Annotated in this window: 61 protein-coding genes and 1 pseudogene (1 of these 62 cut by a window edge); 23 read left to right on the top strand and 39 right to left on the bottom strand. The window is 48.6% G+C overall.

Features of this window, described 5'->3' with window-relative positions; genetic code table 11:
- Positions 1–54: 54 nt before the first annotated feature.
- The 4 genes and pseudogenes from O9X78_RS13950 (at position 55) to O9X78_RS13965 (ending at position 1,744) form a co-directional block, all read left to right on the top strand.
- A complete protein-coding gene (locus O9X78_RS13950) occupies positions 55–594 on the top strand; it encodes an SseB family protein (protein WP_269620324.1) in 540 nt (179 codons plus the stop codon).
- A gap of 18 nt (positions 595–612) precedes the next feature.
- Positions 613–894: pseudogene (locus O9X78_RS13955) on the top strand (enhanced serine sensitivity protein SseB C-terminal domain-containing protein); the annotation flags it as partial.
- Between the two features lie 70 nt (positions 895–964).
- Positions 965–1,450: a DUF3592 domain-containing protein gene (locus O9X78_RS13960; RefSeq protein ID WP_269620325.1), complete on the top strand. Its 486-nt coding sequence runs from the start codon at positions 965–967 to the stop codon at positions 1,448–1,450.
- A gap of 105 nt (positions 1,451–1,555) precedes the next feature.
- A complete protein-coding gene (locus tag O9X78_RS13965; protein ID WP_269620326.1) occupies positions 1,556–1,744 on the top strand; it encodes a hypothetical protein in 189 nt (62 codons plus the stop codon).
- A 134-nt stretch (positions 1,745–1,878) separates the two neighbouring features.
- Here O9X78_RS13965 and O9X78_RS13970 read toward each other — a convergent pair whose 3' ends face one another.
- Genes O9X78_RS13970 through O9X78_RS13990 form a run of 5 tightly spaced genes read right to left on the bottom strand, consistent with a single transcriptional unit; the run spans position 1,879 to position 5,467 of the window.
- Positions 1,879–2,649: an SDR family NAD(P)-dependent oxidoreductase gene (locus O9X78_RS13970; RefSeq protein WP_269620327.1), complete on the bottom strand. Its 771-nt coding sequence runs from the start codon at positions 2,647–2,649 to the stop codon at positions 1,879–1,881.
- A 12-nt stretch (positions 2,650–2,661) separates the two neighbouring features.
- A complete protein-coding gene (locus O9X78_RS13975; protein ID WP_269620328.1) occupies positions 2,662–3,471 on the bottom strand; it encodes a ThuA domain-containing protein in 810 nt (269 codons plus the stop codon).
- 16 nt (positions 3,472–3,487) lie between these two features.
- Positions 3,488–4,663, bottom strand: coding sequence for an aromatic ring-hydroxylating oxygenase subunit alpha (locus tag O9X78_RS13980; protein ID WP_269620329.1), 1,176 nt, complete (start codon positions 4,661–4,663; stop codon positions 3,488–3,490).
- Between the two features lie 24 nt (positions 4,664–4,687).
- Positions 4,688–4,999: a putative quinol monooxygenase gene (locus O9X78_RS13985; RefSeq protein ID WP_269620330.1), complete on the bottom strand. Its 312-nt coding sequence runs from the start codon at positions 4,997–4,999 to the stop codon at positions 4,688–4,690.
- A 30-nt stretch (positions 5,000–5,029) separates the two neighbouring features.
- Positions 5,030–5,467: an SRPBCC family protein gene (locus O9X78_RS13990; protein ID WP_269620331.1), complete on the bottom strand. Its 438-nt coding sequence runs from the start codon at positions 5,465–5,467 to the stop codon at positions 5,030–5,032.
- A gap of 190 nt (positions 5,468–5,657) precedes the next feature.
- Between O9X78_RS13990 and O9X78_RS13995 the strand changes: the two genes are divergently transcribed.
- The 5 genes from O9X78_RS13995 to O9X78_RS14015 all read left to right on the top strand — a co-directional run bounded on the left by O9X78_RS13995 (position 5,658) and on the right by O9X78_RS14015 (position 11,809).
- Entirely contained in the window at positions 5,658–6,692 is a 1,035-nt protein-coding gene (locus O9X78_RS13995) for an NADP-dependent oxidoreductase (RefSeq protein WP_269620332.1), read from the top strand.
- Between the two features lie 207 nt (positions 6,693–6,899).
- Complete coding sequence (locus O9X78_RS14000) at positions 6,900–9,167, top strand: TonB-dependent receptor (RefSeq protein ID WP_269620333.1); 2,268 nt, start codon at positions 6,900–6,902, stop codon at positions 9,165–9,167.
- A gap of 658 nt (positions 9,168–9,825) precedes the next feature.
- Positions 9,826–10,581, top strand: coding sequence for a glutathione S-transferase family protein (locus O9X78_RS14005; protein ID WP_269620334.1), 756 nt, complete (start codon positions 9,826–9,828; stop codon positions 10,579–10,581).
- An 88-nt stretch (positions 10,582–10,669) separates the two neighbouring features.
- On the top strand, positions 10,670–11,179 hold the full coding sequence (locus O9X78_RS14010) for a DUF6653 family protein (RefSeq protein ID WP_269620335.1): 510 nt from the start codon (positions 10,670–10,672) through the stop codon (positions 11,177–11,179).
- A gap of 48 nt (positions 11,180–11,227) precedes the next feature.
- Positions 11,228–11,809 (top strand): putative antibiotic biosynthesis monooxygenase, encoded by a 582-nt coding sequence (locus O9X78_RS14015; protein ID WP_269620336.1) that lies wholly within the window; start codon positions 11,228–11,230, stop codon positions 11,807–11,809.
- Between the two features lie 37 nt (positions 11,810–11,846).
- Here the strand turns inward: O9X78_RS14015 and O9X78_RS14020 are convergent, their stop codons facing one another.
- The 13 genes from O9X78_RS14020 to O9X78_RS14080 form a co-directional block, all read right to left on the bottom strand.
- A complete protein-coding gene (locus O9X78_RS14020; protein WP_269620337.1) occupies positions 11,847–12,662 on the bottom strand; it encodes a sulfite exporter TauE/SafE family protein in 816 nt (271 codons plus the stop codon).
- Positions 12,652–12,852, bottom strand: a complete 201-nt coding sequence (gene ccoS / locus O9X78_RS14025; protein WP_269620338.1) for a cbb3-type cytochrome oxidase assembly protein CcoS — start codon at positions 12,850–12,852, stop codon at positions 12,652–12,654. Before ccoS ends, O9X78_RS14020 begins: the two co-directional genes overlap by 11 nt.
- Positions 12,845–15,298, bottom strand: a complete 2,454-nt coding sequence (locus O9X78_RS14030) for a heavy metal translocating P-type ATPase (RefSeq protein ID WP_269620339.1) — start codon at positions 15,296–15,298, stop codon at positions 12,845–12,847. Before O9X78_RS14030 ends, ccoS begins: the two co-directional genes overlap by 8 nt.
- Positions 15,295–15,828: a FixH family protein gene (locus O9X78_RS14035; protein ID WP_269620340.1), complete on the bottom strand. Its 534-nt coding sequence runs from the start codon at positions 15,826–15,828 to the stop codon at positions 15,295–15,297. The genes O9X78_RS14030 and O9X78_RS14035 overlap by 4 nt, the downstream gene beginning before the upstream one ends.
- 24 nt (positions 15,829–15,852) lie before the next feature.
- The gene (ccoG, locus tag O9X78_RS14040; protein ID WP_269620341.1) at positions 15,853–17,304 is read right to left on the bottom strand and encodes a cytochrome c oxidase accessory protein CcoG; all 1,452 of its coding nucleotides are present in this window, start codon (positions 17,302–17,304) and stop codon (positions 15,853–15,855) included.
- Between the two features lie 26 nt (positions 17,305–17,330).
- A complete protein-coding gene (gene ccoP, locus O9X78_RS14045) occupies positions 17,331–18,224 on the bottom strand; it encodes a cytochrome-c oxidase, cbb3-type subunit III (protein WP_269620342.1) in 894 nt (297 codons plus the stop codon).
- Positions 18,217–18,408 (bottom strand): cbb3-type cytochrome oxidase subunit 3, encoded by a 192-nt coding sequence (locus O9X78_RS14050; RefSeq protein ID WP_269620343.1) that lies wholly within the window; start codon positions 18,406–18,408, stop codon positions 18,217–18,219. Before O9X78_RS14050 ends, ccoP begins: the two co-directional genes overlap by 8 nt.
- Before the next feature lie 16 nt (positions 18,409–18,424).
- Complete coding sequence (gene ccoO / locus O9X78_RS14055; protein WP_269620344.1) at positions 18,425–19,033, bottom strand: cytochrome-c oxidase, cbb3-type subunit II; 609 nt, start codon at positions 19,031–19,033, stop codon at positions 18,425–18,427.
- Complete coding sequence (gene ccoN, locus O9X78_RS14060) at positions 19,030–20,463, bottom strand: cytochrome-c oxidase, cbb3-type subunit I (protein ID WP_269620345.1); 1,434 nt, start codon at positions 20,461–20,463, stop codon at positions 19,030–19,032. Before ccoN ends, ccoO begins: the two co-directional genes overlap by 4 nt.
- A gap of 58 nt (positions 20,464–20,521) precedes the next feature.
- On the bottom strand, positions 20,522–21,133 hold the full coding sequence (locus tag O9X78_RS14065) for a Yip1 family protein (RefSeq protein WP_269620346.1): 612 nt from the start codon (positions 21,131–21,133) through the stop codon (positions 20,522–20,524).
- Positions 21,134–21,345: 212 nt separating this feature from the next.
- Positions 21,346–22,098, bottom strand: a complete 753-nt coding sequence (fnr, locus tag O9X78_RS14070; RefSeq protein WP_269620347.1) for a fumarate/nitrate reduction transcriptional regulator Fnr — start codon at positions 22,096–22,098, stop codon at positions 21,346–21,348.
- Positions 22,099–22,245: 147 nt separating this feature from the next.
- Positions 22,246–23,655: an oxygen-independent coproporphyrinogen III oxidase gene (gene hemN / locus O9X78_RS14075; protein WP_269620348.1), complete on the bottom strand. Its 1,410-nt coding sequence runs from the start codon at positions 23,653–23,655 to the stop codon at positions 22,246–22,248.
- A 5-nt stretch (positions 23,656–23,660) separates the two neighbouring features.
- On the bottom strand, positions 23,661–24,230 hold the full coding sequence (locus O9X78_RS14080; RefSeq protein WP_269620349.1) for a hemerythrin domain-containing protein: 570 nt from the start codon (positions 24,228–24,230) through the stop codon (positions 23,661–23,663).
- A gap of 180 nt (positions 24,231–24,410) precedes the next feature.
- Between O9X78_RS14080 and O9X78_RS14085 the strand changes: the two genes are divergently transcribed.
- Together O9X78_RS14085 and O9X78_RS14090 are read left to right on the top strand one after the other, a co-directional pair.
- A complete protein-coding gene (locus O9X78_RS14085; protein WP_269620350.1) occupies positions 24,411–26,546 on the top strand; it encodes an acetyl-CoA hydrolase/transferase C-terminal domain-containing protein in 2,136 nt (711 codons plus the stop codon).
- A gap of 281 nt (positions 26,547–26,827) precedes the next feature.
- Positions 26,828–27,184, top strand: a complete 357-nt coding sequence (locus O9X78_RS14090) for a hypothetical protein (RefSeq protein WP_269620351.1) — start codon at positions 26,828–26,830, stop codon at positions 27,182–27,184.
- 159 nt (positions 27,185–27,343) lie between these two features.
- Here the strand turns inward: O9X78_RS14090 and O9X78_RS14095 are convergent, their stop codons facing one another.
- Positions 27,344–29,146 carry an acyl-CoA dehydrogenase C-terminal domain-containing protein gene (locus tag O9X78_RS14095; protein ID WP_269620352.1) on the bottom strand — a complete coding sequence of 601 codons (1,803 nt, stop codon included), beginning with the start codon at positions 29,144–29,146 and terminating at the stop codon, positions 27,344–27,346.
- A gap of 244 nt (positions 29,147–29,390) precedes the next feature.
- On the opposite strand from O9X78_RS14095, the gene O9X78_RS14100 reads away from it, so the two are divergent.
- Complete coding sequence (locus tag O9X78_RS14100; protein WP_269620353.1) at positions 29,391–30,515, top strand: enoyl-CoA hydratase/isomerase family protein; 1,125 nt, start codon at positions 29,391–29,393, stop codon at positions 30,513–30,515.
- Between the two features lie 33 nt (positions 30,516–30,548).
- Here O9X78_RS14100 and O9X78_RS14105 read toward each other — a convergent pair whose 3' ends face one another.
- The 4 genes from O9X78_RS14105 to O9X78_RS14120 form a co-directional block, all read right to left on the bottom strand.
- On the bottom strand, positions 30,549–31,166 hold the full coding sequence (locus tag O9X78_RS14105) for a DUF2238 domain-containing protein (protein WP_269620354.1): 618 nt from the start codon (positions 31,164–31,166) through the stop codon (positions 30,549–30,551).
- Positions 31,167–31,178: 12 nt separating this feature from the next.
- Positions 31,179–31,400, bottom strand: coding sequence for a hypothetical protein (locus O9X78_RS14110; protein ID WP_269620355.1), 222 nt, complete (start codon positions 31,398–31,400; stop codon positions 31,179–31,181).
- Positions 31,401–31,461: 61 nt separating this feature from the next.
- A complete protein-coding gene (locus tag O9X78_RS14115; RefSeq protein ID WP_269620356.1) occupies positions 31,462–32,091 on the bottom strand; it encodes a hypothetical protein in 630 nt (209 codons plus the stop codon).
- Positions 32,091–33,401 (bottom strand): ammonium transporter, encoded by a 1,311-nt coding sequence (locus tag O9X78_RS14120; protein WP_269620357.1) that lies wholly within the window; start codon positions 33,399–33,401, stop codon positions 32,091–32,093. The genes O9X78_RS14115 and O9X78_RS14120 overlap by 1 nt, the downstream gene beginning before the upstream one ends.
- A gap of 368 nt (positions 33,402–33,769) precedes the next feature.
- Here O9X78_RS14120 and O9X78_RS14125 point away from each other — a divergent pair, with 368 nt between their 5' ends.
- Positions 33,770–33,970 carry a DUF2061 domain-containing protein gene (locus O9X78_RS14125; RefSeq protein WP_269620358.1) on the top strand — a complete coding sequence of 67 codons (201 nt, stop codon included), beginning with the start codon at positions 33,770–33,772 and terminating at the stop codon, positions 33,968–33,970.
- A 91-nt stretch (positions 33,971–34,061) separates the two neighbouring features.
- Here the strand turns inward: O9X78_RS14125 and O9X78_RS14130 are convergent, their stop codons facing one another.
- The 10 genes from O9X78_RS14130 to O9X78_RS14175 all read right to left on the bottom strand — a co-directional run bounded on the left by O9X78_RS14130 (position 34,062) and on the right by O9X78_RS14175 (position 41,924).
- Positions 34,062–35,756 (bottom strand): Na(+)/H(+) antiporter subunit D, encoded by a 1,695-nt coding sequence (locus O9X78_RS14130; RefSeq protein ID WP_269620359.1) that lies wholly within the window; start codon positions 35,754–35,756, stop codon positions 34,062–34,064.
- Positions 35,743–36,027 (bottom strand): hypothetical protein, encoded by a 285-nt coding sequence (locus O9X78_RS14135; protein WP_219044071.1) that lies wholly within the window; start codon positions 36,025–36,027, stop codon positions 35,743–35,745. Before O9X78_RS14135 ends, O9X78_RS14130 begins: the two co-directional genes overlap by 14 nt.
- Positions 36,024–37,499, bottom strand: a complete 1,476-nt coding sequence (locus O9X78_RS14140) for a proton-conducting transporter transmembrane domain-containing protein (RefSeq protein ID WP_269620360.1) — start codon at positions 37,497–37,499, stop codon at positions 36,024–36,026. Before O9X78_RS14140 ends, O9X78_RS14135 begins: the two co-directional genes overlap by 4 nt.
- A complete protein-coding gene (locus O9X78_RS14145; RefSeq protein ID WP_269620361.1) occupies positions 37,499–38,974 on the bottom strand; it encodes a monovalent cation/H+ antiporter subunit D family protein in 1,476 nt (491 codons plus the stop codon). The genes O9X78_RS14140 and O9X78_RS14145 overlap by 1 nt, the downstream gene beginning before the upstream one ends.
- Positions 38,968–39,324, bottom strand: coding sequence for a cation:proton antiporter subunit C (locus tag O9X78_RS14150; RefSeq protein ID WP_269620362.1), 357 nt, complete (start codon positions 39,322–39,324; stop codon positions 38,968–38,970). Before O9X78_RS14150 ends, O9X78_RS14145 begins: the two co-directional genes overlap by 7 nt.
- On the bottom strand, positions 39,321–40,307 hold the full coding sequence (locus O9X78_RS14155) for a DUF4040 domain-containing protein (protein ID WP_269620421.1): 987 nt from the start codon (positions 40,305–40,307) through the stop codon (positions 39,321–39,323). Before O9X78_RS14155 ends, O9X78_RS14150 begins: the two co-directional genes overlap by 4 nt.
- A gap of 39 nt (positions 40,308–40,346) precedes the next feature.
- Positions 40,347–40,667 (bottom strand): monovalent cation/H(+) antiporter subunit G, encoded by a 321-nt coding sequence (gene mnhG, locus O9X78_RS14160; protein WP_269620363.1) that lies wholly within the window; start codon positions 40,665–40,667, stop codon positions 40,347–40,349.
- The gene (locus O9X78_RS14165; RefSeq protein ID WP_269620364.1) at positions 40,660–40,941 is read right to left on the bottom strand and encodes an MrpF/PhaF family protein; all 282 of its coding nucleotides are present in this window, start codon (positions 40,939–40,941) and stop codon (positions 40,660–40,662) included. The genes mnhG and O9X78_RS14165 overlap by 8 nt, the downstream gene beginning before the upstream one ends.
- A complete protein-coding gene (locus tag O9X78_RS14170) occupies positions 40,941–41,408 on the bottom strand; it encodes a Na+/H+ antiporter subunit E (protein WP_269620365.1) in 468 nt (155 codons plus the stop codon). Before O9X78_RS14170 ends, O9X78_RS14165 begins: the two co-directional genes overlap by 1 nt.
- Before the next feature lie 84 nt (positions 41,409–41,492).
- Entirely contained in the window at positions 41,493–41,924 is a 432-nt protein-coding gene (locus O9X78_RS14175) for a Rap1a/Tai family immunity protein (protein ID WP_269620366.1), read from the bottom strand.
- 352 nt (positions 41,925–42,276) lie between these two features.
- On the opposite strand from O9X78_RS14175, the gene O9X78_RS14180 reads away from it, so the two are divergent.
- Positions 42,277–42,996, top strand: coding sequence for a response regulator transcription factor (locus tag O9X78_RS14180; protein ID WP_269620367.1), 720 nt, complete (start codon positions 42,277–42,279; stop codon positions 42,994–42,996).
- Positions 42,993–44,348, top strand: a complete 1,356-nt coding sequence (locus O9X78_RS14185; protein ID WP_269620368.1) for an ATP-binding protein — start codon at positions 42,993–42,995, stop codon at positions 44,346–44,348. The genes O9X78_RS14180 and O9X78_RS14185 overlap by 4 nt, the downstream gene beginning before the upstream one ends.
- 174 nt (positions 44,349–44,522) lie before the next feature.
- Here O9X78_RS14185 and O9X78_RS14190 read toward each other — a convergent pair whose 3' ends face one another.
- From O9X78_RS14190 to O9X78_RS14200, 3 genes are all read right to left on the bottom strand, one after another.
- Positions 44,523–44,702, bottom strand: coding sequence for a hypothetical protein (locus O9X78_RS14190; RefSeq protein WP_269620369.1), 180 nt, complete (start codon positions 44,700–44,702; stop codon positions 44,523–44,525).
- A 103-nt stretch (positions 44,703–44,805) separates the two neighbouring features.
- A complete protein-coding gene (locus O9X78_RS14195; protein ID WP_269620370.1) occupies positions 44,806–45,993 on the bottom strand; it encodes a lipid-transfer protein in 1,188 nt (395 codons plus the stop codon).
- Between the two features lie 22 nt (positions 45,994–46,015).
- Complete coding sequence (locus O9X78_RS14200; RefSeq protein ID WP_269620371.1) at positions 46,016–46,450, bottom strand: Zn-ribbon domain-containing OB-fold protein; 435 nt, start codon at positions 46,448–46,450, stop codon at positions 46,016–46,018.
- Between the two features lie 288 nt (positions 46,451–46,738).
- Between O9X78_RS14200 and O9X78_RS14205 the strand changes: the two genes are divergently transcribed.
- The 4 genes from O9X78_RS14205 (at position 46,739) to O9X78_RS14220 (ending at position 50,829) form a co-directional block, all read left to right on the top strand.
- On the top strand, positions 46,739–47,926 hold the full coding sequence (locus tag O9X78_RS14205; protein ID WP_269620372.1) for an acyl-CoA dehydrogenase family protein: 1,188 nt from the start codon (positions 46,739–46,741) through the stop codon (positions 47,924–47,926).
- 31 nt (positions 47,927–47,957) lie between these two features.
- Positions 47,958–49,094, top strand: coding sequence for an acyl-CoA dehydrogenase family protein (locus tag O9X78_RS14210; protein ID WP_269620373.1), 1,137 nt, complete (start codon positions 47,958–47,960; stop codon positions 49,092–49,094).
- Between the two features lie 271 nt (positions 49,095–49,365).
- Complete coding sequence (locus O9X78_RS14215; protein WP_269620374.1) at positions 49,366–49,770, top strand: hypothetical protein; 405 nt, start codon at positions 49,366–49,368, stop codon at positions 49,768–49,770.
- 159 nt (positions 49,771–49,929) lie between these two features.
- Positions 49,930–50,829, top strand: coding sequence for an alpha/beta fold hydrolase (locus O9X78_RS14220; protein ID WP_269620375.1), 900 nt, complete (start codon positions 49,930–49,932; stop codon positions 50,827–50,829).
- Positions 50,830–51,128: 299 nt separating this feature from the next.
- Here O9X78_RS14220 and O9X78_RS14225 read toward each other — a convergent pair whose 3' ends face one another.
- Positions 51,129–52,415 carry a hypothetical protein gene (locus O9X78_RS14225; RefSeq protein ID WP_269620376.1) on the bottom strand — a complete coding sequence of 429 codons (1,287 nt, stop codon included), beginning with the start codon at positions 52,413–52,415 and terminating at the stop codon, positions 51,129–51,131.
- A 70-nt stretch (positions 52,416–52,485) separates the two neighbouring features.
- Between O9X78_RS14225 and O9X78_RS20930 the strand changes: the two genes are divergently transcribed.
- The 4 genes from O9X78_RS20930 to O9X78_RS14240 all read left to right on the top strand — a co-directional run bounded on the left by O9X78_RS20930 (position 52,486) and on the right by O9X78_RS14240 (position 54,591).
- On the top strand, positions 52,486–52,680 hold the full coding sequence (locus tag O9X78_RS20930) for an EAL domain-containing protein (protein ID WP_350339237.1): 195 nt from the start codon (positions 52,486–52,488) through the stop codon (positions 52,678–52,680).
- Between the two features lie 181 nt (positions 52,681–52,861).
- Complete coding sequence (locus O9X78_RS14230; RefSeq protein ID WP_269620377.1) at positions 52,862–53,560, top strand: CsgG/HfaB family protein; 699 nt, start codon at positions 52,862–52,864, stop codon at positions 53,558–53,560.
- A gap of 15 nt (positions 53,561–53,575) precedes the next feature.
- Positions 53,576–53,938 carry a DUF4810 domain-containing protein gene (locus tag O9X78_RS14235; RefSeq protein WP_269620378.1) on the top strand — a complete coding sequence of 121 codons (363 nt, stop codon included), beginning with the start codon at positions 53,576–53,578 and terminating at the stop codon, positions 53,936–53,938.
- Positions 53,935–54,591 (top strand): DUF799 domain-containing protein, encoded by a 657-nt coding sequence (locus O9X78_RS14240; protein WP_269620379.1) that lies wholly within the window; start codon positions 53,935–53,937, stop codon positions 54,589–54,591. Before O9X78_RS14235 ends, O9X78_RS14240 begins: the two co-directional genes overlap by 4 nt.
- 89 nt (positions 54,592–54,680) lie before the next feature.
- Here the strand turns inward: O9X78_RS14240 and O9X78_RS14245 are convergent, their stop codons facing one another.
- Together O9X78_RS14245 and O9X78_RS14250 are read right to left on the bottom strand one after the other, a co-directional pair.
- Positions 54,681–55,589 carry a hydroxymethylglutaryl-CoA lyase gene (locus O9X78_RS14245; protein WP_269620380.1) on the bottom strand — a complete coding sequence of 303 codons (909 nt, stop codon included), beginning with the start codon at positions 55,587–55,589 and terminating at the stop codon, positions 54,681–54,683.
- Between the two features lie 32 nt (positions 55,590–55,621).
- A protein-coding gene (locus tag O9X78_RS14250) for a CaiB/BaiF CoA transferase family protein (protein WP_269620381.1) crosses the window boundary here: on the bottom strand, positions 55,622–55,729 show its end. Its footprint extends 1,092 nt past the window's final position; only the last 108 of its 1,200 coding nucleotides appear in the window; its start codon lies beyond the right edge, outside the window — the gene reads right to left on this strand; it ends in the stop codon at positions 55,622–55,624.

Consider the following 55,729-nt stretch of genomic DNA (forward strand, 5'->3'; position numbering starts at 1 on the left):
TCAGCTTGCTTAAGAATGGCCATAATCTGGCTATCTGAATAACGGGGTACTTTCATGCAGAATCTCCTTCAAACTATTATGAGAAAATTCTACTTATCGCTCCAGCTATTTATCGGGGTGATTACCACACCACTAGATCAGGCATACGTTGAGGCAACTAAAAATAACAAAGAATCTGTATTCTATAATGAATTTTTAAGTTCAACTATTTTCATACCAACCATAAATGCGCCAGAAGAAGACAAGCACAGTAGAGCCGGAAATGACGATACAATATCCCCTATAATAATTGAGTCAGATGGTGAAAAATATTTGATGTTATTTGATTCAAAAGAAAGACTGGCATCATGGGCTCAGCGAGAAGTCGGTTTTGCAGCACTGCCAGGACATGCCATAGTTGAAATGATGGGGACAGACTTTCACTGGGTACTTAACGTCGGAACAAAATATACCAAAACGTTTGTTCCTGATGAAATAGAATGGCTTAAAGGAAACCTTAAAAATATTGAGAAACAATCAGTTTCTTCAGGCGCTCAAGTTTTAATTGGTGCTCCAGCGAAAATCCCTGATGGCTTAATTGAATCATTAACTTAAAGTTTATCCTCAAGAAACAATGAGGTTAAATCTGCATATCTTGGTCAAGTTTATTATGTGAAAGACGGTGAGAAACCTCACTTAGCACTCGTTATAGAAACCGAAATAAAAGATAAATCTATTATTGAAGCAATAAGCCAAGATCTTGCTGTATCAACAAAGGGGTTTTTAGGTGAAGATGAGTATATTGATATTTTGGTGAATGATGGCAATGGCACAGCAGTAGAAATTACTAAAGCAGTTAAACCATTCTACGTGAGAAAGAGCAGTTGGCTAAAAAAAGTGCTAATAAGGCAATGAAAAATCGCCGACAAAAAGCCGTGGGCTGGACTCGCTACGCTCGCCTTTTATTGCAGCGTTAGGTGAAGGTATGAACTCGGTAATGAAAAGGACAAAATGGCCAATAATTATCTTTACCGGAATTCTAATTTCTTTTGAATTAATAGATGGAACCGTCACGACCGCATTCGCTTTTATATTTTCAAATCCCGACAGAGTGGTAGAAGGAAAAATCCTATATTCGAAAGTAGCGTTTATTCCTCGTGGCACAAGAGCACATAACGTCCGTTACTCATATCAGGTCGAGGGAAGATATTACGAGTCGCGTATGATCAACTACCTTGGGAGAACAAGCAAGCCTAGAGAAACGGTGGAAATGTATCCTCAAGGAAAGATCGTCCAGGTTTTTTACGACTCGTCAAGTCCTAGTATGTCCGTATTAAATAGGACAGAGCTTGGGATTGATATTTATCTTGGCTTTATCAAGGCAATAGTCATTGCTTTAATCCCTGTGCTTTATCGGGTGTTATTTAGTGCCGGAAAAGGAATTACTAAAACGAGCGAAAAATGCACCTAACAGATGGCAGCATTCGCTCCCGTTGGTCGCTGGGACGTCCAAAACGCTGTGAACTTGTATCACTTTAACGGACAGTAAATCACTGTTTGCCTAAAGAGGTGCACCATGGGATTAACAAAGAAAAAGCAGTACGACAGCTACACGCTGGCTTACAAGTTCACTGCACCTGCGCTGGGCGTTAAAGATAAACAAAAACCTTCATCCGACTTGGGCTTTCGTCCGTCCGCTTTTTACCAATATCCGTTAGCAGTTATGCGCTCGAAACAATGCTATACAAAAATGTGGCAAACCTGAGTTTTTAGTATAGATAGACCAAGGTGGTCGTTATGTGTGAAACGACCCAGTGAAAAGTGCTTGCAGAGTAGGTAGTGAGGGGAGGGGGCGATATAGCCCATGGGTATGAGCTATAGCGTAGGCTTTTAGTGTTACTAAAATCCCATTTCTTGGGGTGTCGGGATTCTGCGTAGGGTTTGTCCACCGGAGATATCGATTAGTTGTCCGGTGATAAAAGCTTCGTCCGAAAGTAGCCAAAGCGCTGCGTTGGCAAGGTCGGCGGAGGTAGGTAGTCGCCCAAGTGGAATTTCTTTTAAGAACGCGTTTTCAATGGCCGGGTCTTGGAAGTAGTTTGCAGTCATTGCCGTTGCGGTAAAGCCGGGGGCTAGCGAGTTTACGCGGATATTTTGTGGGCCGTATTCCACTGCGGCAATACGTACTAGTTGGTCGGCACCGGCTTTGCTGCCGCCGTAGGCGCCAAGTCCTGGTGGTGGGATGATACTGGCTTGTGTGGACGTAGTAACAATAGAGCCGCCGTTGTTCATGACTGCGGCCATGTGCTTGATAAATAGAGCTGCGCCTGTGAAATGAACGTCGCTAGCCTGTTTGAGCATGGCCTCTGTGGTGTCGGCGATGGCCGCTGACACGTCGATGCCGGCAAAGTTAATTGCGCCATCGAGTTGTCCGTAGTGGCTAATCGCTGCTGCAGCTAGGGCTGCTAGCTGTGCCTCTTTGGTGATGTCACATGCGATGGGGATGGCGGCGTCTAATGAGCTCGCTATTGCGGTTACTCGGTCTATTTGGCGGCCAGCCAATACTAATTTGGCGCCTTCTTCGTTAAGACGGCGAGCCGTTGTCGCGGCCATGCTGCGTTCGTCTGATACGCCTAAAATTACGATGACCTTATTTGCTAATCTATTGCTCATTAATCAATTCCTTTATTGTTCTGTAGCCTGCTTTGCTTGGGCCTGTGCTTGACGAGTAATGTCGTCGAATGGCTCGATAGTCCATTTAATGCCTCTACGTAGCAGTGTGTAGAATACGGGGAGATCCCATGCGCATTTCTCTACGGTGGGCCAATAGTCGAGCAGGGGCTGCATGTCGTAGTGATGGCGGCAGTGGCCGAGGGTTAAGTAAAGTACTTCGCCTTTGCCGACTTCGTGGGTGTAAAGTACGGGGTGACGTGCATGCTCCCATTCATCCTCTTCAAATCCTTCTGCCTTGCCGCCGTATTCGGCATCGAGCAAGACATTGAGCTTACCGTAGGTTTTCATTAGGTATAGCTCGTCGGTACTTTCGAAGGGCGTAATGCCTTCTACCAGAGGATGGTCCGGGTTTGCTACCGAAACGGTATAGGGCGCAATTGGTGGGTGAGAGCGGAACATAGATCCTAGGGTTTCTACGAACAGCGGCGCCCAATCTGGTGTGCCGTATAAGCCGGTATTCATTAATCGAATAATGGAGTTAGTCCCGTGCAAGGCGTACCAGCGGCCGCCATCGGCAACCCATTTGTAAAGTGCTTCTTGTGCAGTGAGGGAGGGCACTACATTGCAGGTATACGAGATAAGCATGTCTGCATTGTTAATGGCGTCGATGTTTTCGTAGTCTTCAAAAACACGAACGCGAATACGATCATCTTCGGCGAGTAGCTTCAGAAGTTCTAAGCGCGCAAAGTCAATGTCGTGCCAGACACCGCCTGTCACTAGAACGCAATTAATTCTGCCCGCTGTATATTTTTTATCAGTCATCTCTGGCTCCGATATTTTACAGTGTTGGCTTTGGCAGTGACGGATCGTTTGCTAAGCAGTAGTCCACCCATTTATGAAAAAATTGGTTGCCACGTTCGTTGCGGCCAAACATTACGTGGGAATGCGCGCCTGACTCAATGCCTTTTTGGATACGCAGGCCCATGAAGTAGTCTTCATTGTCGACAACGTTACGGAGCCATTCAATCATGTCGTCTAAGGCTTGCTTTTCTTGGTCGGTTTCTGGCGCGGTGTGGTGGATAAAATAAAGGTGCGTGGTGTTTTCACCAGGTGTGGGGCCGGGGATAATTTGCGCTACTTGAGTGATTTCTGGTGCAACAAATATCGATACATTCGGAAATAATGTGCGGATAAAGTCATAGCCATGATTTTCATGCTTCCAGTACTCGTCTGGGTTTACGTCTTTCAGGGTATGAATGCTGCGTTGGGGGAAACCCAGTAAAATGTGCGGACCATAATTTTCAAAATGCATGATGTTTGAATAGGTACGCGGGTTCACGGTTTCTGGGTGGGCAATGGCGAAATGATAGCCTTCTAAGTAGCCGTCGTAGGCAATCTTCCAGTTCGCGCCATAAATGGTGCGTTTGCCGCAAAAGTGCCATTTATCGAAGCCAATGTCTTCGATATCTTCGATCATACCGCCTAGGTGTTCTTCAAAATCAACTTCAGTATCACCATTTAGTACGGCGAATATCAAACCGCCTCGCTCATAGGTGGGTAATTGGGTGAGTCCGTGGCAGCTTTTATCTACGTCGCCAAATTTGTTTTGATCGGCAACGGCAATCAGGTCGCCATCATTGCGAAACGACCAGCCATGATACTGGCAGGTAAAGCGCGAACGGGTGCCATACTCTTCGGTGGCCACTTGCATGGCGCGGTGGGGACAAACGTTGAGCATGACCCGCGCGCTGCCGTCCGCGGTGCGGGTGATTAGCAGTGGTTTGTCTACGAATTGCAGGGTTTTGTAGTCACCTGGATTCGGTAATTCCTGGCTTAGGGCGACAAAGATCGGCCGGTTCTTAAAAATCAAGTCAATTTCTTGCTGCCAACCATCCGGGTCAGTATAGGCAGTGCAGGGCACTGACATTGTGCTCTCAGCCATGTCTGTCTGCTTGTTGTCGACATAGTCGATCATTTTTTTGACTGCGTGATTATATAGCGACTTTTTGCTCATAATGACCTCTAGGATTTGGCGGTGTTATATATCTAGTTGCAGCGGGCCGCAGGAACTGACTTCGTACTTCATTACTTGCATATCGGTAACATCGAGGCTTGCCGCGAGTGCTAGAAATTCAGCGATGTGTGGCAATGAAAGATGAGTCATTAGTGCGTCTTCAGATGCCCACTGCTCAAAGATGCAAATCATATTGGAGTTTGCGATATCAACAGCAATAGAGTAGTCAATGCAGCCTTCTTCGGCATGAGTTGGCGCCAATATTTTTTGAGCACCGGCAATATAGCTGGCGGTGTCTTTTGGGTTAACGGTAATACGTGCAGAGATAACAAGCATGATGTTGTGGTCCTATCGATATATGGAAGTTTATGAGGTTGCTTGGCTTAAACCCGAGAACATAATTTGGTATGCCGCATTTAAAAAGTCTTTGGCCTCTTGTTCGCGCCCCAATTCTGCTTCAAATTCAGAGTGGTAGCTCAGACGACATTTGTTGCCCTCAATGAGGCTGAGCGTTCCGGTCGCCTTGTATTTTGTTATACCGGCTGGCCTATCATTTACCAGCGCTAGTGAGTAGGTATAAGTACGTGGGTCAATGCTGAGCAATTGTTCGCTAACTGCTGTAGGGAAGCCGACATTAAATATGTGCCGTGTCATTCCTACGCCTTGACCTTCAAGTTCGACGCGATCTATATCTACCGCAAGGCCTGTAGGCCACCAGCGTTGAATGTTGCCGAAATCTGCGAGAAGCTCCCATAATGTGTCTCGCGGAGCGGAAAAGTCGTGGAAGGTATCGATAGTTTGCATAATAGGTGACTTTTTGTTGAGTACGGGTTCCAGCGAACCATTAATTATTATTTGCCGTGTAAGTATGATCGGCATGGTTAAAGTTAATCAATAGCGATAAAAAAGTCAAACATGATTGATTTTATTTTTATCTAGTACTACTCTTTTCCAATTCGCAGTACAGACACGATAATAATTGTAGGAATATTTCATGACCCCAGTCACCAATAGACAGCTTTATTTACATCAGCGTCCTGTAGGCGTTCCGACCGCGGACGATATCCGTTTGCGAACCGTGGACGTGCCTTCGCTGGCCGACGGCGAAGTATTGATCGAGAATCATTACTTATCTTTGGACCCAGCAATTCGGGACTGGATGAGTGGTAACGATACGTATATGGCTCCTATTGCCATTGGTGAGAGTATCAGAAGCACCACGCTGGGAAAGGTGTTGGAGAGTCGTCATCCAGATTTTGTTGCGGGAGACTATGTCCAAGGTTTGGCGGTTAACGCCTGGGAGGAGTACACCGTCAACTCAGGAGAAGTACTTACAAAGGTGGTGAATGATGGTAAGTATCCACCGCGCTATTATTTAAGCATCTTCAGTGGCGCCATGGGTTTAACGCCGTATTTTGGCATGTTAGAGCTCGGTCGTCCGGTAGCGGGTGAAACGGTATTGATAAGTGCGGCTGCCGGTGCAGTTGGTTCAATTGCGGGTCAAATAGCGAAGATAAAAGGGTGTCGAGTTGTTGGTTTGACAGGCACACAAGAGAAGGCCGATTGGTTAATGAATGAGTTGGGTTTTGATGCCGTCATTAATTACAAGGAGTGTGAAAATCTATCGGACGAGATTGCAAGGGTGTGTCCTGAGAGAATAAACATATTTTTTGATAATGTGGGTGGCGAGATTCTTGACGCCGCGTTACTCAATATCGCGGACCATGCGCGTATCGTTTTTTGCGGTGCGATTTCAAGCTACAACGCGAGTGGGCCGGTACCAGGGCCGTATAACTATTGGCAAATTCTGGCTCATAGCGCAACGGTTAAGGGCTTGTTAACCACAAACTATGTTGAACAATTTGATGCTGCAAATAACGAGATTCGCGGCTGGCTTGAGTCAGGAAAGTTACGTTTTAACGAAGATATTGTAGATGGTATAGAGAATACCGTTGAGGCATATACGCGCCTATTCTCAGGAATGAATAAAGGTAAGTTGTTAGTACGATTAGCAGCCGCTGATCAGTGATAAAAATAATTGAATAATTACAGCGATTCTGTAAATCAATAATTCCGTGGATCTTGGGTGTCGAAAGGTAGCCGTTTTCGTCAATCAATTTTGTTAAAAAATAAAAAAACAGACAAACTTGTTTAATTTAAGGATCGCTGCTAGGATTTCGTACATATAGCTATCGTGAGATCGATAGGCGCTATAAAAATAACATAGGGGATAGTTATGTCTTTTATAGATAACGACAGAAGACTAATATGCAAGTCGCTTGGTATCATTGTTATGGCCGGTGGTACATCAATTGCTACACCAGTACATGCTGAAGGTGCTAGAACAATAGAAGAGGTCTTGGTCACTGCACGTAAACGTGAAGAGAGCATACAAGATGTACCAGTGGCAGTAAGTGCTATTGCAGGAGACGATGTTAAGAATGCATTTACTTTAGACACTACGTCACTAGCTCAGTTTGCGCCTAATGTTGTTATGGATACTGTTGAGGCGGGTACACCAGCGGGTGGCGGTTTCTCTATCCGTGGTATTAGTTATCAAGATGTTGAGAAGGCGTTTGATCCAACAGTATTAGTTGCTGTAGACGGCGTACCTTTAGCGACTGGTACAGGACAGGTTTTCGATCTGTTAGATATTGAACGTATAGAAGTTCTGCGTGGGCCACAGGGTACGTTGTTTGGTAAAAACGTCGTTGGCGGTCTGATTAATATCCATCGCCAGAAGCCGAGAACTGATGAGGTAAGCGGAAAAGTCCGTGCTCGTGCTGGAACTTACGGTAAACAAGACCTTGAGCTTTTATACAACTACGGCGAAGACAACTGGGCGGTTAAGTTAACCGGCGCATCACTTAATCAAAGTAAAGGTTATACAAAAAATTCTGTGTCAGGTGATATGGGTAAGAAAGACACTACCCGCGCCGGTGTGCATTGGTTGTTTGACGCTTCAGAAGCGGTAACTCTGCAAGCGCAATATAACTACACGAATATGGAAGGTATCGCGGCAGCGACAATTGCGACATCTACCGACAATGCCGATGTTTTCTGTGGGCTATATCAAGCTAACGGCTTTGAATGTGGCGGCCAGTTTGGCGACACAGTTCGCCCCGTTGGCGAAGGGTCTGATCGTCGGCGCAGCTACGCAGATTATCGGGGTGGTGTTGGTCTTGAAACCCATCAGGCTATCTGGCAGCTAGATGCTGATCTGAATGACTCATTGACGCTAACCTATGTTGGCGGATGGTTGACGTCGGATGACGAGTACAAAGTCGATTTTGATGGCACATCCGCAACGCTATATCACGTCAATCGCTTTGGTGATTACAATCAAGTTTCTCACGAAATTCGCATAAGCAGAGATGCTGGTGATAATTTGCTTTGGCAGGCTGGCGTATTCAGCGCTAACTCGGATGCGACTTCTAATCAGATATCGCAAGTGTTCAGTACCGCATGGACTCCATTCGAAACTACTGAAACTTCCTCTGAGTCTCACTCTGTGTTTTTCGAGGGCGACTACAGTATGTTAGATAGCAAGCTGACGCTAACTGCTGGCACTCGTTATATTACAGAAACAAAACGAATGGATCGCGATGTATTTGATCCCGATACTGGCGTCTTTTCCGTAGGGCCAAATGCAGGTGGTGAACGTACCGATAACGATTGGATATATCGTCTGGGCGCGCGTTACCAGTTTAACGATGACTTGATGGCCTATGTGACTAGTGCCACTGGTTTTAGAAGTGGTGGTTTCTCGCCACGAGCATCTACGCAGGCCTCTCTCTCCGAGGGATTCGGTCCCGAAACCTTAACCAACTGGGAAGCTGGTGTTAAATCTAAGTTGTTCGAGGGTAAGCTCAAATTGAATGCGACTATCTTTCATATGATTTATGAAGATATGCAGACAGAAGTGTCACTTCCCGCGCCAAATGTAGCAACGGGCAATGAGTTAGCGATTCGCAATATCGGCGAAGCTGAATTTGACGGTGCAGAGTTGGAGTTTGATTTATTGCTAACTGACTGGTGGCGCTTTTCCGGTAATATCGGACTTCTTGATGCTAAGTATACTGACTTCGTCGCGGACATATACGGCGACGGTATTATAGCTGATGAGTCAGATTTAAATCTTCGACGCGCACCAGAAATCACATACTCTGTTCAGAACGTATTGGACTGGTCTGTCAGCGGGGGACTTATGAGCTGGCGCGTGAGCTATTCATGGCGTGATGATTACGAGTCTACCTTGACCAATCACCCAGGTACGCAAATTGAAGCATTTGGTTTAGTGGATTCTTCATTAACCTTTGAACGTGATGAATGGCGAGTTTCTTTATTCGGCCGTAACCTCACCGACGAAGAGAGTTATTCTCACGATTACGTAGTTACGCCGAATCGTCCTCAACCTGGGGTTACTAATCCCGGTTCTTTGTGGAAATTTGCAACAGTGAGATCGCCGCGTGAGTTTGGTGTCGAAGTGGCGTATAGCTTTTAACTATTACACTTTATAGCATGATGCTCCGGCCCTCGCGGGATCGGATAAGACACCGCCAATCGTAAATTGCTTTATAGGCATTTATGATTGGCGGTGATTTTTTATATAAAGTAAGGTCTGCTATGCCAGTTTCGGTGTGTGGGTAATCTAGGAGCTTGATCGACGTAAAAGCATTTCGTCATAGCTCGACACTCAGGCACCGCTATTTTCAAGTTAGTATTCTATTAGGCAAGAAACTCTACAACTCTGCTTTATGTCTTTTCAGTGATTAAAATAAGTGTCATTTACGACATGTTATGACCTGTCTACATCTCCAGTTCGTCCTTGTTTGATCAAACTTATTTATACAGCTGTATTAACCAGTATGTACATTAATGCTGACTCCGTTGTTCTGACTAAATTTTCAACGGGAGGGTGAAATTCTGCCCGTTGAATTGGGTGTCTAGCAAAATCTGGAGAGTCTGGTACATAATGTGTTGTGCCGTAAACCGAGATTTTCTACGGGTAAGTTGTTAATTTGAACAAACAACGTATTACGTCGATCTGTTCAATAAGGTTTATAGGCATTTCCGGTTTGATTCGCAAATGCCAGTAAAGTTTTGTGTGAAATTAAGTGCTCATATTTGATTGTTTGTGGTCTTAGGTACAAGGCGCATCTATGGAAAATAATAATAAGGTAAAAATAGTTGGCTCATACTTGTCACCTTACGTTAGAAAGGTGCTTGTTTGTATGGAGTTAAAGGGGATCGAGTACGAAATCGATCCTATTGTCCCTTTTTATGGTTCAGCTGAGTTTGGTCTGCTTAGTCCGCTACGCAGGATTCCGGTGTTAATTGATGGCGATGTGGTCTTATCTGACTCAACCGTTATCGCTGAATATTTAAATGAGAAATATCCCACGCCAAATTTGTTACCCGCGGATATTGCCTCCCGTGGTCGTGCTCGATGGCTTGAGGAGTACGCTGACTCGCGGCTAGGAGAGGTATTGATTTGGCATTTGTATCATCAGCTAGTAATTCGAAAGTTCGTCTGGGGGCAGGAGCCAGATCATGTTGTTCTTAATAGGGCTTTAGAGCAAGAAATTCCAGACGCTTTGGATTATCTGGAATCGCAAGTACCTAAGGCTGGTTTTCTCTTTGACACGATTTCAATTGCGGACATTGCCATAGCTAGCTTTTTTAGGAATGCGATTTTTTCGCGTTATAAAATTGATGAACAGAGATGGCCCAAGGTCTACCGCTACGTGGCCGATCTGTTGGCTATGGACTGTTTTGTGAAGCTGCAAAAGTTCGAAGCGATTTGCCTGAAAACGCCCATTCTGGAACATCGAAATATGTTGAAGGAAGCAGGGGCACCGGTCTCGGAAGAGACGCTCGGAGGCGATAAACCGCAGCCGGGAATTGTTGCGGTTTGATACGTAAAGGCTTAGCTGACCCCGTGTGGAGGTCTTCGCGAAATGGGGAATGCTGCGTTCATAGGCCGGCATATTCGAGGGGAAAGTGATGACATTAGAACGAAGAGTCGCAGAGATCTTTAAGCTCACCGACGAGCGTTGGATGAGGCACGCAAATCCGATCAGTGTATGGACTCGCTATTCGGTACTACCATTTATAGTCTTGGCGATTTGGAGTCGAGTTTGGATTGGTGTGTGGTGTGCCATTCCCGTTTTATTGTCTCTTGCGTGGATGTTTTTAAATCCACTATTGTTTAATGCTCCTATCTCGACTAAAAATTGGGCGTCTAAAGCGGTGCTGGGTGAAAGGGTGTATTTAAATAGAGATAAGATTCCTCTGCCTGAAGTACATACTATTTATTTGCATGTATTACTTAATTTTTTGTCGTTTGTTGGTTTAGTGTTGGCTATTTGGGGCGCGATTTATTATTCAATCTTGGCGGCGGTCAGTGGTGTATCGCTCGCTGTCATCGCGAAGAGCTGGTATTTAGATCGAATGGTATGGCTTTACGAAGATATGAAGGAGTCTGACCAAGGGTATAAAGCGTGGGATTATTAATTATCTTGCTTATTAACTGTGTTTGAGAGAAAGATAGGTACCGTCGTTATGAGTAACTCGTCAAATTCTAGCTCAGACTTTATGCCTGACGGTGGTGCTACGGCCGTTATTACCCATAGGGTGCAGATTGATAAGCATCCGGAATATGAAAACTGGTTACAGCAAATAGTGCCTGTTTGCCAAGCATCTGCAGGCTATTTGGACTGGCATATCGTTAGGCCAATTTCTGGCGTCTCAGAAACATACACCGTGATTATTCGCTTTGACACCGAAACCCATTTACGAGAATGGATGGGGTCTTCAGCGCGCGCCGAGCTTATCGAGAAGGTGCGGCCCGTAGTGGCGGGGGATGAATTTTTTATCAGTAGCGGACTAGATTTTTGGTTTTCGCCGGCGGGTGCGAAAGCGAAGCCACCAATCCGCTGGAAACAATATTTAGTGACATGGTCGGCAATTTATCCCTTGGTGCTATTCACCCCGTTAGTGGTTTTACCCGTATTGCGGGTGACCGGTCTTCCACCAAATCGCTACGTCGATATGCTATTTGTGACCGGCACGGTTGTGGCGCTGATGGTGTATATTGTTATGCCGCGTTACACCAATCTTATTAAGCGGTGGTTGTTTACTTGAACGACAGGGCAGTATTGACAGCGATGCAGTATCGAATTTAGTGCATGCTGTGTTGTGCATGAATATCGCCAGGAGTTGCATGTGCATCGTGTTGCTGCCCTTGATGTGCATACATGACGTATAGCGGATAAATCGCTAACGCCATTAACAAACCGGCGAATATGAAGCGGGTGAGGGGCTTTTTCAGCGCGCTGCGCAGCCCGCCACTCAATGTTCCGATGCTGAGTACCGCAGGGGCAGTTCCCAAGCCAAAGCAGGCCATGAGTATGGCAGATTGTATTGCACTGCCGCTCAGTGCAGACCACGCAAGTGCGCTATAGATCAGACCACAGGGTAAAAATCCCCAGAGGCCGCCCACAGCGATGGCTTTGGCGGGGGAGTCGATGGGGATAAAACGCTTGGTTACTGGCTGTAATCGTTGCCATAAACGTCCACCCAACTTTTCTAACATCATTGAAAGACGGCTCCAGCCAGCGACCGATAGCGCCATAGTCATCAGCATTATGCTGGCGAGTATGCGCAGAGCTTGGCCGATTGGCATCAGTTGTGCTGATGCCAATGACCCCGCTACCGCTACGGAGCCACCGAGTATGGCTCCCAACAAGGCATAGCTGGAAATGCGCCCCAATTGAAATAGCAGGCTGTAGTAGATACTTTGCAGGCCTGCCGACGGGGTACTTCTCGCGATCACGGCGCTGCCGTTTTGATGTAAGGACGTTTGTGGCGATTGCCGGGGTGCGCGGCTCGATGCACCCAGCAAGCCTGCAATACCGCCGCACATGCCAACGCAATGCGGGCTGCCAATAAGGCCCAATAAGAATGCTGCTGAGTAACTAAGCACCTCAGGCATCATGGTGTGTATCTCGTTTTAGCTTTTTCTTCGGTTTGGGCTTATTGGGTTGCGTCTCGTCATCAAATAAGATGCGCTGGCCTTCGCGGTCTAAATCTTCGAATTGCTCATTACCCACCGACCACCAAAACAAGAAAATGACCAAGCCAAAAAAGACCAAAGCGATAGGTAAGAGAATCACTAAACTACCCACCATGACCTCCGTTTGTTGCGAGTGTATTCAGCTGCGGAGCATCCGTTTCATTGATTTCTAAGGTGTCGTCTTTAGCGTCTCTGCCAATGCGCAATGCGTTTAATACCACGACTAATGAACTAAGCGACATACCCAATGCCGCGAGCCACGGCGGCACCCAGCCCATTGCGGCTAAGGGCAGTGCCAGCAGATTGTAGAGCAGTGCCCAGCTTAGATTTTGTATCAGAATACGTCGGCTTTGTTTTGCTTTGTTGAACAGCATGGCGATATTTAGCAGAGAGTTATCGAGAAGAACGACGTCTGCCTGTGTGCGTGTTAATTCACTGGCGCTGGTCATGGCAACAGAGATATTTGCACCAGCAATGACCGGCGCATCGTTAATGCCGTCGCCGACCATCATCACGATGGCACCTTCGGTTTGCAGTTGCCTTACTTGACGTAGTTTTTGTTCTGCACTGCAGCCGGCAAGATATTTATCGATACCCAACATACCGGCAATTTCTGCAACTTGTCCGGAATTGTCGCCACTTAGAATTTCAAGGTGTAAACCGCGGCGCTTTAAGTTTTTTACTAGCGCGACGGCATCGCGACGAATTTCATCGGCGAGTTGGAAGTGGGCCAACACGCCATTGTCGTCGGCAAGGTAGACATTGAGATGGGCGCTATTGTGATGCGCCTCTATACTGAAAAATGCAGCACTGCCAATGCGGTAGTGTTTTCCGTTTATGCTGCCGCAAATTCCGGCACCACTGACCACTTCACCATTTTCCAGCTGTAAATCTGGGTGCGCGCCGGTGTCTTCGCGTTTAAATGCGTGGGCGATGGGGTGTTGAGAAAGCTGTTCCAATGTCGCGGCGATACGTCGCGCGGTCTCTGCGTTCATGTTGGAAAATACCCGACAGGACAGTATGTGCGGGTGCCCTTCGGTGAGCGTGCCAGTTTTATCAAAGACCACGTGGGTGACGTTGCGCAGTTGTTCTAGTACTCGCCCATTGCTTATTAGCACGCCTTGTTTCCCCAAGGCTTTGATCGCAGCGGTGTAGCTTGCCGGGGTTGCCAATGACAGGGCGCAGGGGCAGCTAACCACGAGCACTGACAGGGCGATAATAAAAGGCGAACCGCCCTCATGACCGTACCAGTACGCAAAGCTAAGACCACTGATGGCCATGACTAGTATCACAAAGTGGCTGGACAGTTGATCGGCAAGTTGTGCCACCGCTGGCTTGGTAGATTGCGCTTGTTCCAGCAGTTGGGCGATTTTTGCCCACGCTGTTTTATTGGTGACGGCGGTCACTTCAACATCGATATTGCCGTCAATATTGCCACTGCCTGCCATTACGCTGTCGCCAATTCCGCAGCGTGTGGGGAGAAACTCGCCGCTAAATGCACTATTTTCAAGGCTGCTTTGGCCGCGACGAATAACTCCGTCAACGGGAAGTGTCTCACCCGCGTGTACGCTGATTAGGTCTCCTACTGAAAGCGCTTTTACGGGTAGCCATTCAAATTTGCTGTCGCCTAGTTTACTTATCTTACGCGCGGTCATGGGGAGCGATGTGCCGCGATGCTGATGTTGGGCAACCCGCAGTTGTAAGTAACGACTCAGCAATAGGAAAAAGGTAAACATGCTGATGGTGTCGTAATAAACGTGCTCACCTTGGCGAATCGTGGCTACCACACTGGCGAGATAGGCGGCGGTTAATGCGATAGCGACGGGTACATCCATGCCAGGGTGGCCACGGCGCACAGAGCGCCATGCGTTTTTGAAGAAGGGCTGTGCCGAGTACAGTAACACCGGGGTGGTAATGAGTAGGCTAAACAATCTGAGTAGCGTGCGGGTGCTGTCGTCGATGCCCTGAAAATCGCCGGCGTAAAGACCTATCGCCACCATGCCCACTTGCATCATCCCAATACCTGCGATACCTAAACGTCGCAGTAGGCCATCCATTTCTTCTTGCAGTTGTATGTCGCGGTTAGCCGCCGACCACGGCAACGCTGAGTAGCCGAGTGCATTGAAGGCGCTAAAAATCGCACTGACATTTAATTTTTCTGGATTCCATTTTACGGTCGCGACCGCATTTTGTAGATGAACACTTATGGACTCGACACCGTCGATGCCCTGTAGATGGTGTTCTATAAGCCATGCGCAGGCGGCGCAGCGTAAGCCAGCCACACTGAAGCGACTGACCCAAAACTCGCCTTCTTTTTTGGAAAATTCTTCGATGAGTTCGCTATTATCAAAACGGCAATAATCGTCGTCGCCATCGCTGGGGGAGATTGCTGTTGTTGAACGCAGTCGATAATAGTCGTCTAGCCCTGAATTAAGTATGCACTCGGCGACCGCTTGACAGCCACGGCAGCATAGATTTTTAGGTGCGCCGTCGACAAGCACTGCGAAGCTGGCACCGGGGGGAATAATTTCTCCGCAGTGGTAACACGCCTCGCTCATAGCGTCTCCGTGTGTCCGTCTTGATCATCCATAATAAATTGCTGGCTGAGTTCGGTGTCGAATTCTGATTTTAAACGCCAGCCGCTTTCCTTGTCGTTGTCGAATGATTCTAAATCTAGATACCAGCGTCCTGCGACGTTATCGCTGACCTGCCCGGTGTAATGATTCGCGCCATTGTTGAGTAGCACAGTTTGAAAATCCCGGTCTTCATCGGTGGGATGCTGCCAATTTAAAACGAGGTGCTTGTAAGTGGGTAGGTCGGTGCCGCTAAGAGTGACATCGATATATCCCTTCGCGAGTTTACCGGTGGCAGCTAGTTGCATTTGCTGTGCGATGTCATCTTGCTCAAGATAGCGATTTATCGCCAAACCGTCTTTGTAGTAGTCGTCGCGTACCAAATTGTCGCCGTGGGTAATGGCAATTACCAAAGTGTAGACGCTGGCTATCACCACTGAGCCCGGCAGCAGAATCAGAAACCATGGCCAAAATTGCCGATACCACTTTTCGGTAGTGATGGGGCTGTTTGGCATACGGTGCTCCGTGGTCATTTGGGTTTACTCACTCGGTGCGAAAAAGTTGCTGTCGTGGCTAACTACGTCGTCGCTGTCGTCTACTCTTCGTGCTAAGAAGGTGACGTTAAAGGCGCCGGGAAGTGTTTGCGCCGGGCTTGAGCGAAGCATGACGGGAACATCGACGACTTCGCCGCTTAATACTTCAAACTCTGCAGAACCAACTAAGCTTAAATCGTAGGGCGCAGAAAATGACAATTGGTAGTGATGGGGCTTTTGGCTTTTGTTGGCGATCTTGACGGTGTAGTGATTCTCTATACCGCCTGCGTCGCTCCGGTAATAGAGTGCTTGGCGGTCGCGTAATACGCTGAGTTCAGTGGTTTCGCGGTCGGCAATACGATAGCCCAGCAAGCCACTCATTAGGGTGATGGCAATGACGTAGCCAACTAAACGAGGGCGTAGAATTTTAGTTTTCTTGCCCTCAAGGGCGTTTTCGGTAGTAAAGCTAATCAGGTTTTTCGGGTAGTGCATTTTTTCCATAACCGAGTTGCATGCATCTACGCACAGGGCACAGCTGATGCACTGGTATTGGAGTCCGTCGCGGATATCGATGCCCGTGGGACAAACTTGTACGCACAGCTGACAATCGATGCAGTCACCCAAACCAACGTCGGCGGATTTATCGTGGCGTTTACGCGAGCCTCGCGTTTCTCCCCGTTTGCGGTCGTAGGAAATAACCAGCGTGTTTGGGTCGAACATTGCCGCTTGAAAACGGGCGTAGGGACACATATAAAGGCAAACTTGCTCGCGCAACCAGCCGGCATTGCCGTAGGTGGCAAGGGTGAAAAAGCCAATCCAAAACGCGGCCCACGGGTTGAGGCTAAAAGTAAGGAACTCGTAGCTTAAATCTCGAACGGGGGTGAAATAGCCGACAAAGGTAAACCCCGTATAAAAGGCCAGTACTAGCCACATGGTGTGTTTTAAACTTTTCTTGGTAAATTTTTTAACGCTCCACGGTTCAGCATCTAGCTTTATACGTTGATTGCGGCTGCCTTCTACTTTTTGTTCAATCCACATGAACATACTCGTCCATACGGTTTGCGGGCAGCTGAAACCGCACCACACTCGGCCAGCAAAACTGGTAACGGCAAACAAGGTAAACGCCGCAATAATAAGTATCCAGGCGAGCATAGTCAGATCTTGCGGCCAAAAGGTAAAACCCAAAACGTGGAATTGTCGAGCGGGTAGGTCAAAGAGTACCGATTGCCGATCTCCCCATTGCAGCCACGGTAGTAAAAAATAGCCCGCTAATAATGGCCACCCGGTTAGTGTGCGAAGACGTTGGAAAAATCCCTCTATTTTGCGGGTGTAGATCTTTTCCCGTTTTTCATAAAGATCAATTTCCGACACTTCTGCAGGCACAAACTCTTCGACGGGAATACGATCCGGATCGTGATCCGGATGCAGTGAGTCGGGTGTGGGACTAGGTGAGTTCATGCTTCTCTAACCTTTACGATGTGTCGTTACTTTGCGTTAGCGTCTGAGGATTGCCGTAATTGATAGACATAGGCGGTTAGCAGGTGAATTTTCTCCTCGCTAAGCTTGTCGTGATGAGCTGGCATTTGACCCGCTCTACCCGCCGCAATGCTCTGTTTGATTTGCCCGACATCGCCGCCATAGAGCCAAATATTGTCACTGAGATTAGGTGCACCCATCAGTGGATTACCCTTGGCTTCTGGGCCGTGACATGCGGAACACAGCATAGCGAATTGCTTGCCCGCTGGGCTGGTCGCATCGGTGCCCGTGGTGTGTAGGTTGCTAACGTACTGGGACATAGACTCCAGCCCGTCGTTGCCTAATATACTTGCCCATGCGGGCATGGCACCGTTGCGGCCTTGGGTGATAGACATGCGTATTTGCTCTGGCTCACTGCCGTAGAGCCAGTCATGGTCGGTCAGATTTGGAAAGCCGTAACTTCCTTCGGCGTTTACGCCGTGGCATATCGCGCAGTTATTCGCGAAGATACGTTTACCCAAGCGCATGGCTTTTTTGTCGTCTGCTAGGGCGACCACGTCTTTATTCATAAAGCCTTGATAAAGCGACTCAGTGGCAAGCTCCGCTTGTTGAACTTCTTTTTCCCACTTGCCAACCGAGGTCCAATGCAATAAACCGGGGTAATTACCCAAGCCCGGATAGAGTGCCAAATAGCCAATAGCAAACACGATGCTGATCACAAACATTTTGATCCACCACGACGGTAGAGGGTTATCGTATTCCTCAATACCGTCGTAGACATGTCCGGTGGTTTTGTTTTCTTTGTTCACCGTGATTTTGCGATTGCTAAACAGCAACCACACAATCAGCGCAATAGAGATTGCGGTGAGCAGGATGATCCACAAACTCCAGAAATTACTCATCGGTTTTCTCCGTGCGCTTGGCGATGGGATCCGGTTTACCGTTTGGGTCATCTGCTACAAAGGGCAGCAGGGCGGCGTCTTCAAAATAGGCTTTGCGGCTTTTACGAAAAACGCTAAAACTCAGTGCGATAAAGGCGATAAACACCATCAGTGTTGCTATTGCTCTCAGGCTGTCTTGATCCATGATTTCGTTCCTCCACCTAGCGCTTGTACTTGAGCAGCGTGCCTAGCTGCTGCAAGTAGGCAACGACCGCGTCAATTTCTTTTTTACCGGCTACCTGTGCTGCCGCGCCTTCAATGTCGGCATCGGTGTAGGGCACACCAACTTTGCGCAACGCAGCCATTTTTCTGCCAACCATCTCGCCATCAATGTCATTGTTAAATAACCAGGGGTAGGCGGGCATGATGGATTCGGGCACAACGGCGCGTGGGTCGAATAAGTGAGCGCGATGCCACTCGTCGCTGTAGCGCTCGCCAACCCTCGCAAGATCTGGCCCTGTGCGTTTTGATCCCCACAAGAAGGGATGTTCGTAAACACCTTCGCCTGCTACCGAGTAGTGGCCGTAGCGCTCCGTTTCTGAGCGCAGTGCGCGTATCATTTGCGAATGACAAACGGTGCACCCTTCACGAATATAGATATCTCGTCCGGTTAATTGCATCGCGTTTAGGGGCGTGAGTCCTTTTATTGGCTGGGTGGTTTCCTTTTGAAACGCAAGGGGAACCAACTCCACCAAGGCACCGAAGCTGATGGCGATAATGATGAAGATAATCATCAATCCAATATTTTTTTCTACTAGCTCGTGCTTCATGCCATTACCTCCGCTGGGCTTTTGGCCACAGCCAAATCTTCACCGTTGCGAATGGTTTGCCACACGTTCCATGCCATTACCAACATGCCAAACAGGAATATACTGCCGCCGAAGAAGCGAACGATATAGCCGGGATGACTAGCCACAACAGATTCTGCAAAGCTGTAGGTTAGGCTGCCGTCGCTGTTATAGGCACGCCACATCAAACCTTGAACAATACCGTTTACCCACATGGAGGCGATGTAGAGCACAGTGCCAATGGTGGACAGCCAGAAGTGCAAACTGATGGCCGGTATGCTGTACATTTTGGCCTTTCCGAATAGCACCGGTATTAAATGGTAGATCGTACCGATGGAGATCATCGCTACCCAACCAAGCGCGCCAGAGTGAACGTGGCCAATGGTCCAGTCGGTGTAGTGAGAGAGCGAGTTAACGGTTTTAATCGACATCATCGGCCCCTCAAACGTAGACATACCGTAGAAGGACAGCGACACAATCAAGAAACGTAAAATCGGATCGGTGCGTAATTTATGCCAGGCACCTGACAGCGTCATTATGCCGTTGATCATGCCGCCCCAAGAGGGCGCCAGCAGAATCAATGACATCACCATGCCTAAACTCTGCGCCCAGTCGGGTAGGGCGGTGTAATGCAAATGGTGTGGGCCTGCCCAAATGTACACTGATACCAATGCCCAGAAGTGAACAATAGACAAGCGGTAAGAATAGACCGGGCGTTCGGCTTGCTTGGGAACAAAGTAGTACATCATGCCGAGGAAACCGGCAGTGAGGAAAAAGCCCACTGCATTGTGCCCGTACCACCACTGCACCATCGCGTCGACTGCGCCAGCATAGATGGAATAGGATTTCGTCAGGCTCACCGGAACCGCTAAGCTATTCACGATGTGCAGAACGGCCACCGTGATAATAAATGCGCCGTAGAACCAGTTCGCCACATAGATGTGCTTCATTCGGCGTTTCATGATGGTGCCGAAAAAGACAATGGCGTAGGCAACCCAGACCAAGGTGATCAGTATGTCGATGGGCCATTCAAGTTCTGCGTATTCTTTAGACGTTGTGTAACCCATCGGTAAGGATATTGCCGCGAGCAAAATTACTAGCTGCCAGCCCCAAAACACAAAGGGAATCAGCGGGCCGCCAACAAGGCGCGCTTGGCAGGTACGCTGTACCACAAAAAATGATGAGCCCATTAAAGCGCAGCCGCCAAAGGCAAAGATGACCGCATTGGTGTGTAGTGGTCGCAAGCGACCAAAACTTAACCAAGGCGTGTCGAAGTTAAGTACCGGCCATATAAGTTGGGCGGCCAACAGCACCCCTACCGCCATACCTACAATGCCCCAAACGACCGCCATTACGGTGAATAGCTTCACCGCGCGATAGTCGTATACGGGCAACTGGGATTGAGAGTCCATACGGATTCCTTTCTATGTCAATGCAGAAAAATATAAAGTGTATGTATCGATTAGCGTGCTAGCCGTCGATGAATACCGGGGCTAAGCCCATCTCCCAAAGAATGACTACTGCGCCCATCAGCGCCATAAAAATCACCATGCAGACGGCTACAACGGCGGAGGCGTACAGAAAACCCCGCTCGCTGGGAACGTCCATCACCGTGGGAATACCGATATATAGCAAGTAGACCGCCCAGCTTAAGCCGGCGATACCCAGTAACATGTCTAACCAAAAAATGGGGTAGAAGCCGCATAGTCCAACGATGAAAAGTGGCGTGGCGGTGTAACTGGCTACCACCATGCCTTTGGTCAACGATGCTTTGCTGCCGTATGTTTCGGCCATCCAATAGATGGCGTAGCCGATAGTGGCGAGGGAGCCCAGCATGGCAATATAAAACGCCACCACAATCCACATCGCACTGGCCTGGGTTAGTAGCACCAGTTCACCGTCACCGACGGTCCAGCCCTTTTCTGTTACGCCGTAATACCATGCGAGGCAGGGGCCTGCGGCCAGAATGATGGCGTACAACAGCTTGCTGGCAAGCGCTGAATCTGGCACACGACTTACCGCATGCCACTGGTCTCGGGGGTTAAATAGAAATCCAAAGGGGTTGCTGACAAAAGTGGCCACGGCTCGCTCTCTTACGATCGTCCAATGATAGTGTGCACAATATCAAAAGCAGTAAGTAACGGGTTTGATCTACGTCAACTAGTGAATTGTTTTGCGCACTTCCTATGCAGTGGTAATTTGCAATGAACTCAGTCTAGTTTTGCCTTGCCGGTAATTCAAGTTCCGCAAAAAGGGTAAATGCTGAACGTTTGTTTCAGATGCACTTCTGTACTTCAGTGCCCAAGCGATGCAACGCGTTTTAAGGTATCGATATCTAAAACCGTGACTTCTTTCTTATCGATTTCGAGTAGGCCCTGTTTGGCAAAACGGCTAAACACTCGGCTTACGGTTTCTATTGTTAGGCCCAGGAAGTTGCCGATATCTGTGCGTGACATGGGGAGGCGGAAGCTAAGGGGAGATAAATTACGGCGAGCGTTGCGGGCGGAAATGCTAACCAGTAAAGAGGCAATACGTTCCTCCGCGGTGTGTTTACTTACCAAGGTGATGTGCTGCTGGTCTTCAACTATTTCTTGGCTTAGTAATTTGAAAAAATGCTTTTGCATATTGGGAAGTTTGCCGCTTAAGTCTTCGATATTTGCGAAGGGGATTTCGCAAATGGCAGCGACTTCCATGGCTACTGCGGAGCTGGCGTAGCGATTGTGGCCTATTCCGTCCATACCGAGAATTTCACCGGGCAGGTAAAAGCCGGTAACTTGTTCTTCGCCGCTGTCTGACACGCTATAGGCTTTTACTGAGCCAGAGCGCACGGCGTAGATTGAGGTGAATGTATCGCCCTCGCGGTAAAGGTGTTGGCCTTTTTGCAGGGGGCGCCCCCGCTGGACGATTTCATCGAGTTGAACAATTTCATCTTGTGCTAATGCCAATGGTAAACATATCGCACTGAGGCGGCAGCTGGCGCAGTTGATTGCCGCATTGTGGGGGCAATTCTTCGTTGACGGCGCGTTTTTCTCGCTGACGGCAATCATGGTAGGCATTCCCTTTTTTGGGTACATATTAACACGGGATAATGCCTACTCTGACTCACTTTGCGGTTACATTTCAAGTGTTAAACGAAACTTAGTTGAAACTCCTTGGCTTATGAATTTGGTATGACATGAATTAATAATCGATATCTAAACCGTTTGTGAATAACGTTCAGTTTGGTCGCTGAGATATTGATCAAAGACCATGCAGACATTGCGAAGCATCATTCGGCCTTGTTCTGTTATGGAGATGTCTTCCTGATCGATGATGACTAAACCATCCCGCTGCATTTCCGCCAACTTCGGCTGAGTATCAGCGAACTTTTCCCAGAACGGTATGTTGAATTTATTGTCGAATATTTGTGTAGAAACGCGAAGGTTACAGGCGAGTTCCATAATTACGTAAGCGCGTATTTGGTCTTCTTTAGTCTTTGTCAATCCTTTGTCTACGGGAAGTTGGCCTGCCTCTAATTTGCTGTAGTAATCAGCTATGTCTTTACTGTTTTGTGCATAGCAGTCGCCTATAGAGCTAATGGCCGACACGCCGATACCGAGTACGTCGGGTGCAAGCGAGGTGGAATAGCCTTGAAAGTTACGCTGTAAATGACCATCTTTTTGACTACGGGCAAGCTCATCGTCGGGTCTTACAAAATGGTCCATACCGATGTAAATATAGCCAGCAGCAATTAGCCGTTCATTGGCGATGCGGAGCATGGCAAGCTTTTCGTAGCTGTCTGGTAAGGTTTGGCGCTCGATTGCCCGTTGCGGTGCAAAGCGCGTTGGCATGTGGGCGTAGTGATACAGCGAAATTCTATCTGGCAGCAGTGCAATGACATCGTCGAGTGTTTTATTTAAGCTTTCGTAGGTTTGCAGTGGCAGGCCATAAATAAGATCGAAGCTGATTGAGCTAAAGCGATACGCTCTGGCAGCGCCGACCAGCTCGATAATTTGTTCAGTGCGTTGTACTCGGTTGATAGCTTTTTGTACTTGTGGGTCGGTATCTTGAATGCCAAAGCTGAGACGATTGAAGCCTAGTCCGCGTAGTAGGGCGAGTCGGTCTGGAGTGACTGTTCGCGGATCAATTTCTATTGAGTATTCGCGTTCTTGATTGTCGTCGAAGTTGAAATGACTCGCGAGTAAATGAATTAATTCTGTTAATTCTGCGTCGTCTAAATATGTCGGTGTGCCGCCACCAAAGTGCAGCTGCGATACATGGCGGGTATTGCCGATGTGTTTCGATAAGAGGTCAATCTCTATGGCGATATGATCGAGATACTCTCTACCCACACCACTTTTTTTGGTGACTATTTTGTTGCAGCCGCAGTAGTAACACAGCCGACGGCAGAAGGGGATGTGTACGTAGAGTGAGAGGGGCGCCGAGTCTATTCGGGCTGCGTCCAAATATTGCTCATAGTTTGCTGTCGTAAATTGATCGCTAAATTGCAGCGCAGTGGGGTAGGAGGTGTAGCGTGGCCCCTGTGTACTGTATTTGGCGATTAGGTCTACGTTTGAACCCGTAGCTTCTTGCTGTGTTGGTACGACTGAGAGGCTATTCATCATATTTCTCAATGTAGGCCGGTATTCGTTAGCGCATTACTGCGGTTCAGATTTTGTGAGCGTTGAATGTAGTCCCACTGCTCAGTGTCTTCATTGCTACTTTGCTTGTCGCGGAGCGTGTTGCCTACATCTTGCCAGTCTTGTTCATCGAAGCGTTCGCTAATGGCGGCAAAAATATTGCGTTCAGCGTGTATATGGGCAATTTGGCCGGTGCAGAAGTGACGACTGAGTTGTAATACACGTTGCGAGGGTGTAATACCGGCTACGCGAAATTCACTGTAAATAAGCGATAGCTGACTGCTCAGCGCCTCTAAGCGAGGATGATCATTTAGTAGGAGGTGAATTGCCTCAACATTGACGTGCTTTTTGCTTAGTAGCTGTTTGAATAATACGTCTTCAGTCGGGTGGTGCCAGATTTCGGGATAGACCTGAATGTAGTCCAAAATTTCAAGAATCCGATCCATATTCGCCGTGCCTCTATCGAGACCGGTTAGACGATGGATGTCTTTACTTAACAGATACATCATTCGCAACATGCGGCGGTGATCCTGTTCCAGCTGTTCGAGTATATATTGCATGGCATAGGCTCCCAAGTTACCCGCTGCTAGCGCGGACGAATGTTGTTATGGTGTGAGGTTGAAATTTACCGATATTCTCTCGGCGTGATCTTGATGTAAGTCAAATGTGCTGCTTATAGTGGTTCTTAGTATCTGGTTGGGCAGAGTTAGGGTGTTTTGATTATCGTATAAGGAGTGCAAATGTCCCTTAAGCAGACCGAGTTTACGATGGTTGAAATTGACCATTGCGTAGATCAACTCATCGCTAAAATTGGTAAAGATATTCGCGTTGCGATGCCATTGGGCTTGGGTAAACCGGTGGCGTTAATCGATGCGCTGTATCTTCGTGTTAGCAATGATCCCGCATTATCGCTAACCATTTTGACGGCGCTTAGCTTGGAGCGTCCAAGGGAGCGTGATCCGATTCGCGGGCGTTTGCTCAATCCGGTTTTTGATCGCCTATACGCTAATTACAGCGAACCGCTTTACCTGCGCGATGAGCGCAGTGGCAAAGTGCCCGCGAATATAAAACTCTGTGAATTCTATTTTAAGGCGGGCAGTCGCATAGGGCATTCTGACGCGCAGCAAAATTACATCAGTTCTAATTACACGCATGCCGCTCGGGATGTTGTTGCTCAAGGTTGTAATGTGGTTATTCAGTTGTTGGCACGGGAGGGTGGCTCGCTGAGTATGAGTTGTAATCCTGATACTTCGGCTGAGGTAGTTGCGCGATTGCAGCAATCAGGGCGGGATTATGTTGCTGTTGGCGTGGTTCATCCCGACCTGCCCTTTATGTATGGTGACGCCGAAGTTGACGCCGCGCAGTTCGATTTTTTACTAAATACCGACAGCGCTAAGCACGGACTGTTTCAAGTGCCGCGCCTGCCACCCATTCCCGACACCGACTATGCCATTGGTCTGCGCGCCAGCGCCTTGATACGGGATGGCGGAACGCTCCAGTTGGGTATCGGTGCAATGGGTGACGCTATTGTGCAATCGGTGTTGGTTCGCCATCAAAACAACGCAGATTACCGCGAGTTGTTAGCGAGGTTTGGTGTTGATCAACACAGCGCAGCGCTAGTTGATGCGATTGGTGGCCGCGATGTCTTTGATCAGGGCTTGTACGGCGCCACTGAGATGTTTGTGGAGGGGTTCCTGCACTTGTTCGAGGCTGGTGTGTTGCAACGGCCTGTGTACGATTTTTGGGCCTTGCAGCAGCTGATCAATCTTGGTCGTTGTCGTTCTGACGATGTGAGTTCAGATTGCATTGCCGCGATGGCGGAGTTGGGCGTGCGTGAGCTGCGTGGTAAAGATTTCGAGACGCTGCAGTACCACGGATTCTTCAATGAAAAGTGCCGTTACCACGAGGGGCAGATTTTTAATCAACAGGGAGAGTATTGCTCGGCTAATATGGCCAACCCCGACAGTCAGCAGTTTATGGTGACGCATTGTTTGGGCTCGAAATTGCGCAATGGCAAGATGCTGCACGGCGGTTTCTTTTTGGGCAGTGGCGCGTTTTATCAGGCATTGCGAGATATGCCTGCCGCTAAGCGGCGTCAGCTTGCCATGTGCGGCGTCGATAAAATAAATCAACTGGATATGAACCCGCGTTTGTTTAAAGCCCAGCGTCAGCATGCCCGATTTATTAATACCGGTTTAAATGTAAGCCTTAACGGTGCGGTGGCATCAGATACCCTTGAGAATGGCCAAGTTCTGTCGGGGGTGGGTGGCCAATACAACTTCGTTGCCATGGCCCATCAGTTAGATGATGGCCGATCGGTACTCATGATTCGCGCTACCCGCGCGCAGGGCGACAAGGTCATGTCGAATATTCTTAGCCACTACGGTGCCTGCACCATACCCCGTCATTTGCGCGATATCATTATTACCGAATACGGCATAGCCGATTTACGATCTAAGACTGATGAGCAAGTCTGTCAGTCCTTGATTAATATAGCTGACTCTCGCTTTCAGGCGGATCTTCTGGTCGAAGCTAAGGCGATGGGTAAGTTATCTCCTGGCTACCAAATACCGGCGGCGTTTAGTCAAAACCTGCCCGAGACCATTAGCGATAACGTCGCATGGGCGCGTGCCAAAGGACTGATGCCCGCATACCCCTTTGGCTGTGACTTTAGCGAAGATGAATTAGAGGCGGCATCGACTTTGATGTCGCTATCTGCGTTGTCATTGGGAGAGAAACTCGTGGCATTGAAGAATGGTCGGGAGGCGTCGGACGCTGCTCGTCGGGTCTTGTCTGTTCTTGATTTAGAGCAGCCCACGACCGTAAAAGAAAAGTTGTTGAAACGGATGATTCAGGGCGTAGAGAGTGGAAATTGAGCTCAGCTATGTTCTAACGATTTAAATTAATTGCGATGGCTGTCACAAAACAAAGCGATAGTTTAACTTCAATATATGCTATTAATTAAGACTAACTAATTGATTTTTATGGTTTTAAAAAACATTCTGTGTCCTGTTTAAGGGCTAATACGCACTCCCAATTTGACCAAAGATTAACTATTGTACACCTCAGGATCATTGTTACCGCCGCTTAGGGACTATCTGCAAGCGATATTTCGAGCACTTTAGGTGGTAGCGCAGTCAATCTCAGTAGGTGTATCGTGAATAATAAAATAGCAAGCTATGTATTCTGCTCATTACTAGGTGCGTCAGCGATGTCGGCGTTCGCGGAACCGGAGAGTTGTTTAGATTGGGATGTGCAAACCTTCCCGGCCAACTCGGAACAGTCGAGTTGCGCGTATTTCAATCAAGACAAAGTGTCTACTCGGTTCACCGTTCGCAATGTGTGCGATAGCAAGGTGAGCGGTGTGTTTAGTTACTATAAAGAAGATATTCACAATAAATCGGTGATGAGCGTGCAATCCTTTGTCGTTAATCCGGGTGTGAGCCAAGAGGTTGCTAATCCTTGCGGTATGCAAAGCAGCGCCTCGTATCAGGTGTCGCAAGTGACTTTTTAAATAACATCTACTTGTTTAAACAGCCCTCTGCTTCATGTAAGCACGACAGTAAAAGATAAGATAAATAAAAAAGCCCTGACATTGCTGTCAGGGCTTTTTTATTTATTCTAAGGTAATACTCTGTAGCCTCATATTGTGAGTCTACAGAGCGACCTCATTTTAGCGCGTGGTGAAACGATCCAACGGCATTGCCATCACACTATCGGTGCTGCTATTCATGCATCCAGCGTGACCTTTGGCGCGGGGTAACAGGCGTGAGAAGTAAAACTCAGCTGTTTCTAGTTTCGCTTCATAAAACGCGGTATCACTAGTGCCTTCTGCCAATTTAGCTGCTGCTACTTCAGCCATCATCGCCCAGTAGTAAGCCATAGACAGGTAGCCGCTATACATTAGGAAGTCATACGACGCCGCGCCAACTGCATCGCGGTTTCTTGATGCGCGGGCTACCATTTTCACGGTGTGCCAGTTCCACGACAGGGTATAGCCGATTAATTTGGCAGAGTAGCCCCGACGTTTGCCGCTGATTAAATTCTTAAAGCCAAACTTATACAATTTCTTGCAGAAGCCGCCATAGAGTTTAAAGCCATCTAGTACCACTTTACGGCCGATCAAGTCCATCGCCTGAATGCCTGTGGTGCCTTCGTACATGGTGGCAATACGCGCGTCACGATAGATTTGTTCCATGCCGTGTTCTTTGATGAAGCCGTGACCACCAAAGACCTGCATAGCGTTGCTTGCCGACTCAAGTCCTGTTTCAGTTAAGAACGCTTTCAAAATTGGCGTTAAGAAGCCAAGTTCGTTTTCGGCAGCGTCGCGCTCTTCCTGCGTATCTGCTTGCACCATGCGGTCAGAGTATTTGGCTGCATCGTAGATCATCGCGCGGCCGCCTTCTGCAAAGGCTTTGGCAGTGAGCAACATACGGCGTACATCGGGGTGATGAATAATCGCATCACCAGCTTTGTCTGGGTTCTTTACACCTGACAAAGAGCGCATGGAATATCGATCTAGCGCGTAGGGCAGGGCATTTTGGTATGCCAGCTCTGATGCGGCTAGTCCCTGAATAGCGGTACCGATACGAGCGGTGTTCATAAAGGTGAACATGGCGTTAAGGCCGGCGTTCTCTTGACCGAGCATAAAGCCGGTTGCCGAGTCGAAGTTGATTACGCAGGTTGCGTTGCCGTGAATACCCATTTTGTGTTCGATGCTGCCACACTTAACGCCGTTGCGATCAGTGATGGTGCCATCTTCGGTGGTATTAAATTTAGGCACGATGAAAAGGGAGATTCCTTTTGTGCCTTCCGGTGCACCCGGTGTACGAGCAAGCACGATGTGAATAATGTTGTCTGCAAAGTCGTGTTCACCTGCAGAGATGAAGATTTTTGTGCCGGTTAGTTTGTAGCTGCCATCGGCTTGGGGTTCAGCCTTGCTGCGCATTTGGCCCAAGTCAGAACCGCAGTGGGCTTCGGTCAAACACATAGTGCCCGTCCAAGTGCCTTCGCAAAGCTTGGTCAGGTAAAGTTGCTTTTGCTCTTCGGTGCCGTGCACGTAAAGCGTGTTCATGGCGCCCAAGCTTAGGCCGGGATACATGCCCCAGGACCAGTTTGCGGTGCCGACTAATTCAGATTTAATAAGACCCATGGACATGGGCAAACCTTGGCCACCGTACTCAGCGGGATGCGAAAGACCTTGCCAGCCGCCTTCTACCCACAATTTGTAGGCTTCTTTAAAGCCTTCTGGGGTGGTGACTTCGCCGTCGTTCCACTGACAACCTTGTTCATCACCTACTTGGTTGAGTGGTGACAGCACTTCTTCTGCAAATTTTGCCGCTTCGGCGGTAATCGCTTCTATCATGTCCGGCGTGGCTTCTGCGCCAGCTGGGATGGTTTGATAGTGGGCGTTGAAGTCCAGCAATTCGTTAATGACGAAACTGATGTCGCGTACCGGAGCTTTATATGTGGTCATAATACTGCCTCTTCTGTTCCCGTTGATGGGGGATCAATAACGGAATGGAGCATAGCTGATGCGCTGTTAGGGTAAATTGGCCGCTTTGTGATTGAAACATGACGCTTCGGTCAATGCCCTTGGTCATGCAGTTTGTCGCCCATAAATTATAGCTTGTACTAACTGAGCCGAGTATAGCTAGCAAAGGCTTGAGATGATCCCTCACTGGCGCGATACTGACTTGGTGGCGCAAGGAGGACAATAAATGCAAGTTGAATACTCAGTGTGTTTTGAGCGGCATCCTCTCCCAGCGGGAGGCTACCTAGCGCAACTTACGCTCAATGCGCCTAGTCGGCTGAATGCGCTGACCTCAGAAATGGTGACCTTACTACACAAGCTTTTGCTAGAAATTCGCGATGACCCAGAGGCGGTTGCGGTGTTTTTGGATGGTGCTGGCGAACGTGGTTTTTGTGCCGGGGCAGATACCTTGCGGATACGGGAATCAGCGCTTGCAAACCCCGGTGGCGAAGCAGTAGAGGCCCACGCTTTTTTTGTTCATGAATATGCTACTGCCTATTTAATCCATCGCTTTCCCAAGCCCGTCATATGCTGGGGTAACGGTATTGTTATGGGCGCAGGTCTCGGTTTGATGGTAGGTGGTAGTCATCGCATCGTCACAGACAGCAGCATTGTGGCGATGCCGGAAATTAGTATCGGGCTATTTCCGAATGTTGGCGCGGCCTGGTTTTTGGGCCAAATGCCGGGTGCTACGGGTTTGTTTGCTGCGTTAACCGGTGCGTTACTCTCACCTGCGGATGCGCTGTATGCGGGGCTGGCGGATTATTGTTTACGCGAAAATAGTAAGGCGGAAGTATTACGCAAAATTATCAACCTTGATTGGTGTGATGATAATGAATGGAATGCTGAAAATTTAACCGAGTGTTTGACTGATATCGAAGCAGAGCACGGTGTGGTGTTGCGCAAGGCCTCATTAAAAGATCATCGCGGTTGGATAGATGATGCCTGTGCCTTGGCGACCCCTGCGTCGATTGAACAGGGCATCTGTCGCTACAATGGCGCGAGCGATTGGCTGCGAAGCGCCTCGCAGGGCCTGGCTAGAGGCTCGTCGAGTGCGGCCAAACTTATTTTTCGACAATTGGAGGCGGGGCGGGGTATGAGCTTGGCCGATGTTTTCAAAATGGAGCTGGTGTTGTCGTCTAATCGTGTGCGCGATCCAGAGTTTGCTGAGGGCGTTCGCGCGTGCTTAATAGATCGTGATCGCGATCCGCGCTGGTGTTACAAGAGTATTGCCGATGTACCGGATTTGGAAATTGACGCCTTGTTCAAACCACCCTGGGGGCAAAATCCCTTAGACGAGCTACTTGCCTAGCCGACTTGAAGCGGTTCTTTTTAAGGCAGGCGATTAACACGATTTATTCGCCGTTTGCTCAAGTCGGTTAAGCTGAGCCTGGTGGATCTTGCTTAGGGAAATCAACGCGAGTATCGCGCCAATCATTGCCATTGCCATATCTGACTGGGTATCCCATATATATCCTTGGGTGCCGAGAAAGGCTTCTGCAGACTCCCCGGTAAGTTCTGCTACCCACCATTCGATAAGTTCATAAAGTGCGCTAATTCCGAGGCACGTAAAAACGATGATGGTCGCCAACCAACGTGGCTTTTGTATTACCTGATGTCGAATGAGTAATTCTCTTGCGGCGATGGCAGGAATAAATCCTTGGGCTAAATGCCCTAACTTGTCGTAGTGATTTCTTTGCCAGTGGAATTGCTCGGCGAGCCAATCAAAGGCCGGTACTTCCGCGTAGGTATAGTGACCACCGATCATCAAAATTACGCAGTGAACTAAGATGAGCTGGTAAAGAAGCGGTGTTAGTGGGAAGCGACTTTGGCTGACGGCCATGATGAGCAACGCCACTATTGCTGGAATGACTTCTAAAAACCAAGTGAATTGGTCTTTGGGCTGAATGCCAGACCACAGTAAGGTCGCGAAAAATACGCCTAGCCAAAGTAATTTTTTCATATGGGCGGCGTTCTAGATCCCTTCGTCCCGCATTTTTTGCTCGCGTATTTCTACATCGTCTTGAAGTGTTTTCTCCATGAGTTGCGCTTGATTTAAGGTGTTTTGCTGGCCGGATGTAAGAACGGTTTTTTCTTGGTTTGGCGTTCCCGCCACATCGGTCGACTTTGAACAAGCGCAAAGGCTTAGTGTAAGCGCGGTTAAAAACACCGTAAAAAGGGTAGAGCGTTGGTGCATGGCGTTCTCCGCGTTGTTGCTCTGGGCTATTTCTGACAGCCTAACGCAACAACGTGGAGGTTTACAGCAGTTCGTCTAGGAATGCATCAAGTTGAGGATGTTCGTGCTGTACCTTTGCCACGCCCTTCGCAAGAATTTTGTCAGCGCGCACAGGGCCGATGTTTTCGCATAGCAGAACATAGTACTGGTTTAGCAATTTTTGCAGCATTGCCGGGGCGACATTGCCAAGTTTCAGCGCTTGGCGGTTTCCTAGCCATCGTTGCAGGGCTTCGAGGGTGGAGAGTGGCAGTTGCCGCTGACGTAGGGCAGCGAATAAATCGATGCGCAACTTATGTTGTAGCTCGTCGTCTAGTTGCGCCATCATCGCCAGCATCAATTCCGCGAAAGCTTGGCTGGCAGACACTGGGTTTACTGCGGCGCTTTCTGCACCTTCGCCCCGAGGATCTGCCATTAAACTTTCGGTGTCTTGACCCATGGCCTGAATTAAACTTCGCAAAATCGCCGCGCGCTTTTCTTTCAATTCCTGTGTTTGGCAGATATCTGCAACGAAACGCTGCAGGGCCAAACTCGGTTGATCGATATAGCGGTTTTCCCAGTGGGTAATCGCCTTTAGCACGGTGTCTTCATCCATGAACGATTGCAGGCCCGTATAAATGGCGCGTCTGCGGTCTCGGACGCTGCGTGTACTCATTATTGGAAATCCATGTTGCTGGCGCGGTCTGCTGTGTAGGCAATGTTGCCAGAATTGAATTCTGGGTAGCCTATTTCAGCGTGTTCACTAAGATCGAGTCCGCGCTGTTCGTGCTGGGCTGGTGCGCGTAGGCCCATTAAAATATCAATGACGAAGTACATGATCAAGGCGCAGCAGAATGTCCAGATAAAGCAGGCCGCGATTCCAATAAGTTGGACAGTGATTATTTTAGAATCGAACATGCTGTCGGCGTAGAAAATACCTGCGGCTAAGGTGCCCCAAGCACCCGCAAAACCGTGAACCGACACCGCACCGACAACATCGTCGAGATGCATGCGGAGCATCATCTGGCTGCCGAGCATGCAAATTACGCCGCCAATGGCACCGGTGAGAATGGCATATCCAGGAAGCATTGATGCACAGCCAGCGGTAATGGCCACTAATCCGGCAAGACTGCCGTTTACAGTGTCAGTGAGCAATATTGGTTTGCGCGTTGCTACCGCCAATAGCATGCTGGCACAGGCGCCTGCGGCTGCAGCTAATTGGGTATTCAGGTTGATGAGGCCTATATCAACAGAAGCGCTTAGCGTTGAACCGCCGTTAAAGCCGAACCATCCGAACCACAGAATGAAACCGCCAAGGGCAACAAGGGTAAGATTGTGGCCGCGTAATTCTCTGGGTTCGCCGTTTTTGTTAAAGCGGCCGAGTCGTGGGCCAAGAATAATAACCCCGGCAAGCGCGCACCACGCTCCCACAGAATGCACAACCGTTGAACCTGCAAAGTCGATAAAGCCCATTTTTGCCAGCCAACCATCGGCATTCCACACCCAGCTACCAAAGATGGGATAGATCACGGCAGTAATGATGACGGCGCCAACAAGGTAGGCGTCGAATCGTGTGCGCTCCGCCATCGCGCCGCTGGCGATAGTGACTGCGGTGGCTGCGAACATAGTTTGGAACAGAAGTGTGCCGTAGGTGGTCGGATCGCTGTCATTAATCAGAAACAGATCGGTACCCATCAAACCGCTGGGATTGCTGCCAAACATCAGGCCGTAACCTAGAGCCCAAAATATCAGTGTACCAATGCACACATCCATGTAGTTCTTCATTACAACGTTTAATGAGTTTTTACTACGAGACATACCGGACTCAAGTAGCGCGAATCCCGCCTGCATAAGAAAAACCAAGGCACTGGCAGTAACCAGCCACACCATGTCGGTGGCGCCGGTTAAATCTTCAATATCGTCTGCGAAAACCAGTGAGGAAAACAAAAGTGTTGAGAGCGTTAGGGTAATGCGCGCTTTTTTCATTAGAGCCCTTCGTCATGTTGTGGTCGCGCACTGAATCGGCGCGTCCCTGAGCGAGGGTGTGCAACAGATGTGCCAAAATTTGAATGAAAGGGCGTTAGGGCTTGGGCCGCGCAGCGTGGTTTTAGCGGTTTGTGGCATAGCTGAAAGATAATGAGCACTTGTTTGGTTCGTCGCACGAATTCATGTGCTTTTGCGGTGCGCATCTAGAGGGGTGGTTTGGTCTATATCGATAGCTTAAGTGTATCTATATCCAATAAATTATTAATTATATTAATTTATAGATAATCATTATTATTTGACTTGTGGGCTGGCGGGGTGATGTTGCGCAGGCCAGATTCTGTACCTTAACAATGACCGAGGAGGCCATTATGAAAAAAACAATCAGTTTCGCCATGGTGCATTTCAGCGTGGCATTTTCGGTCGCCTACATTTTGACTGGTAGTGCCGTAGTTGGTGGAATGCTGGCGCTAGTAGAGCCGGCGGTGAACACCGTGGTGTTTTACTTTCACGATAAGGCATGGAAGCGCATTGATGCAGGAGCACCGTTATTAACAGGTCTTGTACATTGACGCGTTAATAGGCGTGCACCATATGATGGTGCACATCCTAGATATATGAGTCATAACCCCTTAGTGACATTGTTGTTCATTATGAGCTGGCTCAGATAAACCGGAAAACCAATAATACCGCAAGCAAGGTGACAACCCACGCGACCATACTACTAATCGAAATGGTGCGAGAGAAAATACCATCGTTGCCGTGAAGATTAGCCAAGCGGTTTTCAAATGCACGGCCAATACTGAGAATACCGTTGCGTGCAACCTGATCAACTTTGAGACAGCTTCTGCCGACGGCATTTATAAGACGCGGTAGCGGGCGCCGATATAACCAATCTACGTCGAGGTTGGTTGAGGGCAGTTCCGGAGGATACATGCCTTTTAGGTTTAGCCAAACAAATGCCAATGCCGAGAAAAACAGTAGCTGTGTCTGGGTGAGAATATGACTTACATCATAGGCACTGTAGTCGGTCGCGAAGGGCAGGTGTTGGTAGAGCAGCTGTGGGAATATACCAATTGTTAGACACAGCGCGGCGGCTATAGACATTGCCAGTAGCATATTCCACGGTGCTTCTTTGCAGCGAATACCCGAGTCGTGGGCGAAAAAAGCGAAATAAGGAATTTTGATGCCCGCGTGGTGGAATACCCCAGCCGAGGCGAAGAGCAACAGTAGCCATACCACGTCAAAGTTGTCTTTGAGTGCCGCCGACATAATCATTGATTTGCTGACAAAGCCACTGAATAGGGGGAAGGCTGATATCGACGCCGCGCCGATAATACAAAGTACGGCGGTCTTGGGCATGGATTTATATAGCCCACCAAGTTCGGAGCCGTTAATTCGGCCGGTACGATAGAGGACCGCGCCCATCGACATAAACAATAAGCCTTTAAAAATAACATCATTAAAGGCGTGAGCGACGGCACCATTGATACCCAGCTCAGTGCCTATACCAATCCCCACCATCATAAAACCGATCTGGTTGATCAAGCTGTAGGCGAGAACCCGGCGCAGATCATTTTCAATTACCGCAAAGAAGATGGGGAAGCACGCCATCGTCGCGCCGATATACACCAACATCTCAGTGCCGGGAAAACCCCGGGCCATGGCGTATACGGCAACTTTGGTGGTGAAAGCACTCAAGAAGACCGTGCCAGTAGGTGTTGCTTCGGGATAGGCGTCGGTCAGCCAGTTATGGAAAAATGGGAACGCGCACTTAATGCCAAATGCGATAAAAATAAACCAGCTTGCGATCGAGTCTAGCCCGATTTTGCTAAACATCAGGGTGCCCTGATGTTGGTAATACAAAATGACGCCCACTAACAGCAGCATTCCTGATATCACTTGCGCGATCAGATAACGCATCCCCGCGCTGTAGGCTTTGTCGCTGCGCCCAGCCCAAATTAAAAAGACTGAGGTGACTGCCAGCATTTCCCAAAATATAAACAAGGTCAGTAAATCACCGGCAAAGACGGCGCCCAAGGCACTACCAGCATAAAGCATGGCTGCGACTTGCTGCATTTTATCCTTGACGTGGAGAGAGTAGATTACGCTGATGAACGCGGCAATATGAAATAAATAGCCGAACAATAGGCTCAGTCGGTCTATGTGGATTGGCTTTAATTCCATTCCCATTAGCTGGGTTTCGAGGCCGTAAAATGCTGGGAGCTGCCACAGGTTTAGCGCGCTTAATATAATGACCACGATCATTGCTGGACCGCGCCAAGTGGCGCCGCCAAGTAGGGCAATGACTGCTCCTAGATAAAAGAGCAGGAAGGGCGGCAGTTCAATCCCCACCATGGGTATTCTCCGTCTTAGATTCGCGAGTTTGTTGGTAGTAGTCTTCCTCGCGCATTAAACCTTTGCGCATCCACTTAGCAACCAGTACTAAAATCACACAGCCGATAAATCCGTAAATAGGATAGAAACCATACAGGCCCTCCCATGGGTGTTCGGTGTGTCGATGGATCACAAAATCCAAGCCAACTAACAGCGCGCAAATGACGTAAAGACTGTTGAGAATAAGGCGCAGTGTTGCGGGGCGATCAAAAAAATCTTGGGACTGGCTCATGGCGTTCCCTCGCTAAAAATCTGTGATACCAGCTCAAATAGCGGGTTGGGAAAGAAAAATAACACTACGCACGCCAATGCCGTAAAGCATAGCGCGATGAGCGCGGCAGGTGGCGCTTCATGAATAGCGACGGGGCCTGAAACTGCCTGCTTCCCTGGAAAGAAAGCGCGCAAAGGAATTGGTAGTAAATAGGCGATATTGAGTAGCGAGCTGAGTATCAGCACCCCCATTAGAATTAAATGATCGGTCTCTAAGGTGGCGGTTAGCAACCACCATTTGCTCCACGTTCCCGCTGTGGGCGGCAGACCGATAATGCTGAGAGAGGCGATGAAAAAAGCGGTCATGGTGATTGGCATACTTCGCCCCAGCCCCACCATAGAGCTGATTTCGCTTTTGTGACTAGCCACCAGTATTGCGCCAGCGCAGAAGAACAGGGTGATTTTCCCTAGGGCATGGGTAGCAATATGCATTGCGCTGCCCATTATGCCGCTCTCAACCGCCAGTAAGACCCCCACGGTGATATAACCTAGTTGGCTAATGGTTGAATAGGCGAGTCGGGCTTTCAGGTTGTCTTGACGCATCGCTATTAGCGAAGCCAGCACGACACCGGCACCAGCTAGGTAGAGAAGATAATCGGTCGCAGGTATTTGCTGCAGGGTCTCTAAACCAAAGATAAAGACCAAAATTTTGATTAGGCTGAATACGCCAGCCTTGACCACCGCAACGGCGTGGAGCAGGGCGCTAACCGGAGTAGGAGCCACCATTGCTGCCGGAAGCCAGCGGTGAAAAGGCATGACCGCGGCCTTGGCAACACCAAAAACAAATAGGACTAGCAACAGTGACAGCAACGCGATTGGAGTTTGCTCGGGGAAAATGCCACCTTGTTGAAAGTCTAGAGTGCCTGCCACCAGCCACGTGATGATAATAGCCGGGAGAAAAAAGGCGATAGAGGTACCCATTAATATGCCCAGGTAAACCCTGCCGCCTTTTTTGGCTTTTTCGGTACCTGCATGTGTTACCAGAGGGTAGGTGCACAGCGAAAGTACTTCATAAAAAATGAACAGCGTGAATACGTTTTCTGCGTAGGCAATGGCCATTACCGCTGCGATGGCAATAGCAAAACACGCGTAGAAACGTGTTTGGTGGTCTTCGTTGTGGCCGCGCATATAGCCAATCGCGTACAAGGTGGTTACTGGCCATAGCAGACTGGCGACTAGCCCGAACAGGAGCCCTAGGGCATCGACTCTGAAACTTAAATTTAGACCAGGCAGTATTTCTAGCCACTGGCGTGAGAGCACTTCACCGTGATTAAAACTGGCGTACAGCTTTAAATTGACTAGTAAAAGAAGCACTCCGGCGATGAGGGATACCCCTTCGCGCAAATTTGGTTTTCGGCTGAACGTCAGTACGCCTGCTACCGCAACAAGGGGCGTGAGTATGGCGACGTCAATTAGCATGGCTGTTGTATCCATTATGGACGCCCCTCAACCAGTGCTGTGGCTGCTTCATAGCTGATCGATACCGGTAAGCGGGTGTCGATACCAAAATAGACATTGCCTAGAATTAGCAGCCATAGCGCAATAAGCATAGTGAGTGGGGCTTCTTTTACTGGAGAGTTATCTGCTGCTGACTTGAAGTAGAGCGCCTCTACCACTCGCCATATATAGATGATGGCGAGCAGTGAACCCAATAGAATTAAAAACACTAATGGCCAGCGGCCCGCCAGTGCAGCGGCAGATACCAAATACCATTTGCTGATAAAACCAGCGGTAAGGGGAACACCAATTAAGCTGAGACCGCCGGCAACAAAACCAAAGCTCGTCCAAGGCATTTTTCTCCCCAGTCCCTGCATCGAGGTAAGGGTCGTCGCGCCAATGCGAACCGCAATCCCAGCTAGGGCCATAAATAATGTGGCTTTCATCAATGCGTGGTTGAAAACATGAATCAAGGCCGCCTGCAGCCCCAGCACACCGCCGATCCCCAAACCGATGACCATATAGCCAATTTGGGCGATACTGGAATAGGCGATCGCGCGCTTTATCTCCTCTTGATATATCGCAGCAATCGACGCGCTGAATACCGCCACGATGCCTAGAGCGACAAAGATATCTGCTAGCGGAATAATGAACTGGCTAAACTCGCTCGGGAATATGGTATACGTGAAGCGTATTAACAGATAAAGGGCTACCTTGGTGGCGCTGGCGGCGAGAAACGTAGTGACAATTGATGGCGCTTGACTGTAAGCGTTAGGCAGCCACAGATGTAGTGGGAATAAGGCGAGCTTTAAGCTAATACCAACCAAAATAAAAGCGTAAGCGGCAAATACGGTAGGCGACTCACTCGCCGATGGCAGGCGTTCGGCAAGATCGGCCATATTGAGCGTGCCGGTCATGATATACATGAAACCGATACCGATGAGGATAAAGGTCGCGCCAATGGTGCCCATGATCAGGTAGCGAAACGCGGCCCACAGGCTTTGTCTATTGGGTCCTAAGGATATTAGGGTGTAGGTGGACAGCGATGAAATTTCTAAAAAGACAAAGACGTTGAATGCATCGCCGGTCGCTAAAATACCCAGCAAGCCCGCGAGGCACAATAGCCACGCCACATAAAATAAGCCTTGTTTGTCTAGTGTAATTTCGGTGCTAATGCTGCTCTGTGCTGCCAGTAGAGAAATTGTACTGCTGCCAGAAACGATCACTAGCAACCACGCATTGAGAAGATCAATTCGGTACTCAATACCCCAGGGTGCTTGCCAACCACCCAAGGCATAACTAATTACACCGTGGTGGTAAACCGTATACAGCAGCGTGGCGGCGATACAAAAGCTAAGGGTGCTGACTAGCAGGGCGAATAGCCAGGCTAGTTTACCTCGACCTAAAATAAGGCAGGCAGGCGCCCCGAGTAGGGGCAGAATAACTTGCAGAATGGGTAAATGGCTTAACACGTATGGTCTCGCTGCTGAATTTCGGACTCTTCAATAGTGCCGTAGGCCTTCTTGATTCTTATGACTAGTGCTAGTCCTAGTGCGGTGGTGGCGATGCCGACAACAATTGCGGTGAGAATTAGCACGTGGGGCAGGGGATTGGAATAGGCGGTGATTCCATCTTGGAGGATCGGAGCCGTGCCGCCAGTAATTTTTCCTGAACTGATATACAGAATAAAAACGGAAGTCTGAAAAATGTTGAGCCCGACCAGTTTTTTAACCAGATTGCCTTGGGCGATCACGATGAAAAATCCGGCCATCATTAGCACCACAACCACTAAATAATTGTAGTGGGTTAGTAATAATGTCATTCGTCTGCCTCCCGCGCGGTGTTCACTTGGCCAGCGAAGCAGTAAAAGATCATCACCATAACGGCCGCAACGGTCATACCCACACCAAGCTCGATAACAATGATACCGATATGTTGGCCAGTAATGGGGTTGTCGGCCAATGCTGAGTAGTCTAGGAACGTACCACCGTTTAGCATAGATACAAGGCCTACCGACCCGTACAGTAATACCCCAAAGGCAGCTAGAACTCGTAGCAGGGCGGAGCTTACTACTTGCTGTGCAATATCGACGCCGAAAAACATGGTGTACAAAATAATTGCGGCGGCAAAAATTACCCCCGCTTGGAATCCGCCGCCTGGTCCGTAGTCCCCGTGGAACTGCACATATAGGGAAAATAGAAGAATAGGGGGGATTAAAATTTTACTGACGATACGTAGAATTTTATGTTTGTGCGCGCTTGTGACCGCCGGTGTTTCTGGCGTGCTGGACTTTAACATGAGTAGTGATAGGACGCCGATGCCCGCTGTGAAAACTACCGCTACTTCGCCGAAGGTATCGAAACCTCGATAGCTGGCTAGCACCGAGGTAACAATGTTTGGTATACCGATTTCGGCTGCGGATTGCTCGATATAGTATGGGCCGACATGGGTTTGGGCCGGTGCATTGGCAGATCCGAAATCGGGCATACTAAGTGTGCCAATGATAAGAAGTGCGCCGGTAATTGTTACCAGTACTAACGCCGGAAGACCTCGACCTGGATTCTGTTTTTCATGACGCCCAACTAGCGCCACGGTGAGCAGCATGAGTAGCGGTGAAATTCCGGACCCCACAGCGGCCTCGGTAAAAGCAACGTCGACAGCATCCATCAAAACGAAAAAGCTCGCAGATAAGAAACCGTAAATACCGCTGAGCATGATTACTGCAAGGAGGTCGCGGCTCAGAATAATACCCAATGTCGTGACTAGTAGTAGGCTCAGCAGGCTGATATTGATGAAGAGTTCTATGGCGTCATCCTCCCCGCAGTATTTCCTGTGCGGTCACGCTTAGCTGTCATGGGGCTGCTCCCCACTTGATTTGTGTTGTTGGTCACGCCAAACGGCTTTTGCTAATGCATGACTTGCCGTTGGACTGGTGAATAATATAAACAACAAAATCATGATCAATTTGAGAAGAACCAAACTCCAGCCGGCTAGCAGCATTAATCCCATTAGTAGTAACGTGGTGGCAAGGGTTTCTGTCACGCCGGCAGCGTGCATGCGACTGTAAATGTCGGGAAATCGCAATACGCCAAGCGCGCCGGTGAACATCAAGCCACTGCCAATCAGTAATAGAATGCCGCTAATGACTTCCAGTAAATCAGTCATTGGCGGAGCTCCCTTTTTCCGCTTTCTGGGAATACTCAAAATATCGTAGAAGTGCTATCACGCTGATAAAATTCATTAGTGCGTAGATCAGCGCGATATCTAAAAACTCGGGTCTACCGAATAGGAAGCCGAGTACGGCAATAAGCAGTACGGTCTTGGTTCCAAATAAATTAGCAGCTAACACCCGGTCAAATATACTGGGGCCAGCAAATCCTCTGACCATAGCCATGGCCATGACGAGGAGTAACGTAACAGTAGTGACAGCGAGCATCATTATTCCAATTTTTCCACGCGACGGCTCATCTCACCGGTATCGAGATCGTCGAGATTACTTTGGGTGAGGCCGTGTACGAGAACCTCATTGTTCGAAAGCTCTACCGCTATTGTTCCAGGGGTGAGGTTAATGGAGTTGGCGTAGATAACTCGACCGATATCGGTTTTCTGGTTCACCGCAAAACGCCGCATACCGGGGCTAATTGTGCTGTTGCCAGACCAAATACGTTTGACCACGTCTATGTTACTGGCGATGATTTGTAAGATTAACCAAGCGTAGTATCGGGGAAGATGTCGGGTTAGGTGGATGGGCTGAGATTCGTGATCTACCACGTCCATCCGGTGGCATATCCACACAACTAATGCAATCGACGCCGCGCCGAAGGCCAGTAGCAGGCCAGAATAATGCCCCGAGTTGGCTAGCCAAATAATGGCTAAGAGGGCGGAAATACTAAAGGTGTGCTTCATAAGTTTCTTAGCTAGCGTCGCTGTTGTTAGTCATGAGTACTGGCAAAGTCACCGGCAAAGTTTGGATTAAGGGAAAACTCGCCGTTAGCAAGGGTAGTGCGCTTTTAAAACTCGTTTCATCAACGAGCTTGCCAGCTGATCTTTCTTAGTTAGGGTGGTGTTGGCAATTTGACCTGCAAGTTCTTTAATGCTGATATCGCTCGGCAGGCAGTAGCGCGCATTCTTTAATGAGTCGATTTCGATGCTGCCCCCAGGTGCACGGGTTCTAATGGCGCGCTGGGTAAAGTCCGATTGCTCGTTATCGGCGAGCGAGATTTGACTGCTGCCCGATACAAAGCCCTGTAGGTAAGCACTGCAAATTGTGCCCTCTTTGTTTTCTACCTCTGCAATATATTCGACACAACTATGTTGCAGTTCTTTGGTGTTTAGCGTTTCTACCGCGAGCGCTGTCGCACTGCTAATTAAGCCGCAACAGACTGCTAGAGTTAGCTTAAAGTACCTTTTATAAACAAGCATTTGGCTTCTCACATATCTGTTTTATTGCGTTTACTTTGGCACCTAAAGTGTGAAAAGTGTTGTCAGAAGTGTAAAAAAGTGTGTCAGGTGAGGAGTGGTGCAAAGTGATGCTAGGTTAATTCTTGTCAAACTGTCGCAATGTTTACCAGAGTGTGGCATCAATAAACGTTAATATTTCGAGGCATAGGAAACTACTGCTGTTCTGAGGAGTTTGCGCTGCTATAGTTTGTCCAGCGTCGGAATATTGCATTGCGGCGGGGGCGGCCTTGATCGACACGTTTTAGGCCGATCAGTAGTGGGTTTAAAGAGTGCTTGTAGACGTCGCATATCATAGACATTGGTGGTAAACGTAATGGGAATTGATACAAGGCTATGTATTCTCGTTGTCGACGACAACGAAGATATATTGCAGTTAGTATCCGAACTGCTAACCGCAGAGGGCTATCAAAGTGTGTCCGCTGCCAATGGCGAGGAGATGTATGCGGCGCTCACCCAGCAACGGCCAGATTTGATTTTGTTGGATGTAATGCTACCCGGTCGCGATGGCTTTGAATTGTGTCGTCAACTTCGAGCTGACCCCGAAAGCCCGCCGGTCATTATGCTGAGTGCCAAAGATCAAGAAATAGACAGGGTGGTTGGCCTAGAGTTAGGTGCGGATGATTATATCGTTAAGCCTTTTGGGCGGCGGGAGCTTATTGCTCGTATAAAAGCAGTTTTGCGCCGCAGCGGCAATGCTGCAGGAAGACGAGCACAAGGGGTTTATTGTTTTGATGGTTGGCGATTCAAGCCTGCCAGAATGGAGCTGCTCGATTGTGATTCTACGGTGATTCCCCTGTCTAGCAGCGAGGCTGATTTGTTGTTGGTATTTGTGCAAAACCCTCAAATTCCGATGTCGAGAGATCGCCTGCTAGCCATGACGAAGGGCCGCAACAGTGCCGCCTTTGATCGTAGTATCGATTCCCACATCAGTCGCTTGCGACGCAAACTGGGAGACAATGCTAAGGCCCCTGAAATCATTAAGACTGCTTGGGGAGCAGGCTACCAGTTTACGTGCGCAGTCGATCTGATATGAATCGAATACTGCCGGATACGCTTAAGGCAAGAACGATACTTCTGCTCACCTTAGTTTTTATTGTTTCACATACCTTGAGCTTGATGATTTACAAGGCTAATCGCGATGAAAGTGTGTTGCTCACTGAGGCCTCAGATTTAGCCCAGCGAATACTCGGTATTGTTGATTTGGCGTATACGTTTCCGGCTGAGCAACGCCAGAAAATATTAACTGCGGCAGAGACTCAACTTCTCACAAGCTATCCAGATTTGGTGCCTTTAGACGTGGTGGCCTGTCAGCAAAACGCACTTTCGGTCGAGATTTCTGACCGTATTTTTCAGATATTTCAGCAGCGTCCAGCGTATCAAATTGATGTGTGCGTTCGTCGTTTCGACGGTGGCCAAGACCTGCGTTACCCCCGGTCGGAAAGAGCGGTAGATTTGCTGGTTAATATCCATTTTCCGGATAATGAAACCGCTTCATTTCACGCTGAGTTGCCGGGGGCTAGCTCTTTGTTATTTGAGGCTGCCACTCTGCATCTATTGCTTGTCATTGTCTTGGCCTTGCTCATTACTTGGTATCTTATTTCGAAACTGATTTCGCCCATCGATAAGCTCGCGAGCGCGGCAGAGCATATTGGCATGAATATAGATGTTGAGCCTCTTGAGGAAGCTGGGGCAAAGGAGATTCGTGTCGCTGCTCGGGCGTTCAATGAAATGCAAGGACGACTACGACGTTTGCTGCACGGTCAAACCGAGATGTTTGCGGCGATATCCCATGATTTAAAATCCGCTGTGACGCGCTTACAGCTGCGCTGCGATCTCTTGGTCGACGAAAAAGAGCGCGAAGGTTTGCAGCGCGTAGTGCAAGACATGCGCAATATGATTGCATCTATCGTGGATTTTGTTCGCGGTGACAACGTTGACGAACCAATAAGACGAATTAGCATAGGCGACTTGCTCGAAAGCCTATGTGAAGATCTGATTGAAGAGTCTGCGCCCGTCGAATACCGCATGGATCAAACAGCCTATTTAGATTGTCGGCCCGCACAATTCAAACGAGCGGTGCAGAATCTTATCGAAAACGCCTGCAAGCATGCCGGCTCTGCGTTCGTGCATCTGCAAGTTCATCAGGCTGGTGTGTCTATTGTCATTGAAGATAATGGTGTGGGAATACCAGAAAACCAGCTGGAGGATGTTATTCGACCATTCGTTACGGTTGATCAATCTCGGAGTCGTTCAGCTGGTGGGATGGGGCTTGGATTGGCGATTACCCAAAAAATCATACATAGTCATGGCGGAACGCTGACTTTGCGTAATAAGCCCAGTGGAGGCTTGCTGGTGGAGCTTTGGTGCCCATTTAGCGTTACCTAGAAATTTGGTTCACTTTTGGTGATTAAACGCCGATCGGAGTTTTAGTTATCGTCGGTCTTGGGCGGCTTTTTGTGAGTCGTCTTGGTTCTTAGTGATCTTACCCCTTGAATTGATAATGCCGTAATACACAGACAGATTTTTGTTTTACAGATGTAAAAGTTGTAAGCGCAATATTTAAGACATAAAGGATTTAAACAGCGCTACCACCAGCGACAAGCCCACTAATGGCAAAATCCACCGTGAAATTTTTGATTGCTGTTCCGGCGATGCTCGTGGGGCGAAGCGTTCTATGAGCGGCACAAAAACAAGCAGGGCAATAAAAAGAAAAGCTAAAATAGTAACGAGATTGGCCATGTGGCGGTGCTCCGTTTTATGAAGTTAAGCCGCCTAGGTCTTGTGTGCAAGAAACAAGGGGCTGATGAGCATCAGACCCCATGGTAACAATTAACTGCGGTAATTACTTCTTGAGGATAACCGATGAGCCGTGGCCGAACAGGCCTTGGTTGGCGGTAATGCCGACTTTTGCATTTGCGATTTGCCGTTCTCCGGCTTGCCCGCGCAGCTGCCATGTTAGTTCGCATACCTGCGCTATTGCCTGTGCGGGTACCGCTTCGCCAAAGCAGGCTAGACCACCAGAGGTATTTACCGGCAAGCGTCCGCCAAGCTTGGTCGTACCTTCGCGAACGAGTTGGGCCGCTTCTCCCCGTGGGCAGAGCATAAGGTCCTCGTACCAATCTAATTCTAAAGCTGAAGACAGATCGTAGACCTCAGCTAGACTGACATCTTCTGGTCCAATGCCGGCTTGTTCGTAAGCTTTTTTCGGTAAGGCGGCACGAAAACTGTGGGCCTCAACGCCGGCTGCGGCTGCGGAGTCGGTGGCGATATCTGGCATCTCTACCACGGCGCTAGCAAAGGTTGGGGTTACCGTGGACACTGCGGCGACTTTCACCGCATTGGCTTTACCGATTCGTTTTGCGTACTCCATGCTAGACACAATCATCGCCGCGCCGCCGTCGGAGGTCGCGCAAATTTGTAGTAAGCGGAGTGGGTCGGCAACCATAGCGGAATTTAAAATTTCTTCCATGGTAAATTTCTTTTTATAGCGAGCATTTGGGTTGGTGAAACCGTTTTCGCTGTTTTTAATTTTTACCAAGCCGAAGTCTTCTTCGGTGTCGCCATATAGGTCCATGCGGCGGCGAGCATAGAGTGCGAAATAGCTCGGATTGGTAATGCCCAGGTAGAAACGCAACCAATCTGGATCTTCCGGGCGGTAACCTTTGGCAGGTGCTAAAAATCCTTTTGGCGTTGTATCTGCGCCAACAACCAGGGCAACTTCACACTCACCGGCTAGAATTTTGGCTCTGGCTGCAGCAAGTGCTTGTGAGCCTGACGCGCAGGCTGCATAGGACGTGTTTACCTGCGCTCCTTGCCAGCCGAGGGCTTGTGCTATGGTGGCGCCGGCAACGTAGCCTGGGTAGCCGCATCGCATGGTGGCGGCGCCAGAGACAAACTGTACGTCTTGCCACGGTATACCCGCATCCTTAAGTGCTTCTCGCGCGGCGTAAACGCCGTACTCGCTAAAGTTGCGTCCCCATTTACCCCATGGGTGCATGCCAACGCCCAATACTGCAATATCTTGACTCATACTTATTCTCCTAGGGCGGTGATTAGCGCTGTGGCTGCCATTTCCAAGTGACTTTTATGGCATCGTCGTCTTCGTGCAAGGTTTCGAGCACGAGCTCAGCGGTTTGCCCGACTTTCATCTGGTCGACATCGACACCCTTAACAACTTGCCCGAGAATAATCATTTTCTCTTTCTCTAACTCCACCGCTGCGATGGCATAAGGTACAAAGGGGTCTTCGGCCACAAAGGGCTCTGGCGGCTTGTAGCAGGCATTGGTATAAGACCAAATTTTGCCTGTTCGGCTAAGTTCTACTTCGTTAAATGTTGTGCTGTCACAGGCGGGATTTTTGCAAAAACTAAGGGTTTTGGGGAAGTAATAGGTTCCGCAAGCGTCACAGCAGGCACCGATAAGATGTGGGGTGTCCGCGTCGAGTGTGAACCAGCCCTCTATGGCGGCCTGCACGGGTTTATTGCTCATTATGAATCTCCACCGAATGGATGTGCAATCGCTTAACCGGCAGCTATAGCGCCGGAAAATCCGTATCTAATTTAGCCAGATATCATCGCAAGATCAGGCACTTACTACTATCGTCTGAACGGCTGATAAGGTTCTCTGCCATGGTTTTAGCAAGTCGAAACAAGCTGACTGCAATTGTCACTTAGGTGAGTGAATTTGCAATTGTTGTCGCGGGCCTAACGCCTATGATTGGCTGATAAAAACACGTAATACATTCACCATAGAAAAGCCATTAATTAGGGGACGGCGATGAAAGTTGAGTTTACCGCAGCGCAAGATGCCTTGCGTAAAGAACTGCGGGCCTATTTTGACGAACTTATGACCCCCGCGCTGAAGGCAGAGTGCGATGAAGCGATGGGCGAGGGTGGTGGCCCACTTTGGCGCGAAGCGCTTAAGAAAATGGGTAAAGATGGCTGGATCGGCGTGGGTTGGCCCAAGGAATTGGGTGGTCGCGGTATGAGTCCAATAGAGCAATTTATCTTTGTTGAAGAGGTTATGCGGGCGGGCTACCCGTTTCCCTTCCTTACTACAGAATCTGTTGGTCCCCAGTTGGCAGAGCACGGAAACGAGCGCCAGAAGCGTGAGATCGTGCCCAAGATACTCGCGGGGGAATGTTTAATCGCTATTGGCTACTCTGAGCCCGGTGCGGGAACTGATTTGGCCAGTCTCAAGACTAGTGCGGTTAAAGACGGCGACGGTTGGCTTATTAATGGTCAAAAAATGTGGACGAGCCTTGCGCATTTTTGCGATTACGTTTGGCTAGCGTGTCGTACCGATCCTGATGCGGCCAAGCCCCACAAAGGCATTTCGATGTTTATGGTGCCGACCAGTGATCCGGGTTGGAGTTGCAGCCCGGTCATTACCTTAGGTGAAGTGCGCACCAATGCCACCTTCTACGACAATATTCGTGTACCCGAAGATGCTATGGTGGGTGAATTAAACGGCGGCTGGAAGTTGATAACTAGCCAGTTAAACCGAGAGCGTTTAAGCCTAGTTAACTTCGGTCCTACTGCCGAAATGTTTAACAACATTGTTCGCTGGGCGCAGACCTTGGATCTACCCACAGGCGGTAAGTTAATTGATGAGCCCTGGGTGCAAATCAATTTGGCGAAGGTGAGAGCGGGTGTCGAGGCCCTAAAACTGGTGTGTTACAAGCAGGCATGGGCAATGACGGAGGGTAATCTTGAAATGGCGGATGCCTCTGCTGCCAAAGTTTACGGTTCTGAGTTCTTTATCGAGGTTTATCGTCTTTTGGGTGAAGTCATAGGCGAAGCGTCGTTAATTAGTCGAAGAACGGATGGCGCGAACCCTATCGCATCTCGCATTGAGCGTTTGTACCGCACTGCCTCCATTATTACCTTTGGCGGCGGCACCAACGAAATACAGCGGGATATTATTTCTGCAGCGGGTTTGTGGATGCCGCGTGCATCTCGTTAATTCTGCGCTTCACGATATAGAGGGTTAGATCATGGATTTTGGATTTTCTGAGCAGCAACGCGACGTGCAGAATTTGGCTAGGGAGATTCTGAGTGATAGCGTCACTGCAGAAAAGCTCAGCCACTACGACGATTACAAGGGCGAACGGTTCGATCGGGAGTTGTGGAGCAAACTCGCGCAGGCAGGTTTGCTGGGTGTCGCCGTAGACGAGGAATACGGCGGTATGGGCTTTGGCTTTTTTGAATTGGGATTATTAGTAGAAGAAGCTGGCCGCACGATAGCGCCGTTACCTTTAATTTCACACTTAATTTCATCGGCATTGCCAATCCAGCAATTTGGAAGTTCCGCACAAAAACAAAAATGGCTGCCGGGCGTATGCAGTGGCGAAACCTTGTTAACAGCGGCGTTAAGCGAAGCACATAACGATGATCCGGCAGAGCCGTATTTAACAACAGCAAAGGTGGATGGTGATACGCTGTTGCTGTCTGGCCAGAAAACCAATGTGCCCTTTGCAAATATAGCTAATCGAATATTGCTTGCTGCAAAAAGCAGTGACGGCGTTGTTGTTGTCTTGCTTGACCCTAAGTCTGAAGGGGTAAGTCTTACTACTCAGCAAGTGACAACGTATGAGCCACAGTTTGTAGTTAATTTAGACAATGTACGAATTCACGCCGAGGATATTTTGATCGCTGCGGCAGATGGCAAGGCGGCGATGCAGTGGATAGCCGAACGCAGTACCGTTGCGCTATGCGCCCATCAACTCGGCGCTAGTGATAAGGCCATGCGTATGACGGCGTCGTATACCGCAGAACGTAAGCAATTTGGGGTGTTGATCTCGACCTTTCAAGCGGTTGGGCATAGGGCGGCAAACTGTTTTATCGACGTTGAATGCCTTCGCTTGAATACTTACCAAGCGATCAGCCGTCTTGACGGGGGGTTGGACGCCACCAATGAAGTGCAAATCGCAAAAATCTGGGCAGGTGATGTAGGTCATCGCGTTAGCTATGCGGCTCAGCATTTGCACGGTGGTGCCGGTATAGATAGAGATTACCCTTTGTGGCGTTACTGCACATGGCTTAGGCACAATGAAATGGTCTTGGGTAGTTCGGCGAAAACCTTAGCAAAATTAGGTAAGCGTATTGCTGCCGGTGACGCTTTTTGCAGTTAGCGATTCCCAGCAATCGAGTAGTTCATCTTGCTAAGTTAAAGATGATTCGTTTGAATACGCCACGTTTTGGCTTTAATTAAGACTAAGCCGCCCAAGGGCGGCTTTTTTGTGTCTATTTAGTGCGGATTGTCTTGCATAAAAGTCAGCTATACTTAGACGATATCGGGTGAACGCCACTTAACAGCAATAGACAATGGGTGGTAGCATCGCAGTCTGACTTAAAACGGCTATTTACAGAGTAGCTCATCCTAAACCAAGGAATAGGATAATAATGATGATTCGAGTACGTAACGCCGCTGTATTCCTTCTGGCCAGCTTTTGTTTTAGCGTCGCGAATGCCGCTGAAACGGGTGATATACGGGGAGAGGTGGGGTTTGTTGATGAAGGAACGGGTGCCACGGTGGAATCTGTTGAGCGGGGAGACGTATCCGGTGAATATCGCGTATTAATCTCTGTACCCCGCAAAGGAGATTCGCCGGCTATGGAAATTGAAGAGGTGTTGGTCACTGCGCCAGAACTAACCCCCGAAGATCCTGCTGTGCGCCCACGTTATGAATTCGTAAAGGACTACAGCGAAGATCGTTATGGCTTCTACGTTTATATTGGTAAAAGCCGGGATTGGCCATTCCGTATTTATTTCAAGGACCACGACAGCGATGTAATTCACAATCGCTAGGCAAAATTAGGTGTTTGGTAAATGCCAAACACCTATTCATTTCAACAGTCATACGTCCTAAATCAACAGTACTCGCGCTATAAACTTTTCATGGGCTTGCCGAAATCTCTTTGTTTTTCTGTTATAACAGACGGTATTTAGATTTAGGTGTTTAGCACTATGGATTGGACGCGCAGCCGCATTGCCGTAAGCGAAGGTATTGAACTTGCCTATGAAGAAATTGGCGCGCCGGATGCGCCGGTCATACTGCTCATTATGGGCTACGCAAGTCAGTTGATTGCATGGCCAGAAAACTTTTGTCACCGTCTTGCCGATGCAGGTTATCGCGTTATTCGATTTGATAATCGCGACGTTGGTTTGTCGACCAAATTAAATGACGCGGCGGTTCCGAATGTTATTGCCCTGCGGTTGCGCCAACAGCTTAAACTGCCTCTCAAGGTCGCCTACACCTTAGATGATATGACAGCTGATACGGTTGCCTTGTTGGACACCTTAGGCATTTCCAGCGCTCATATTGTTGGCGCGTCCATGGGCGGTATGATCGCGCAATTGCTCGCTGTAAATTATCCGGAGCGCGTCAACTCACTAGTGTCATTAATGTCGAGTTCCGGCTACGGGGGAATGAAACCTAAAATACTCTGGCATATATTGAATAAAGCCGCCCCAGATCGCGATGCGCAAATAGCGCATTCATTAAGAACCTGGCAACTAATCTCCAGTCCAGAACTTGGCGACCCAGTGCAACAGCTGCGTGCGCGTATCGAAGCTGCCTATGAACGCGCTCATTACCCGCCGGGAAAAGCGCGGCAAATGGCGGCTATTATGGCCTCAGGCAGTCGTCAGAAAATACTGTCAAAAATAAATGCGCCGACGTTGGTTATTCATGGCGACAAAGATCCCATGCTGCCACTGAAGGGGGCAAAAGATACTGCTCGTCGCATTCCTAACGCGCGCTTGGAATTGGTCGCTGGAATGGGGCATGACTTGCCCGAGGCACTTTTAGAAAAATTGGTGAATTTAATATTGGGGCATGTACAGGGTGCCGAAATAACATCGTAATGCCAATATCGTGATTTATTTCGGCTTGCATACAGTCAAATATGTGGCTTTTTTATTGATAGGTTGCTCCCCAATATCAAAGCGCCGACGCTAGTTATATACCGTGACAAAAACCCGATGTTGCCTCAAAGGGGCGCTAAAGATACCGCGTGGCGAAAATAGATAAAATTGCTAGTTCTGTGCTGAGGCGTTTGGAGACGGTAGCAATTTAGAAAACGTCTAAATTAAGGTGAGGCCGCTCACTGCAGCCTCGGTATTTTATTTCTTTGCTGGTTCTAGTTTCAATATATGAGCTGGCGTTAGGCTGATGGAATTGGCTCCAGCCCACCAAATGAAGAGCCTGGCTGGCACTTTTCTCCTGTCGTATTGCCTGATTGCTCATCCTGAAGATACTTAATGTAGATAGGTCCTTCCGCAAAATTTCCGTCCGCATCGGTAATTCTGACATTGAGCGTGTATAAGCCGTAGATATCTGACGTGAATTTAATTTTAAAAGGGTCCTCTAAACCAATATTGGTTTGGGCGCCGACTGGCCCACAGCTAATATTGACATCAATTTCATGAAGATTGAATTCCGCGTCAAAGAACCATTGATCGAGAAGTATTTCCGCAGGCTCTTGATTTGGCGCATAGAATGATTTGGGATTGTTATTTAGCGTAAAGTGCGGGGTTGTATTGGCGGCAAACACGTCTATATCGTCGAATTTGGATGCGGAAATACCGATGCTAAAATATTCCCCAGAGTTTTCTTCGTATCGTAAACTATAGCGATTGTTATGTAGCTTCACTTTGGCTTGATTGTCCCCAAAACCGGTGAGAGTAGCCGCGTATAGGTCTACGTCGCCAGAGAGTATAAGAGTGCCGCTATTTTCGAAGTCGATGTATCCTGACGCATCGGTAGGCAGGGCAAGCAGGGCAAGATATTCTGGATACTGCAAGTACAGGAAGGCATAGGAAATATTACTTTCGAAATTTTCTTGGATATCGCTGTCATAAACATTACGGTGTGTTTCCGCTTCTACGATAATTATGTCGTGCTCGACAATACTCACATTTAGCACCGTAGTGCCGCTCGCGCTGGTATAGCGACTACCTAAGCGTTCTTGATAGTCGATAAATTCAACTGCCGCGTTAAAGGTTCGATCTGTTTCATTAACATTGTAAATATAAGATTTAATTGTTCCTGAGCTTGAGGCGTCATTGATGTCGTCCTTACACTGATCAAATTCTAGGGTTATGGTGCCTCCATTTTTTTGTATGGACGTGTTTATAGAACCGCTATAGTTACAGGACGTGCGTTGTGTGCCGTTTTCAAAATAAAATTGTGGAATAGGGGTTGATAGAACAAGCCGGTGGCCATCAAAAACGGCGATAGATTGTAGAATCTCGTTGATAAACTTTTCAGCTACCAATGGGGTATTTGTTCTATTTAGGGCGTAACTGGCAGAAAGAGAGTGGTTTGCAATGTACTTAGACTCCGGTACTGAATTTACGTCACCGCCACCGCCACCGCCACCGCTACCGCCACCGCAAGCTGATAGGGCCAATGAGGCAATAAGAATAACTGATATGCGTGTTTTTAACATGGGGCGCTCCTGCAGTGTAAGTTAGTCCTTTTATGCGTTCAGTATAGATGTGAGCACATGCTTAGCCAACATGAAAGGCGCGTTATATTTTAACTCCGTTTTGAATTTATTAAACGAGCTTAATATAAGCGTTATAGTGAAAGGAGTTGAAGCTAGAGAAGGGGTGAGCAGGTTACGAGATGCGGGTGTTGAGCTGATGCAAGCTTACCACTTTGCGAAGCCTGGATTTGAATGTCTGCCTAGGGTGGATTTTAGTGTTGTCTAACAGTATCCATTCTATGGTAGGGCGTGTCCCCATCGGCTTAGTAATCTCGTATTGAAGGCTATATGTGTAGTAGTGGCGTAATTATTATGCGACGTTGGATTTGATTAATAACTAGATTGACGTGCTTGTTCGCGCACTGCCATAATTAAGTCCCGACATAAAAACCAAATGGATTTGCTCAATGTTAACTACTCCCTTGTTAAACTATTTTCGGAATGCAGCGCGCGTACTTCCTGCAATCTTAGCGACGTTGTTATTGTCTGCATGCGCTACAGAATCCCACCAAGCCGTTGAATCTCAGACCGTTGCCAGCTATGGAAGCGCTTATTCTGGAACTAAACAAGTATTAGTAGTAGGGCAGTTTGATAATCGCTCTAACTATCTGCAGGGTATTTTTAGTTCAGGGTCAGATCAGTTAGGTAATCAAGCGAAGACCATCTTAAAAACACATCTTCAGCAAACCAATCGTTTTACCGTCGTTGATCGCGAGAATATGGCGCGTATAGCTGAGGAGGCAAAGCTCAGCGGAGTGCAGCAGAAACTGCGGGGCGCGCGGTACGCAGTTACAGGTGATGTGACCGAATTTGGTCGGAAAACCACCGGCGATCACCAGCTTTTTGGCATCCTTGGATCAGGGAAAACACAAACCGCGTACGCTAAGGTCTCTATCAATGTGGTCGACGTGACAACGTCGGAAATTATCTATTCTACTCAGGGCGCCGGTGAATATGCTTTGAGTAATCGCGAGGTGGTTGGTTTCGGTGGTACGTCCGGTTATGACGCAACCCTTAACGGCAAAGTCCTTAACTTTGCTATTACTGAGGCCGTCAATAATATGGTTCGTGATCTGGAAGCAGGTGTATGGTCAGCCGCCCAATAATTGGAAAGGATTCCTATGAAGAATGTCATGTTGATCACCTTTCTTGGGCTAAGTTGTGTAGCCTGCGTGCCTGCCCAAAAAACGATGTACTACTGGGGTAGCTACGAGTCACTGATTTATAAGATGTATGCAAAACCTGGCGAGGCGCCGCCCGATCTTCAAATTCAAAAATTGACAGAAGATATACAGCGGGCGCAGGACAGTGGTAAAGCTGTGCCCCCCGGTGTATACGGTCATTTGGGCTATATGTACACCACCGTCGGCAATCTTCCACAAGCTACGACTGCCTTTTTGCAAGAAAAAGCTCTGTATCCTGAGTCAACGGTTATGATCGACGGATTCTTGTCGCGGCTTCAGCAGCAAGGAGCGCAGCGATGAATATTTCAACTCGGAATAGGGCATTAGTTTTTGCATTACTTGCGCTGTCGCTTGTTGGGTGCCAAGTGGCTCCACCTTATGATTACTCGGCACTTCAAGCCAGCAAACCGCGCTCGATTTTGGTTATCCCACCGCTGAATGAATCAGTGGACGTGAACGCGCCTTATACTTTCATCTCGACGGTTTCTAAGCCCTTAGCTGAGAAGGGCTATTACGTCTTTCCTGTTGCGGTAGTTGATCAATTTCTGAAAGAGAATGGTCTGCCTTCACCGGGTGAAATGAATGGCGTGCCCTTGGAAAAGCTCCGGGAAAATATCGGTGCTGATGCAGTTTTGTATACGACGATTAATCAGTGGGGGCAAAAGTTTCAATTGCTGTCTTCGGTGACTATTGTGGACTCAGAACTTAAACTTATCGATGCGAGAACGGGCGAGTTGTTGTGGACAACACGCGCGTTTGCCCAGCAATCATCTAGTGATGGCGGTAGTGGCTTAGCTGGGGCCATTGTGGGTGCCATTGTGCAGCAGATTGCAGGCTCTATCTCAGATCAAACCCCCGCCTTGTCGTCAGGTGCGAACGCGATGGCTATCAATGCGCATAACCAAGGATTATTGCCGGGGCCATATCTTCCTGAGGACGCGCATCAGCAGTAGTCATTGTTTGGGCGATGGATAATTAATTGTTCTCGCCCTTTTTCTTAGATGAGTTTTGCGCTGTTATTCTTTTGTTCATTTCTTTCTTGCTATAAACGCCCTTTTTCTACCTGCCGCTTTATCCATTTAGCCGATTTTGCTATCGCGTTTGCGCCGGTTTGTTCGCCCACTAAATCCGCTGCGATTACTAGCTTGGCTAAGTCGATGCCGGTATCAAATCCCATCTGGTTAAGCATTAATACCACATCTTCGGTGGCAACATTTCCTGATGCGCCGGGCGCGAAGGGGCAGCCACCGAGTCCACCAATGGACGTATCGAATTTACGTATTCCGCACTCTACCGCGGCAAAAACATTGGTGACACCCATAGCGCGGGTGTCGTGAAAGTGACAGGAGAGGCGGTGCGCACCAAATTCGTTGACCAGCTTGCTCATTAGCGACTTCACTTGCGCGGGAGAAGCGGCGCCGATGGTATCCGCGAGAACGACTTCTGGCGCGCCAGCGGCAAGCATTTCACCGCACAAATCGATCACTGTTTTCTCTGGTACAAGGCCTTCAAAGGGGCATTCCCAAGCGGTGGCAATGCAGGCGAGGGTCGTAAAGTTATCAGCCTGACCACGGCCTAATACGTCTTTTGCAAAGGCTAATACTTGCGCGTTTGTCATGCGAATGTTTTGTTCGTTCATGCTGTTGCTTGCTGCAATAACAATACTCACGGTGTCGATGCCAGAAGCCTTGGCTAGCTCGTAACCTTTGAGGTTTGGTATAAGTGCAGAAAAATGATAGTCCCCGCTTGGTAGCGCTGCGACGACCTCTGCGGTGCCGCGCATTGCCGGTACTGCGGCGGGGGATACAAAAGAGCCTACTTCAATGTGCTTCACCCCAGCATGGATTAAGGCGTTAATCAGCGCAAGGCGTTGATGTGGCTCAAGCACGATGGCTTGGTTTTGCAAACCATCACGGGGGCCAACGTCGTTAATAATGATTTCTTCAGCCATTGTGTAATCCGTACTCTATTTTTTGAGTGTCTTTAGGCGATGATACCAGTTGCTTTTAGTCTTACGGTATCTGCCGACGAATAGTTGGTTAGTTCAGCCATAAGCTCGTCGGTATTTTGACCGAGCAGCGGCGCAGGGGA

This window comes from Zhongshania aquatica (assembly GCF_027257955.1).
GTDB classification, from domain to species: Bacteria; Pseudomonadota; Gammaproteobacteria; order Pseudomonadales; family Spongiibacteraceae; genus Spongiibacter; species Spongiibacter aquatica.

Coding starts and splice junctions, on each gene's coding strand:
- O9X78_RS13950 (WP_269620324.1), top strand. CDS start 55: ATGCAGAATCTCCTTCAAACTATTATGAGAAAATTCTACTTATCGCTC.
- O9X78_RS13960 (WP_269620325.1), top strand. CDS start 965: ATGAACTCGGTAATGAAAAGGACAAAATGGCCAATAATTATCTTTACC.
- O9X78_RS13965 (WP_269620326.1), top strand. CDS start 1,556: ATGGGATTAACAAAGAAAAAGCAGTACGACAGCTACACGCTGGCTTAC.
- O9X78_RS13970 (WP_269620327.1), bottom strand. CDS start 2,649: ATGAGCAATAGATTAGCAAATAAGGTCATCGTAATTTTAGGCGTATCA.
- O9X78_RS13975 (WP_269620328.1), bottom strand. CDS start 3,471: ATGACTGATAAAAAATATACAGCGGGCAGAATTAATTGCGTTCTAGTG.
- O9X78_RS13980 (WP_269620329.1), bottom strand. CDS start 4,663: ATGAGCAAAAAGTCGCTATATAATCACGCAGTCAAAAAAATGATCGAC.
- O9X78_RS13985 (WP_269620330.1), bottom strand. CDS start 4,999: ATGCTTGTTATCTCTGCACGTATTACCGTTAACCCAAAAGACACCGCC.
- O9X78_RS13990 (WP_269620331.1), bottom strand. CDS start 5,467: ATGCAAACTATCGATACCTTCCACGACTTTTCCGCTCCGCGAGACACA.
- O9X78_RS13995 (WP_269620332.1), top strand. CDS start 5,658: ATGACCCCAGTCACCAATAGACAGCTTTATTTACATCAGCGTCCTGTA.
- O9X78_RS14000 (WP_269620333.1), top strand. CDS start 6,900: ATGTCTTTTATAGATAACGACAGAAGACTAATATGCAAGTCGCTTGGT.
- O9X78_RS14005 (WP_269620334.1), top strand. CDS start 9,826: ATGGAAAATAATAATAAGGTAAAAATAGTTGGCTCATACTTGTCACCT.
- O9X78_RS14010 (WP_269620335.1), top strand. CDS start 10,670: ATGACATTAGAACGAAGAGTCGCAGAGATCTTTAAGCTCACCGACGAG.
- O9X78_RS14015 (WP_269620336.1), top strand. CDS start 11,228: ATGAGTAACTCGTCAAATTCTAGCTCAGACTTTATGCCTGACGGTGGT.
- O9X78_RS14020 (WP_269620337.1), bottom strand. CDS start 12,662: ATGATGCCTGAGGTGCTTAGTTACTCAGCAGCATTCTTATTGGGCCTT.
- O9X78_RS14030 (WP_269620339.1), bottom strand. CDS start 15,298: ATGAGCGAGGCGTGTTACCACTGCGGAGAAATTATTCCCCCCGGTGCC.
- O9X78_RS14035 (WP_269620340.1), bottom strand. CDS start 15,828: ATGCCAAACAGCCCCATCACTACCGAAAAGTGGTATCGGCAATTTTGG.
- ccoG (WP_269620341.1), bottom strand. CDS start 17,304: ATGAACTCACCTAGTCCCACACCCGACTCACTGCATCCGGATCACGAT.
- ccoP (WP_269620342.1), bottom strand. CDS start 18,224: ATGAGTAATTTCTGGAGTTTGTGGATCATCCTGCTCACCGCAATCTCT.
- O9X78_RS14050 (WP_269620343.1), bottom strand. CDS start 18,408: ATGGATCAAGACAGCCTGAGAGCAATAGCAACACTGATGGTGTTTATC.
- ccoO (WP_269620344.1), bottom strand. CDS start 19,033: ATGAAGCACGAGCTAGTAGAAAAAAATATTGGATTGATGATTATCTTC.
- ccoN (WP_269620345.1), bottom strand. CDS start 20,463: ATGGACTCTCAATCCCAGTTGCCCGTATACGACTATCGCGCGGTGAAG.
- fnr (WP_269620347.1), bottom strand. CDS start 22,098: ATGATTGCCGTCAGCGAGAAAAACGCGCCGTCAACGAAGAATTGCCCC.
- hemN (WP_269620348.1), bottom strand. CDS start 23,655: ATGATGAATAGCCTCTCAGTCGTACCAACACAGCAAGAAGCTACGGGT.
- O9X78_RS14080 (WP_269620349.1), bottom strand. CDS start 24,230: ATGCAATATATACTCGAACAGCTGGAACAGGATCACCGCCGCATGTTG.
- O9X78_RS14085 (WP_269620350.1), top strand. CDS start 24,411: ATGTCCCTTAAGCAGACCGAGTTTACGATGGTTGAAATTGACCATTGC.
- O9X78_RS14095 (WP_269620352.1), bottom strand. CDS start 29,146: ATGACCACATATAAAGCTCCGGTACGCGACATCAGTTTCGTCATTAAC.
- O9X78_RS14100 (WP_269620353.1), top strand. CDS start 29,391: ATGCAAGTTGAATACTCAGTGTGTTTTGAGCGGCATCCTCTCCCAGCG.
- O9X78_RS14105 (WP_269620354.1), bottom strand. CDS start 31,166: ATGAAAAAATTACTTTGGCTAGGCGTATTTTTCGCGACCTTACTGTGG.
- O9X78_RS14110 (WP_269620355.1), bottom strand. CDS start 31,400: ATGCACCAACGCTCTACCCTTTTTACGGTGTTTTTAACCGCGCTTACA.
- O9X78_RS14115 (WP_269620356.1), bottom strand. CDS start 32,091: ATGAGTACACGCAGCGTCCGAGACCGCAGACGCGCCATTTATACGGGC.
- O9X78_RS14120 (WP_269620357.1), bottom strand. CDS start 33,401: ATGAAAAAAGCGCGCATTACCCTAACGCTCTCAACACTTTTGTTTTCC.
- O9X78_RS14125 (WP_269620358.1), top strand. CDS start 33,770: ATGAAAAAAACAATCAGTTTCGCCATGGTGCATTTCAGCGTGGCATTT.
- O9X78_RS14130 (WP_269620359.1), bottom strand. CDS start 35,756: ATGGTGGGGATTGAACTGCCGCCCTTCCTGCTCTTTTATCTAGGAGCA.
- O9X78_RS14135 (WP_219044071.1), bottom strand. CDS start 36,027: ATGAGCCAGTCCCAAGATTTTTTTGATCGCCCCGCAACACTGCGCCTT.
- O9X78_RS14140 (WP_269620360.1), bottom strand. CDS start 37,499: ATGGATACAACAGCCATGCTAATTGACGTCGCCATACTCACGCCCCTT.
- O9X78_RS14150 (WP_269620362.1), bottom strand. CDS start 39,324: ATGACATTATTACTAACCCACTACAATTATTTAGTGGTTGTGGTGCTA.
- mnhG (WP_269620363.1), bottom strand. CDS start 40,667: ATGACTGATTTACTGGAAGTCATTAGCGGCATTCTATTACTGATTGGC.
- O9X78_RS14165 (WP_269620364.1), bottom strand. CDS start 40,941: ATGATGCTCGCTGTCACTACTGTTACGTTACTCCTCGTCATGGCCATG.
- O9X78_RS14170 (WP_269620365.1), bottom strand. CDS start 41,408: ATGAAGCACACCTTTAGTATTTCCGCCCTCTTAGCCATTATTTGGCTA.
- O9X78_RS14175 (WP_269620366.1), bottom strand. CDS start 41,924: ATGCTTGTTTATAAAAGGTACTTTAAGCTAACTCTAGCAGTCTGTTGC.
- O9X78_RS14180 (WP_269620367.1), top strand. CDS start 42,277: ATGGGAATTGATACAAGGCTATGTATTCTCGTTGTCGACGACAACGAA.
- O9X78_RS14185 (WP_269620368.1), top strand. CDS start 42,993: ATGAATCGAATACTGCCGGATACGCTTAAGGCAAGAACGATACTTCTG.
- O9X78_RS14190 (WP_269620369.1), bottom strand. CDS start 44,702: ATGGCCAATCTCGTTACTATTTTAGCTTTTCTTTTTATTGCCCTGCTT.
- O9X78_RS14195 (WP_269620370.1), bottom strand. CDS start 45,993: ATGAGTCAAGATATTGCAGTATTGGGCGTTGGCATGCACCCATGGGGT.
- O9X78_RS14200 (WP_269620371.1), bottom strand. CDS start 46,450: ATGAGCAATAAACCCGTGCAGGCCGCCATAGAGGGCTGGTTCACACTC.
- O9X78_RS14205 (WP_269620372.1), top strand. CDS start 46,739: ATGAAAGTTGAGTTTACCGCAGCGCAAGATGCCTTGCGTAAAGAACTG.
- O9X78_RS14210 (WP_269620373.1), top strand. CDS start 47,958: ATGGATTTTGGATTTTCTGAGCAGCAACGCGACGTGCAGAATTTGGCT.
- O9X78_RS14215 (WP_269620374.1), top strand. CDS start 49,366: ATGATGATTCGAGTACGTAACGCCGCTGTATTCCTTCTGGCCAGCTTT.
- O9X78_RS14220 (WP_269620375.1), top strand. CDS start 49,930: ATGGATTGGACGCGCAGCCGCATTGCCGTAAGCGAAGGTATTGAACTT.
- O9X78_RS14225 (WP_269620376.1), bottom strand. CDS start 52,415: ATGTTAAAAACACGCATATCAGTTATTCTTATTGCCTCATTGGCCCTA.
- O9X78_RS20930 (WP_350339237.1), top strand. CDS start 52,486: ATGAAAGGCGCGTTATATTTTAACTCCGTTTTGAATTTATTAAACGAG.
- O9X78_RS14230 (WP_269620377.1), top strand. CDS start 52,862: ATGTTAACTACTCCCTTGTTAAACTATTTTCGGAATGCAGCGCGCGTA.
- O9X78_RS14235 (WP_269620378.1), top strand. CDS start 53,576: ATGAAGAATGTCATGTTGATCACCTTTCTTGGGCTAAGTTGTGTAGCC.
- O9X78_RS14240 (WP_269620379.1), top strand. CDS start 53,935: ATGAATATTTCAACTCGGAATAGGGCATTAGTTTTTGCATTACTTGCG.
- O9X78_RS14245 (WP_269620380.1), bottom strand. CDS start 55,589: ATGGCTGAAGAAATCATTATTAACGACGTTGGCCCCCGTGATGGTTTG.